Source organism: Thioclava sp., from assembly GCF_048263065.1.
Lineage (GTDB): Bacteria > Pseudomonadota > Alphaproteobacteria > Rhodobacterales > Rhodobacteraceae > Thioclava.
This window is the reverse complement of sequence record NZ_JBLXEM010000004.1, coordinates 57,672-114,596: the sequence shown is the minus strand read 5'-3', so window position 1 is coordinate 114,596 and position 56,925 is coordinate 57,672. Positions and strand designations below refer to the sequence as shown.

The 56,925-nt window shown below is 59.8% G+C and carries 54 protein-coding genes (2 of these 54 running past the window's edge); 20 read left to right on the top strand and 34 right to left on the bottom strand.

What is annotated here, in order from left to right:
- Positions 1–959: the 5' portion of a UDP-3-O-(3-hydroxymyristoyl)glucosamine N-acyltransferase gene (gene lpxD, locus ACN0SD_RS07690; RefSeq protein ID WP_417807643.1), read on the bottom strand. It extends 142 nt beyond the left edge of the window; 959 of the gene's 1,101 nt are visible here — the first part of the coding sequence; it begins with the start codon at positions 957–959; its stop codon lies beyond the left edge, outside the window.
- Positions 960–1,024: 65 nt separating this feature from the next.
- Positions 1,025–2,665 (bottom strand): L,D-transpeptidase family protein, encoded by a 1,641-nt coding sequence (locus ACN0SD_RS07685; RefSeq protein ID WP_417807642.1) that lies wholly within the window; start codon positions 2,663–2,665, stop codon positions 1,025–1,027.
- Between the two features lie 312 nt (positions 2,666–2,977).
- Between ACN0SD_RS07685 and ACN0SD_RS07680 the strand changes: the two genes are divergently transcribed.
- Positions 2,978–3,532, top strand: coding sequence for a YcbK family protein (locus ACN0SD_RS07680; RefSeq protein WP_417807641.1), 555 nt, complete (start codon positions 2,978–2,980; stop codon positions 3,530–3,532).
- A gap of 217 nt (positions 3,533–3,749) precedes the next feature.
- Here the strand turns inward: ACN0SD_RS07680 and ACN0SD_RS07675 are convergent, their stop codons facing one another.
- Complete coding sequence (locus ACN0SD_RS07675; RefSeq protein ID WP_417807640.1) at positions 3,750–4,397, bottom strand: cytochrome b/b6 domain-containing protein; 648 nt, start codon at positions 4,395–4,397, stop codon at positions 3,750–3,752.
- Positions 4,390–6,102 carry a tetrathionate reductase family octaheme c-type cytochrome gene (locus tag ACN0SD_RS07670; RefSeq protein ID WP_417807639.1) on the bottom strand — a complete coding sequence of 571 codons (1,713 nt, stop codon included), beginning with the start codon at positions 6,100–6,102 and terminating at the stop codon, positions 4,390–4,392. The genes ACN0SD_RS07675 and ACN0SD_RS07670 overlap by 8 nt, the downstream gene beginning before the upstream one ends.
- A gap of 242 nt (positions 6,103–6,344) precedes the next feature.
- On the opposite strand from ACN0SD_RS07670, the gene ACN0SD_RS07665 reads away from it, so the two are divergent.
- A complete protein-coding gene (locus tag ACN0SD_RS07665; RefSeq protein WP_417807638.1) occupies positions 6,345–6,917 on the top strand; it encodes a DsrE family protein in 573 nt (190 codons plus the stop codon).
- A gap of 48 nt (positions 6,918–6,965) precedes the next feature.
- Here the strand turns inward: ACN0SD_RS07665 and lpxB are convergent, their stop codons facing one another.
- The 13 genes from lpxB to pyrH all read right to left on the bottom strand — a co-directional run bounded on the left by lpxB (position 6,966) and on the right by pyrH (position 19,326).
- On the bottom strand, positions 6,966–8,117 hold the full coding sequence (lpxB, locus tag ACN0SD_RS07660) for a lipid-A-disaccharide synthase (RefSeq protein ID WP_417807637.1): 1,152 nt from the start codon (positions 8,115–8,117) through the stop codon (positions 6,966–6,968).
- On the bottom strand, positions 8,114–8,932 hold the full coding sequence (locus tag ACN0SD_RS07655; protein WP_417807636.1) for an LpxI family protein: 819 nt from the start codon (positions 8,930–8,932) through the stop codon (positions 8,114–8,116). Before ACN0SD_RS07655 ends, lpxB begins: the two co-directional genes overlap by 4 nt.
- A complete protein-coding gene (lpxA, locus tag ACN0SD_RS07650; protein ID WP_417807635.1) occupies positions 8,929–9,726 on the bottom strand; it encodes an acyl-ACP--UDP-N-acetylglucosamine O-acyltransferase in 798 nt (265 codons plus the stop codon). The genes ACN0SD_RS07655 and lpxA overlap by 4 nt, the downstream gene beginning before the upstream one ends.
- 5 nt (positions 9,727–9,731) lie before the next feature.
- The gene (fabZ, locus tag ACN0SD_RS07645; RefSeq protein ID WP_417807634.1) at positions 9,732–10,193 is read right to left on the bottom strand and encodes a 3-hydroxyacyl-ACP dehydratase FabZ; all 462 of its coding nucleotides are present in this window, start codon (positions 10,191–10,193) and stop codon (positions 9,732–9,734) included.
- 102 nt (positions 10,194–10,295) lie between these two features.
- Positions 10,296–11,069 carry an OmpH family outer membrane protein gene (locus ACN0SD_RS07640; protein WP_417807633.1) on the bottom strand — a complete coding sequence of 258 codons (774 nt, stop codon included), beginning with the start codon at positions 11,067–11,069 and terminating at the stop codon, positions 10,296–10,298.
- 13 nt (positions 11,070–11,082) lie between these two features.
- On the bottom strand, positions 11,083–13,320 hold the full coding sequence (bamA, locus tag ACN0SD_RS07635; protein WP_417807632.1) for an outer membrane protein assembly factor BamA: 2,238 nt from the start codon (positions 13,318–13,320) through the stop codon (positions 11,083–11,085).
- Between the two features lie 231 nt (positions 13,321–13,551).
- Positions 13,552–13,725, bottom strand: a complete 174-nt coding sequence (locus ACN0SD_RS07630; RefSeq protein WP_417807631.1) for a hypothetical protein — start codon at positions 13,723–13,725, stop codon at positions 13,552–13,554.
- A 123-nt stretch (positions 13,726–13,848) separates the two neighbouring features.
- Complete coding sequence (rseP, locus tag ACN0SD_RS07625) at positions 13,849–15,192, bottom strand: RIP metalloprotease RseP (RefSeq protein ID WP_417807630.1); 1,344 nt, start codon at positions 15,190–15,192, stop codon at positions 13,849–13,851.
- A 3-nt stretch (positions 15,193–15,195) separates the two neighbouring features.
- Positions 15,196–16,374 (bottom strand): 1-deoxy-D-xylulose-5-phosphate reductoisomerase, encoded by a 1,179-nt coding sequence (gene dxr, locus ACN0SD_RS07620; RefSeq protein WP_417807629.1) that lies wholly within the window; start codon positions 16,372–16,374, stop codon positions 15,196–15,198.
- A 3-nt stretch (positions 16,375–16,377) separates the two neighbouring features.
- Positions 16,378–17,175, bottom strand: coding sequence for a phosphatidate cytidylyltransferase (locus ACN0SD_RS07615; RefSeq protein ID WP_417807628.1), 798 nt, complete (start codon positions 17,173–17,175; stop codon positions 16,378–16,380).
- Complete coding sequence (uppS, locus tag ACN0SD_RS07610; protein ID WP_417807627.1) at positions 17,172–17,930, bottom strand: polyprenyl diphosphate synthase; 759 nt, start codon at positions 17,928–17,930, stop codon at positions 17,172–17,174. Before uppS ends, ACN0SD_RS07615 begins: the two co-directional genes overlap by 4 nt.
- 18 nt (positions 17,931–17,948) lie before the next feature.
- Positions 17,949–18,512 (bottom strand): ribosome recycling factor, encoded by a 564-nt coding sequence (gene frr / locus ACN0SD_RS07605; protein ID WP_417807626.1) that lies wholly within the window; start codon positions 18,510–18,512, stop codon positions 17,949–17,951.
- Between the two features lie 82 nt (positions 18,513–18,594).
- Positions 18,595–19,326 (bottom strand): UMP kinase, encoded by a 732-nt coding sequence (gene pyrH, locus ACN0SD_RS07600; RefSeq protein ID WP_417807625.1) that lies wholly within the window; start codon positions 19,324–19,326, stop codon positions 18,595–18,597.
- Between the two features lie 112 nt (positions 19,327–19,438).
- Between pyrH and miaA the strand changes: the two genes are divergently transcribed.
- Both miaA and ACN0SD_RS07590 read left to right on the top strand, forming a co-directional pair.
- Complete coding sequence (miaA, locus tag ACN0SD_RS07595) at positions 19,439–20,344, top strand: tRNA (adenosine(37)-N6)-dimethylallyltransferase MiaA (RefSeq protein WP_417807624.1); 906 nt, start codon at positions 19,439–19,441, stop codon at positions 20,342–20,344.
- 102 nt (positions 20,345–20,446) lie between these two features.
- The gene (locus ACN0SD_RS07590) at positions 20,447–21,328 is read left to right on the top strand and encodes an AraC family transcriptional regulator (protein WP_417807623.1); all 882 of its coding nucleotides are present in this window, start codon (positions 20,447–20,449) and stop codon (positions 21,326–21,328) included.
- Positions 21,329–21,430: 102 nt separating this feature from the next.
- Here the strand turns inward: ACN0SD_RS07590 and ACN0SD_RS07585 are convergent, their stop codons facing one another.
- From ACN0SD_RS07585 to ACN0SD_RS07565, 5 genes are all read right to left on the bottom strand, one after another.
- Entirely contained in the window at positions 21,431–23,650 is a 2,220-nt protein-coding gene (locus ACN0SD_RS07585) for a methyl-accepting chemotaxis protein (RefSeq protein WP_417807622.1), read from the bottom strand.
- Positions 23,651–23,799: 149 nt separating this feature from the next.
- Positions 23,800–24,828 carry an alcohol dehydrogenase AdhP gene (adhP, locus tag ACN0SD_RS07580; protein WP_417807621.1) on the bottom strand — a complete coding sequence of 343 codons (1,029 nt, stop codon included), beginning with the start codon at positions 24,826–24,828 and terminating at the stop codon, positions 23,800–23,802.
- A 155-nt stretch (positions 24,829–24,983) separates the two neighbouring features.
- Positions 24,984–26,510 (bottom strand): aldehyde dehydrogenase, encoded by a 1,527-nt coding sequence (adh, locus tag ACN0SD_RS07575; protein ID WP_417807620.1) that lies wholly within the window; start codon positions 26,508–26,510, stop codon positions 24,984–24,986.
- Between the two features lie 264 nt (positions 26,511–26,774).
- Positions 26,775–27,374 (bottom strand): peptidylprolyl isomerase, encoded by a 600-nt coding sequence (locus ACN0SD_RS07570; RefSeq protein ID WP_417807619.1) that lies wholly within the window; start codon positions 27,372–27,374, stop codon positions 26,775–26,777.
- Positions 27,367–27,873, bottom strand: a complete 507-nt coding sequence (locus ACN0SD_RS07565; RefSeq protein WP_417807618.1) for a peptidylprolyl isomerase — start codon at positions 27,871–27,873, stop codon at positions 27,367–27,369. The genes ACN0SD_RS07570 and ACN0SD_RS07565 overlap by 8 nt, the downstream gene beginning before the upstream one ends.
- Before the next feature lie 181 nt (positions 27,874–28,054).
- Here ACN0SD_RS07565 and ACN0SD_RS07560 point away from each other — a divergent pair, with 181 nt between their 5' ends.
- The 3 genes from ACN0SD_RS07560 (at position 28,055) to ACN0SD_RS07550 (ending at position 31,045) form a co-directional block, all read left to right on the top strand.
- On the top strand, positions 28,055–29,248 hold the full coding sequence (locus ACN0SD_RS07560) for a phosphoglycerate kinase (protein ID WP_417807617.1): 1,194 nt from the start codon (positions 28,055–28,057) through the stop codon (positions 29,246–29,248).
- A 1-nt stretch (position 29,249) separates the two neighbouring features.
- The gene (locus ACN0SD_RS07555; protein WP_417807616.1) at positions 29,250–30,050 is read left to right on the top strand and encodes an SDR family NAD(P)-dependent oxidoreductase; all 801 of its coding nucleotides are present in this window, start codon (positions 29,250–29,252) and stop codon (positions 30,048–30,050) included.
- Positions 30,051–30,151: 101 nt separating this feature from the next.
- The gene (locus tag ACN0SD_RS07550) at positions 30,152–31,045 is read left to right on the top strand and encodes a fructose bisphosphate aldolase (protein WP_417807615.1); all 894 of its coding nucleotides are present in this window, start codon (positions 30,152–30,154) and stop codon (positions 31,043–31,045) included.
- Between the two features lie 121 nt (positions 31,046–31,166).
- Here ACN0SD_RS07550 and ACN0SD_RS07545 read toward each other — a convergent pair whose 3' ends face one another.
- The 4 genes from ACN0SD_RS07545 to ACN0SD_RS07530 form a co-directional block, all read right to left on the bottom strand.
- Positions 31,167–32,006, bottom strand: a complete 840-nt coding sequence (locus tag ACN0SD_RS07545; protein ID WP_417807614.1) for a crotonase/enoyl-CoA hydratase family protein — start codon at positions 32,004–32,006, stop codon at positions 31,167–31,169.
- Positions 32,007–32,225: 219 nt separating this feature from the next.
- Positions 32,226–33,614 carry a TRAP transporter large permease gene (locus ACN0SD_RS07540; protein WP_417807613.1) on the bottom strand — a complete coding sequence of 463 codons (1,389 nt, stop codon included), beginning with the start codon at positions 33,612–33,614 and terminating at the stop codon, positions 32,226–32,228.
- Between the two features lie 4 nt (positions 33,615–33,618).
- The gene (locus tag ACN0SD_RS07535) at positions 33,619–34,299 is read right to left on the bottom strand and encodes a TRAP transporter small permease (RefSeq protein WP_417807612.1); all 681 of its coding nucleotides are present in this window, start codon (positions 34,297–34,299) and stop codon (positions 33,619–33,621) included.
- A 111-nt stretch (positions 34,300–34,410) separates the two neighbouring features.
- Entirely contained in the window at positions 34,411–35,421 is a 1,011-nt protein-coding gene (locus ACN0SD_RS07530) for a DctP family TRAP transporter solute-binding subunit (protein WP_417807611.1), read from the bottom strand.
- A gap of 360 nt (positions 35,422–35,781) precedes the next feature.
- Here ACN0SD_RS07530 and ACN0SD_RS07525 point away from each other — a divergent pair, with 360 nt between their 5' ends.
- Positions 35,782–36,450, top strand: coding sequence for a hypothetical protein (locus tag ACN0SD_RS07525; RefSeq protein ID WP_417807610.1), 669 nt, complete (start codon positions 35,782–35,784; stop codon positions 36,448–36,450).
- Between the two features lie 4 nt (positions 36,451–36,454).
- A complete protein-coding gene (locus ACN0SD_RS07520; RefSeq protein ID WP_417807609.1) occupies positions 36,455–36,892 on the top strand; it encodes a hypothetical protein in 438 nt (145 codons plus the stop codon).
- Here ACN0SD_RS07520 and ACN0SD_RS07515 read toward each other — a convergent pair.
- From ACN0SD_RS07515 to ACN0SD_RS07505, 3 genes are read right to left on the bottom strand one after another with little or no spacing between them, the layout of a single operon-like run.
- Complete coding sequence (locus ACN0SD_RS07515; RefSeq protein ID WP_417807608.1) at positions 36,795–38,045, bottom strand: sigma-54-dependent transcriptional regulator; 1,251 nt, start codon at positions 38,043–38,045, stop codon at positions 36,795–36,797. The two genes, ACN0SD_RS07520 and ACN0SD_RS07515, sit on opposite strands and share 98 nt — an antisense overlap.
- Entirely contained in the window at positions 38,046–39,758 is a 1,713-nt protein-coding gene (locus ACN0SD_RS07510; protein ID WP_417807607.1) for an ATP-binding protein, read from the bottom strand. It abuts the gene before it with no gap.
- Positions 39,759–39,779: 21 nt separating this feature from the next.
- A complete protein-coding gene (locus ACN0SD_RS07505) occupies positions 39,780–40,220 on the bottom strand; it encodes a GNAT family N-acetyltransferase (RefSeq protein ID WP_417807606.1) in 441 nt (146 codons plus the stop codon).
- 111 nt (positions 40,221–40,331) lie between these two features.
- Between ACN0SD_RS07505 and ACN0SD_RS07500 the strand changes: the two genes are divergently transcribed.
- Positions 40,332–41,513 carry a cytochrome P450 gene (locus ACN0SD_RS07500; protein ID WP_417807605.1) on the top strand — a complete coding sequence of 394 codons (1,182 nt, stop codon included), beginning with the start codon at positions 40,332–40,334 and terminating at the stop codon, positions 41,511–41,513.
- A 178-nt stretch (positions 41,514–41,691) separates the two neighbouring features.
- Positions 41,692–42,510 carry a ferredoxin--NADP reductase gene (locus tag ACN0SD_RS07495; RefSeq protein WP_417807604.1) on the top strand — a complete coding sequence of 273 codons (819 nt, stop codon included), beginning with the start codon at positions 41,692–41,694 and terminating at the stop codon, positions 42,508–42,510.
- Between the two features lie 26 nt (positions 42,511–42,536).
- Here the strand turns inward: ACN0SD_RS07495 and ACN0SD_RS07490 are convergent, their stop codons facing one another.
- Entirely contained in the window at positions 42,537–43,217 is a 681-nt protein-coding gene (locus tag ACN0SD_RS07490) for an FAD-binding oxidoreductase (RefSeq protein WP_417807603.1), read from the bottom strand.
- A 130-nt stretch (positions 43,218–43,347) separates the two neighbouring features.
- Positions 43,348–44,244, bottom strand: a complete 897-nt coding sequence (locus tag ACN0SD_RS07485; protein ID WP_417807602.1) for a hypothetical protein — start codon at positions 44,242–44,244, stop codon at positions 43,348–43,350.
- 243 nt (positions 44,245–44,487) lie between these two features.
- Between ACN0SD_RS07485 and infC the strand changes: the two genes are divergently transcribed.
- Positions 44,488–45,030 (top strand): translation initiation factor IF-3, encoded by a 543-nt coding sequence (infC, locus tag ACN0SD_RS07480; protein ID WP_417807818.1) that lies wholly within the window; start codon positions 44,488–44,490, stop codon positions 45,028–45,030.
- Positions 45,031–45,131: 101 nt separating this feature from the next.
- Here the strand turns inward: infC and ACN0SD_RS07475 are convergent, their stop codons facing one another.
- Positions 45,132–46,355 (bottom strand): Hint domain-containing protein, encoded by a 1,224-nt coding sequence (locus tag ACN0SD_RS07475; RefSeq protein WP_417807601.1) that lies wholly within the window; start codon positions 46,353–46,355, stop codon positions 45,132–45,134.
- A gap of 646 nt (positions 46,356–47,001) precedes the next feature.
- Between ACN0SD_RS07475 and ACN0SD_RS07470 the strand changes: the two genes are divergently transcribed.
- The 3 genes from ACN0SD_RS07470 (at position 47,002) to ACN0SD_RS07460 (ending at position 51,664) form a co-directional block, all read left to right on the top strand.
- The gene (locus ACN0SD_RS07470) at positions 47,002–49,317 is read left to right on the top strand and encodes a glycosyltransferase family 2 protein (protein WP_417807600.1); all 2,316 of its coding nucleotides are present in this window, start codon (positions 47,002–47,004) and stop codon (positions 49,315–49,317) included.
- Between the two features lie 183 nt (positions 49,318–49,500).
- Complete coding sequence (locus tag ACN0SD_RS07465; RefSeq protein ID WP_417807817.1) at positions 49,501–50,574, top strand: glycosyltransferase family 2 protein; 1,074 nt, start codon at positions 49,501–49,503, stop codon at positions 50,572–50,574.
- 124 nt (positions 50,575–50,698) lie between these two features.
- Positions 50,699–51,664 (top strand): phosphoadenosine phosphosulfate reductase, encoded by a 966-nt coding sequence (locus ACN0SD_RS07460; RefSeq protein WP_417807599.1) that lies wholly within the window; start codon positions 50,699–50,701, stop codon positions 51,662–51,664.
- Positions 51,665–51,673: 9 nt separating this feature from the next.
- On the opposite strand, the gene ACN0SD_RS07455 is transcribed toward ACN0SD_RS07460, so the two are convergent.
- Complete coding sequence (locus ACN0SD_RS07455; protein WP_417807598.1) at positions 51,674–52,015, bottom strand: hypothetical protein; 342 nt, start codon at positions 52,013–52,015, stop codon at positions 51,674–51,676.
- Positions 52,016–52,089: 74 nt separating this feature from the next.
- Positions 52,090–52,305 (bottom strand): hypothetical protein, encoded by a 216-nt coding sequence (locus tag ACN0SD_RS07450; RefSeq protein ID WP_417807597.1) that lies wholly within the window; start codon positions 52,303–52,305, stop codon positions 52,090–52,092.
- Between the two features lie 204 nt (positions 52,306–52,509).
- On the opposite strand from ACN0SD_RS07450, the gene pyrC reads away from it, so the two are divergent.
- From pyrC to pdhA, 5 genes are all read left to right on the top strand, one after another.
- Positions 52,510–53,550, top strand: coding sequence for a dihydroorotase (gene pyrC / locus ACN0SD_RS07445; RefSeq protein ID WP_417807595.1), 1,041 nt, complete (start codon positions 52,510–52,512; stop codon positions 53,548–53,550).
- 108 nt (positions 53,551–53,658) lie between these two features.
- Entirely contained in the window at positions 53,659–54,336 is a 678-nt protein-coding gene (locus ACN0SD_RS07440; RefSeq protein WP_417807594.1) for an orotate phosphoribosyltransferase, read from the top strand.
- Positions 54,337–54,568: 232 nt separating this feature from the next.
- A complete protein-coding gene (locus ACN0SD_RS07435) occupies positions 54,569–56,065 on the top strand; it encodes a replicative DNA helicase (protein ID WP_417807593.1) in 1,497 nt (498 codons plus the stop codon).
- Between the two features lie 159 nt (positions 56,066–56,224).
- Complete coding sequence (locus ACN0SD_RS07430; protein ID WP_038130888.1) at positions 56,225–56,524, top strand: FtsB family cell division protein; 300 nt, start codon at positions 56,225–56,227, stop codon at positions 56,522–56,524.
- 164 nt (positions 56,525–56,688) lie between these two features.
- On the top strand, positions 56,689–56,925 hold the start of the coding sequence (gene pdhA, locus ACN0SD_RS07425) for a pyruvate dehydrogenase (acetyl-transferring) E1 component subunit alpha (RefSeq protein ID WP_417807592.1). It continues 789 nt past the right edge of the window; 237 of the gene's 1,026 nt are visible here — the first part of the coding sequence; the start codon lies at positions 56,689–56,691; its stop codon lies off the right edge, out of view.

Below are 56,925 nucleotides of genomic sequence, written 5' to 3'. Positions count from 1 at the left end.
ACGCGCCCCGAGGGCACATTGGTAAAAACATCCGTGCCCCCGCCGGTGATCACGTCATCACCGATAAATATATTGTCCGACACGCCGACTTGCCCAGCCAGAACCACGCGATCCCCAACCGTGGTAGACCCCGCAATCCCGACCTGCGCGCACAGCAGGCAATCGCGCCCGACCTGCACGTTATGGGCGACATGCACGAGATTATCGAGCTTGGTGCCGGCCCCGATTTTCGTGGCACGCACGGTGCCGCGATCAATGCAGCTATTGGCCCCGACCTCGACATCATCGCCAATTTCTACCGTGCCGAGAGAATGAATCCGCACCCAAGGCTGTTCATGAATTTCGGCATGTTTTCCAAGGCTTGCACGCGCTTCTTCAACCATAGATAGCTCGGGCGTGACAAAGGAAAACCCATCCGCCCCGATTCGCGCACCGGGCTGACAGATGAAGCGCGCGCCAATCAGCACGCGCGCGCCGATATGCACCTGTTCCAAGATCAGCGCGTCGCTGCCGATCTGAACGCCTTGCGCGATGCTGACATGGCTGGCGATACGCGCATTCGCCCCGATCACGACATCGCGCCCGATCACCGTAAACGGCCCAATCGCGGCCCCCGCGCCGATCACCGCGCTTTCATCAATCACCGCACTTGGATGGATACCGGGCGCAATCTCGGGTCCCGGATCAAAGGAGCGCGACAGCCCCGCCATCGCCAAACGCGGGCGAGTCACGAAAATCGCGGCCTCCAGCCCGTAGCTTTGCCAATCCGCGCCTTCCCACAAGATCGCGGCGCGCGCTTGGCCTTGCGCTAACCCCTCGCCATATTTCGCGTTCATCGCCAAGGCAATCTGATCGGCGCGCGCGCTGGCAGGTTCAGATGCGCTGACCACCTCAAGGTCCAGATTGCCCACGGCCTCGGCCTCAAGCGCCTGCGCGATCTGCGCGATTGTCTGCGACATGAGATCTGTCCTTTTGTCGGATAAAACCAGAGCGGCGGGCGCGCGAACGGCCCGTCACATCAGATTTAACCCTTCGATCCGGGCAATTCCACCCCGGCGCGCTGTAAGGCGGTGAAAAGCGCCGCGTCACGTCTGTAAACATCGCGGCGATATTCGACATGGCCCGAGGGCGTAGGCCAAGCGGTGAAATACACCAAATGCACCGGAACCGGTTGCTTCAAAGGCACCGTGGTCTCGCGCCCGGAATTCAGGATGCGCTGGAACTCGGCACGCGGATCATCGCTTTGCGCCCCTAGCAAAATATAAGCCAGATCAAAGGGTTGCCCAACCCGCACACAACCATGACTAAAAGCGCGGCTTTCCTTTTGGAACAACGATTTAGACGGCGTATCGTGCAGGTAGATGTTCCATTTGTTGGGAAACAGAAACTTCACCAGCCCCAGCGCATTGCGGTTCGAGGGCGGCTGTTTCATCGCGAAAGGAAAATTGCGCGCACTATAGGCCGCGAAATTCACCGCCGAGCGCGGCACCACACGCCCACGCGAGTCGATCAAATTCAGTTGCCCCGCCGCGTTGGGATTACGCTGCATCATCGGCAGGTATTCCTTCGTCACGATTGAGCGCGGCACATGCCAAGCGGGGTTAATCACCATCCGCTCCATCTCGTCGGAAAATTCGGGCGTGCGCCGGTCGGAATTATTTTGCCCCACCACTGTCACCGAACGGAACGTAGTCTTGCCATCATCGACCACGCGCACCGAAAAATCGGGGATATTCACCCAGACATAGCGTCCCGACAGGTCCAGCCCGTTCATCCAGCGCAATCGCTCCAGCGCGACAAGGATCGACTGCATCCGATCTTCGGGAGATTGGTTAATCTGCTCAAGCGTGCCCGCGCCCGCCACGCCATCGGGCGTAAGCCCCTGATCTGCCTGATAGGCTTGCACTGCCTTTTGGATATCGGCGTCATAGACAGCCGTGGCCGAGCGCCCAAGATAGCCCATTTCCTGCAAGCGATCGCGCAGCGCGATCACCGCGGGGCCGGTATCACCGGGTTGCAGTTTCTTGGCCAAAACTCGCGCGCCCCAACCGCCCTCGGCAAGTTGGGCTTGAAGGTCCAGCTTGGCTTTTAACAGCTGCGCATATTGGGGCATTTTCGGTGCGAGATTACGCAAGAACAGCGCCGGATTGGAGCTGGCCGCGAAAGCGGTCAAACGCGCCTGCGGGTCAGCGCGCAGCGGTTCGCGTTTGATATCAGGTAACACCTTATGCGGATCAAGCACGCCATGCGACACGTCATGGGCGTAGTCCAAAAACACCTTGCTGAGCGCGACTTCCAGCAAGCCGCGCTGGCGTTCCGACTGCACCGCGCCAAAGCGCGCGCGTAACGCATCAGGGTCGTAATGGGCCTGCGGCAAGCCCTGCATCCCCGACACATCAAGCGCGGAAAATAGCGCTGCGCGGCGCAGCGCGTCATCGGCGGACGTCCAGACGGGGCGGTAATCGCGCGCGGCGTAAAACGCCGCAAGCGCGGGATCAGAGGCGGCCGCTTCGGCAATTGCTTGCGTGAAACCGCTTAGCTCAATGCCGCTGACGGGCGACATTGAGCCTTGAGCGGCAATCTGCGCCGTACCCTGCGCAAACGCCCCCAGCGCCACACCCGAAACTGCTGCCGCAAGCGCAACTGCGCGCAAACCGAACGCCATAAAACCAGCCCCAACACTACAAAACCCCTCTTTGATCTTTCAAATTTAGGGCGGCGAGTCCAGAAAAGCTTTGAAAAAGTAGGATAAAAAAGGCGCACATCAATCGAACGATGCACGCGCGCAACAGCCTAGATTATAGCGCTAACCGGCGGGATTCTGCCGATTTTTGGTCACGCGCGCGTGTGCGGCAATTCGATTCTTTATCACTAGAACGGTCTATGCCATAACGGTGCCACAGTTTGGGATTAAGCTTTCGTTAGTCGCCCGAGCAACAGGGCGAGATGAGAGACAGGCAACGACAGGACAGTGAGCATGACGACGTTTTCCCGGCGCGGAGTATTGGGCGCCTTCGCTGCGACCATGGTAACCGCAGCGCCGACGATGAGCAGCGCATTTGGTCTTCTTAAAGGTGCTGGCGATATCCGACGTATCCGCATGTATAACGGGCGCACAGGCGAAAGCCTTGACACTGTTTACTGGATCGAAGGGGAGTATATCCCCGAGGCACTCAAGGAAGTGACCTATTTCGCGCGCGACTGGCGCACCAATCAGCTCAAGACGCTTGATGCCCGCACGATTGATATCGCTGCCGCCGCCCATAACCTGATGGATATCAACGAGCCCTACCTGCTGTTGTCGGGTTATCGTTCGCCCAAGACCAACGCAATGCTGCGCTCGCGCTCCAAAGGTGTTGCAAAACATTCGCTGCACATGGAAGGCAAGGCCACCGACCTGCGCCTCAAGTCGCGTTCGGTCAGCCAGATGTTCCGTGCGGCGTCCTCCTGTCACGCTGGTGGTGTTGGTAAGTATTCGCGCTCGAATTTTGTGCATATGGACTGCGGCCCCGTGCGCCACTGGGGTGCCTAAGCGCCTCATATCCACAATTTCTCGAAATAGCGTCGCAGTTGCGGCGCTTTTTCTTTTTGCGCCCTCACCCGAATCCTAGCGTTTGATCCAACCCATTCCCCTCAATTCATCTAGCCAGAAATACTCCCGCCGGAAGCTCCGACACAGGTCAAGCCATACACCATGAAAAAGGGCCCCTGTTTCCAGAGGCCCTTTTGCGTTGAATGAGGCCGCCGCGTCAGTCGATAACGCGCCCGGTTTGGCGGAAGTAAGCCTCTGCCTCGGGGGTCAGATCGACTTGCTCGTAGCCTGTCACCATCGGGCGCACATGGTGGCGGAACCCGCCGATGGTCAGCAGATAGACATGGATCACGACAAAGCTGGCAATCGCGAAGGCCGCGAGCACGTGGAAGTTCGCTATGATCTGCAGGAAAAAGCTACCGCCATCCAGATGATCCCAAAATCCGTAGCTAAGATAGGCTAGACCTGAGATCCAGATCGCCGGGAAAAGCGCCGACTTCAGCACAAAATAAGACGCAGCCTGCAACGGGTTATGCCGATGCTCGAAGCTTTTATGATACGGATGCTTCTCGCCCTTGAAGACGCCATAAGCGTAAAAGCGCGAGACTTGCCACATCCCTGACAGCCGCGGCACGAACTGCCGCCAGCCGCCAGTGGTGACGAGCCAGAAGGTGGCAAAGGCCCAAAGCACCAAAAGCGCCAGTGCCACCACCGTATGCACCATCACCGCCAGACCGAACGGACCCAACTGGTGTAGCCCCAGCAGCCGCGCACCGGTGAAAAACAGCAGGAAGATTGAAGCAACCTGCGACCAGTGCCACAGCCGGTTAAACCGCGAATATACTTTGACGCAACGCTCAGCCATGATGGTCCCCTTTTCCTCTAGCGCGAGAGATGACGCGCAGCAACCCGTGGCCGAATGCGCCCAGTATAGCCATCAGGAAGATCGCCAGACCGATTTTGCCGCCCAGATTGATGCCCGCACCGGGCACATAAATCCCTGCGAGATTGGCCATCCGACCATCTTGCGCGTGGCAGCTTTCACAGTTCACAGCGTCTTCCTTTGGCGCAACCATGTGCGTGATCGGCCAATACATGTAGGTATTGACGAACCCGAAATCGCCCGAATATTCCAGCCCGACATAGTCCATCCCGGCCTGAAGCGATTTCTTCCAATCATAATATTGCCATAACGCCGTGCCATCGCCCGGACCATAGACATGATTATAGAGCAAGACATCGCGTTGCTTGTCATAAGCCTGCGAGCCATCAAGCCGCTTGAACGGGAAAATCCGACTATCGGGCGCGCCCGGCGTGCCGCCGATTTTGTTGATCTCGACAACCTTGGAGGGGTCGATTTTCTCCTCGGGCAGCGTGTAGGTCATTTCGCCATTCGACCAAGCGTAGGTCGGCACGACATCCTCACCATATTCGAAATCACCCTTGATCGTCAGATACGTGTGCAGATGCTCTCCATTGCCCTGAACGTAGTTCTCTTCCGAATAGGGTTTGCCATCTTTCAGCTTACCCGCTGTAGACCAGTCCCATTTCATCTTGGTCGCAACACCGCCGCGCGCAAAGCTGGGAATGTGGCAGGTCTGGCAGGCCAACGTATCGGTGTGATCGTTCAGCTTTGCCGCAATCAGCGCGTTCGGACCCTTATGCGGGGTGTCGGTATGACAAGACTGGCACGCCGCCGCATCATGGGCCGAGCCTGCCATCCGGTCGGGATGGGGGTCGATCACGTCGGTCTCATAGCGTGAACCTTCAAACACATGCTTGTCCGAAACGTGACAGGTGGCGCACACGAAATTCCCGCCATCGGGGGACATATGCACATCAACATCGCGCGGCGGGTCAAACATCACCGAGCTAAGATCGCCGTGCTTCACGTTATCGCCGCCACCGCCGTAAAAGTGGCAATTGCCGCAATTGTCGCGCCCCGGAGGCGGGCCGACAGATTGCGCGGCTTCAGCCAGATCCACCGGCCACGCAGGTTCACCCGTGATCGTCTTGGCCCCCGCCGCAACGGGTTCTAGCGGCGGTTCGCCGGCGAGGTTGTCTTGCTTGGTATATTGGCCCGACTTGTCGTGACACACCAGACAATCGACCTTGGTCGGATCATCGGGCATCTCAGCGCGAACATCGGTCCAGCCATAGCCAGTATGACAGGACGTGCAGCGCGTCTCATTCGACGCGACATTGCCGCAAAACGAATTCATCTCATGCGCTTTGCCCAGTAACTGCCCGGTCTTTTCGTTTTGATATTCCCACTTCCAATGCACCGAATGCATGACCTGATTGCCCGCCTCGGTATGGCAGGACAAACACGCCTCGGTCACCTGAGACCCCGAGGCAAACGGCCCCTTAAGCTTCATGAATTTCGAGTGATCGGCCGTGCTCTTGGAAACCGGGTCGCTCATGTGCGCGGGCGTTGGCCCGGTGGGGCGCGATTGCGCTCCGATTGCGGGTGTCTCTTCCGCAGGGGTGGCTTGCTGCGCATGCGCAGGTAGCTGGCCCAAGATTACGGCTGACACGAGTGCCGTAATCCGCAAAGCGGTTTGTCTCATCAGCTCTCCAATTGCAATTGGCTATGGGAACGGATTTGCGAATTGCAAGACCGGAGTCTCACGATTGCGCGAATTTATGTGAATATCAAGTGACCAACTGTCGCAGTAAAAAATCACAAAAGCCTTAACAGGCGTGAAAGCGCGTGTGGGAACGATGATTTCAAGAGCGGGTTAAGAGGTATCAGCGCGTGCATTCTTGGCGATTAGCGCGTTTTCACCCTCAAGAGTTCAGGAGTTTTTCGATGTCTAGAATGTCTCGCTTACTCGTCGCAAGCACATTGGCCCTTGGTCTGGGCGTGTCTGGCGCCTTTGCCGCCACCAGTGATGCCAGTGCCAAAATGACTTGGGTCAACCCCGTCGTTAAGGATTACGGGCGGATGCACCCCGCGCCCTACGGCGCACTACAACCCAATCCCGATAAAACTTGGAAGGTGGTTTTCGACGTGAACAACGGCTCAAACGATAGTGACGGGGTGAATTCTGCGCTTTGGCATGTGGCGCGCGCGGTCAATGTCTATGCCGAAGCGGGCGTTGATCACGAGCACCGCAAATTCGCCGTCGTGTTGCATGGTGGGGCTACGAAAGACGCGCTGTCCGCCGCGGCCTATAAGGCGAAATTCGGCCATGATGACCCAAATACCAAGCTGATCAAAGAACTCGCTGCTGCGGGTGTGCATTTCTACATCTGTGGGCAGGCGCTGGCCGATAATGGCTTTACGCCAGATCAGGTCAGCAGCCATGTCGATGTCGCGCTTTCGGCACTTGCGGCTGTGCCCGTGTTGGAAAGTGAAGGATATCAACTGTTTGAAATGTAGGCGCTAAAGCGACACGCCCGGTGGCACTCCAATCGCTGGTCGCGTCGCTTAACCCTTGTCGAGAAACGCCAAGACCGAGCGCGCCGCGCGCAAGCCCGGTGCCTCGCCCCCCTCACCCAGCCGCACCATCGTCTCTTCCATCGCGGCCATCTGCTCATCGCGCGCGCCATCTTGTTCAAGCACTTCCAGCATCTTGCGCGAAATCATCCGAGGCTTGCAGTCAGGCCCCAAAAATTCCGGAATCGCGCGGGTATCGGACACCAGATTGACCAGCGTCACCGTGTCGATCTTCATCAGATGCCAGATCAGATGCCACGTAAAGAAATTCGCATCATACGCGATCACCATCGGCACCCGGTTCGCCGCCAGCTCCAGACTGACCGTGCCCGAGGCCGCAAGCGCAATGTCGGCGGCGGCAAAGGCGGCGCGCTTATCTGCAGAGTGTTCGACAACGATCGGGGCGATCGGCCAGCGCGCGCTCATCTCACGCACCATCGGCGCCACGCCATGCACCGTCGGCAGCACAACGCGCAGCCCCGGTTCGCGGTCGCGCAATTGCATCAGCGCCTCGTCAAAGCGCTTGCCCAGACGCTTGACCTCGCCTGCGCGCGAGCCGGGCAGACACAGCGCCAAGGGCTGCTCGGGGCCGATCATGTGGGTTTCGCGAAAAGCGGCGGCCTCGGCCTTATTCGCGCGCGGCTCGGCAACCACCGGATGGCCCACGAAATCGCAACTCATGCCAGCGGCCTGCATCAAGGGCGGCTCAAACGGCAGCAGGGCCAGCACGTGGTCGACCACTTGCGCCATCTTGGCCGCACGCCCCGGACGCCACGCCCAAACCGAGGGCGCAACGTAGTGGATCACCTTGAGATCAGGCAGTTTTTCACGCGCAAGCCGCGCGACGCGCAAGCAAAAATCGGGGCTGTCGATAGTAATCAGCGCGTCGGGGCGCATTTCAATCACGGCCTGCGCCGTTTGTGCGATGCGCCGCTTGAGATGGCGGTATTTCGGCAGCACCTCCATCACGCCCATGACCGACAATTCTGCCATCTCAAAGCGGCTTTGCAAGCCCTGCTCGACCATTTCCGGCCCGCCGATGCCCTGCCATTCGATCCCCGGCGCAAGCTGCGCCAAACCTGCCATCAGCGCCCCGCCCAGCTTGTCCCCCGAGGCCTCGCCTGCGATCACGAATAGCTTCATGGCGCACACGCCCAAAGAAACAGATCGGCGGCGCGCGCCGCTGCTATCACGGCCTCACGGTCAAGCAACATCACGCCGCCTGCCTCAAACGCGATGCCCGACAGGCCAGCAGCGGCGGCGTGTTGAACCGTTTGCACACCGATAGCTGGCAGATCGGCGCGGCGATCCTGTCCCGGTTTTGGTGCTTTGAAAAACACCCCCGGAACCGCGTTAAGATCATCACGCAAGCCTTTGTGAAGACGCACGAAATCCAGCATCGCATCGGTGCCCGGCAATGTCTCAACCGCCAAACACAGCCCGCCTGCCACAACTGCGCCCTGACCGATATCGGCGCGTCCCAGATCGGCGACGATTGCCGCCGCACGCTCTGCATCGGTGCGGTCGCGATCGCTGGGCGTGCCGCAGATCACGCCAGGTGCGCAGACTAGATCAGGCGCGATTTCGTGTGCGCCCACGACCTCGAAATCCCAGTCCTCGAAGATCTCGATCACCGCGCGCAGCGTCGCATCATCGCCCGCCTGCATCGCCATCGCCAAACGCGGCACAAGCTGCGCAGAGCGCGGATCGATCATCTCCATATCGACGCAGGGACGCTGCAAAGCGCCAGCAAACACCACCTGTTTGATGCCGCGATCTGCGAGCGTATCGAGAAACGGCACCAACCGCTCAATTCGAAAGCGCAGCGTGTCGGGTGTGCCAATTTCGCTGGGCGTGCCCTCCATTTCGCAGACCAACGCCCTCGGCGCGGCGCGCGCGATCAGACCGGGCAAGGCACCCTGCCCTGCGATCAGCGCGATATCAGCCCCGCCGCTCATTTATGCGGCGTCAGAAAGCTGCGATCGGACGGGCCGAGGATAAAATCCAGCACTTCGCGTGCCAAATCGCCCTTGACCTCCCCCTCGGACAAATCACGCGCCGTTTCGCGGAAATTGCCCTTGGAAAGTTCGCTGAATGTTGCGCGCAGCGCGGATAGCTCCTCGCGCGAGGTGCCCCGGCGCTTTAGCCCGACAAGGTTCAGCCCCTCAAGTCCGGCACGCGGACCCGCGACCAGCGCATGGGGGATGACATCGGCCGTTACCATCGAAAGCGCGCCGATGATCGCGCCGCGCCCGATGCGCACGAATTGATGCACGCCAGACAAACCGCCGACGATCACATCATCTTCAAGCACGCAATGCCCCGCCACCGCGACCGAATTGACCAAGATCACCCGGTCGCCAATCTGGCAGTCATGTGCGACGTGGCAGGACGACATGAACAGGCAGTCATCGCCCACCTGCGTCAGCCCGCCACCACCCTCGGTGCCCGTGTTCATCGTGACGTATTCGCGGACGCGGTTGCGCGCGCCAATTTTCAGACGGGTTTTTTCGCCCTTGAATTTAAGGTCTTGCGGGATCTGACCCAGCGAGGCGAACGGAAACACCTCCGTGCCGTCGCCAATTTCCGTGGCCCCCTGAATGACCACATGGCTGTGCAGCACGACCGCGCGCTCAAGCTTTACCTCGGGACCGATCACGCAGAACGGGCCGATCCGGCAATCGGGGCCAACCACGGCACCGTCCTCGATCACCGCAGAGGCGTGGATTTGCGCGCTGGCGTCAATGCACATGCGGCTCAGCCCTGCAGGTCCATCATCGCGGTAAACTCGGCTTCGCAGGCCAACTCTCCTTCAACCAACGCGCGGCCCTCAAATTTCCAGATCTTGCCACCACCGCGTTTGACCGTGACATGCAGCTCCAGCACGTCGCCCGGCACGACTTTGCGGCGGAATTTGCATTTGTCGATGCCCATGAAATAGGTCAGCAGATCGCGATCGACCACATTAAGCGAAATCCCAACCACAACAGCCGAGGTCTGCGCCATCGCCTCGACGATGGTGACGCCGGGCATGATCGGCATATCAGGGAAGTGGCCTTGGAAATGGGGCTCGTTGCAGGTCACATTTTTAATCCCGACGGCCCCCTTCATCGGCACGATGTCACGCACTTTGTCGATCAGCAGAAACGGGTAGCGATGGGGAATGATGCGCTTGATCAGCGACAGATCGGCTTCGGTGTAGGGGGCGGGTTCGGTCATCGCAAAAGGCTCCTTCAACTCAGACCGCATCCGGTGCGGCCCGCTCGATTGAATTGTTGCTAGCAACGGATCAGGGGCTTGGCAAGGATTGCCGGGACTAGATCAGTTCTTCGGCTTGGGCAGCGGCAGACCCAATGGCGGTGACGGATCGGGCGGATCGCCCCCGTTGAGCGCAGGATCGCCGCCGGTTTTCGCCTGTGTATTCAGGCTGTCATCGACATAAACGCCGCCCTCTTTAGTCACAACCCCATCTGCGCCATCCCCCGGCGTCGCAGTATTGGCGTCTTGGCTTTGCGCCCCGGCAACCGGCACGCTGGCTTGCACCTGCCCTGCCCCATCGCCGACCTCTGCGTCGACGCGTTCGCCAAGCAGCGCGGTCACATCCGCCGAGGAAAGCCCGCGAATAATCACACGCGAATCCAGCACAACCTCGGCATTGCGTGCGTGCAGCACCTCGTCAAGCTTGGGCATCACAGCTTGTAAAAAACCCTGCCGCTCGTTGTTGAGCTGCTGTTGAATCGCGTCGGCCTTGGATTTTTGCGCCGCACGAATGGCAGTCGCGCGTTTGTCAAACGCATCAGCTGCGGCTTGAAATGCGGCCGGGTCCATCTTGGGGCGACGATCGGTCAGATCGCGTTCCTCGGCCTCAAGTTGACTTGCGATACGGTTGTTTTCGGTGCGCAGATCATTTGAGGCGGCCTCAATTTCACGCGCAACCCGCTTGCCCCAAAGCGAACCTGTATAAAGCCGCTCCCAGTCGAGCGTCAAAACCGGGGTTTGCACGCCCGCCGGAGCGGGCGCATCGGTCGCCTGTTGCGCAAGCCCCGGCACGGCGAAACTTGTCATCACCAAAGCCAGAGCAAGCGCAGCTTTCATCCGATCAACCCAATTAGAATTGCGTAGACAAAGTCAGGTCGAAGTTCTGCGTGTTGTCGTAATCTTCTTTCTTGATCGCGCGCGAGAAATTCAGGCGCAGCGGGCCGATGCCCGAGTTCCAGAAGATCGACACGCCAACCGCAGAACGTACATTCATGGAATCGTCCACGGTAGCTGTTCCCGCTGTACTGTCGAGACCCCAGACAGAGCCCACATCCCAGAACACACCACCAGTGATGCCATATTCTTCCGGCAGACCGATCGGGAATTGCGCCTCGACTTTACCGACCCAGTAGTAGTTTCCACCGAGGGCGTCTTGGTTGGGCGCACCGAGGTCACGCGGACCGATGCCGTAGCTTTCAAAGCCGCGGATCTGGCTGCCGCTATAGCGCTGCAGGATCGTGGTGCCGCCAGAGGCATGAACCGCGCCGCCTTCAAGCGAGGCACGCAGCGTGACCTCTTCATTCATGATCTTGCGCTCACCCTGAATCTTGGCCGAGGTGATACCACCGGTAATATCGCCGCCCACGCCCCAGAAATCCTGCGAGACCGAGAACTTCATGTTGTAGCGCGGGTCAATCTGATCAATCGAGGTGTCGAACGTGTAGGTGTACCCTGGACCAGAATAGACCTGCTTGCCTTCCTCATTCTGCAACAGCAGCGAGGAATCGGTCGTGACATTGCTTAGCTCATCTTGACCAAGCTTATAACGCACTTCCAGACGGCCACGCTCGGAGACCGGGAATTCAAACGCCGGCGAAACCGACATGCGTTTCGTGTCGTAATAGGTGTTCGAGGCATCGCTCGAGGTGGCGTAATATGCCCCGAACGAGAATTTTACATTCCGACCCAAAAAGCGCGGCTCAACAAAGCGGAGGCTGGAAGAGTTGTTATCTGTCGTTGTGCCAAGCGACAGCCCCAAGAATTGCCCGCGCCCGAGGAAGTTGTTTTCTTGCAGCGAGGCGTTCAGACCGACCCCGTCGCTTGCACTGTAAGACGCGCCAAACCCAAGCGAGCCGGTGGGCTGCTCTTCGACGTTCACGCCAACCACCACCTGATCGGGAGACGAGCCCTGCTTGGTGTTAACATCGACATTCTTGAAATAGCCCGTGCCGCGAATGCGATCTGCAGCGTTTGCGATTTCACGCGGGTTATAGGCGTCGCCCTCGACGGTGCGGAATTCGCGCCGCACCACCCGGTCAAGCGTTGTGGTATTGCCCTCAATATCGATGCGCTGCACGAAGACACGCGGCCCGCGCACCAGTGCAAATGTCACGTTGACCGCTTGCGTGCGCTGATCTTCAGTGACGCGCGGCTCAACACGCACAAATTGCTGGCCGTCCTTGATCGCTTGCTGCTCCATCCGCGTTACGGCCAGTTCAATCGCTCTGGGCGAATAGGTTTGCCCGGACCCGATCTTTGTCAGCTTGTCGTATTGCGCAGCGTCTAGCCCCGGAATCTCCGAAACCGTATTGATCGCGTTGAAGTGGAATTGCTGCCCTTCAATCACGTTGAACGTCATGAAGAAAGCATCACGTTCGCGCGTCATCTGCGAAGAAACACCTGTAACTTGCACGTCTTTATAGCCACGCGCCTGATAGAAATCGGTCAGTTTTTGCTGATCGACAGGAACGCGATTGGCGCGGAATGTGTCGCTCTTGACGAAAGCACGGAAGATGCCGGCCTGTTTCGTCTCAAGCGCCTGACGCAAACGGCGATCAGAATAGGCGCGGTTGCCGGTGAAGGTAATGCGCTCGACCGAGGTGATCTTGCCTTCCTTGATCTCGAAGGCGACATCGACGCGGTTGTCCGAGCGACGGATCACCTTGGGCGTGACGCGTGCGGCCAAGCGACCATCGTCGGCGTAAGCCTGCACGATACGCTGGGCGTCAGCCTCGACTTCAGAGGGCTTGTAAACGCGGTTCGACTTGCTTTGCACCATGGTGGCCAACTGCTCATCTTTGATGATCTTGTTGCCCTCAAAGTTGATCACGCTGATCGTCGGGAATTCCTGCACCTGGATCACCAAGGTACCGCCCTGCGGCGTCAAAGACACGCTTTCGAACAGGCCCGAGCCGGAAATGCGCTGATAGGCGGCATTCAGATCCGCGGCCGAGACCGGTTGATTGCGCGCGATTCTCGCATAGGTCAGGATTGTTGCGGGCTCGATACGTTCGTTGCCCACCACCTTGACTGAAGAGAAACTATATTGCTGCGCCTGCGCCACCTGCGGCATGGCCAGCCAAGCCATTGCTACCGCTGGGAAAACCGCGCTCGCCCGGAGGGCGTTTCGCGTCGCACAGATTCTGAGCATTGATTGCAAGCCGATCGACATCGTGCCCTCCCGCCTAGTATTCACTTTTCTTTGGTAAAGTGACTACCTAAGCGGACCCGCGTTGTCAAAGTCCTGTGCCCCTCAAAGACGCAACTATTTGCGGTAGGTTACGCCAATGACACAACTGATCGAAATATCTATGGGTATTTAGATGCGGTTCAGCGATGCCGGATCAACGCCAAGCACGTCAATCAGTTGCATGCCAATCAGGCCCGCGCCCAGCAGAGCAATGATGACAGCGACGGGGATCAACAGGCGATCCGAGATGATCTCAAAGATAACGCCCATTCCGCGATAGCTTTCGGCAATCATCATAGACATAGCTCAACCCTCCGTTGGCGCAGATTTGCGCAAGCAAAGGGATACAAGCACAAGATGGCGCAATTCGGGGTCAATTGGGGCAAAATTGCGGCAGTTGCGCAATTTGCCCCCTGCATTTTCCGCCTAGCAGGTGATGTCGTTCCACAACCCGAACAACATTAGCGTCGCCACCAGCGCCAAACCGATCGACATGAACAGGTTCATCAACCGTTCCGAGGGCGGCTTGCCCGCAATCGCCTCATAGGCGTGAAACATCAGATGCCCACCATCCAGTATCGGAATCGGGAACAGGTTGAGAAACCCGACCGCCGTGGACAGCACCGCGATGAACCAGATGAATTCGACGGGGCCAGATTTTGCCGCCGCCGCCGAGGTTTCCGCAATACGCAACGCGCCCGACAGGTTGCACGACGAAATCTGCTGCGCAATCATCGCTTTAATGCCTGAAACCGATTGCGCGACGATACCGTAGGTCGATTTCACCGCGCCCGTAAGCGCATCCACCGGACCCACCGAGACCGTTATCGGGGTGAACATGTAACTGCCCGTGGCGCCGATCAACAACCGCGTTTCAAACCCGCCTTCCCCATTGGGAAGATCGGTGCGACGCGGCACCAGCGTGACGTCGAACTCTTTGGGCGCGCCATCCTTTTCAGGCCGCCAGATCGACAGTGCCATTGGTGCGCCTTCGCCCGCCTTCACTGCGTCTTGCAACTCGGAAAAGCGCCAGATCGGAGTGCCATCAATCGCGGTGATCACATCGCCTCCGCGCAGGCCCGCATCATAGGCCGCAGATCCCGGCGAAACGCCCGTAAAGCGCGCGGGAAACAGCTGTGGGCCGCTCACATCAAGCGTTTTTCCTGCGCGTTCAACGGTGTAGGTCAGCGTTGGCCCGGCAGGCACCTTGTCACTCACGTCACCCAAAGCGGCGTAATCTGTAATTTCCACGCCGTTGACGGCCACGATCTTGTCGCCATGTTGCAACCCGCCCGGCCCTTGCGGCAGCGCTACGATCGTGTCGATATCGGGCGTGTCGGTCGCCTGCCCGCTCCACATTGAAAGCCCGGTGATGATCGCAATCGACAAGAGAAAGTTGAACACCGGCCCCGCCACCACGGTCGCCGCACGCGCCCAAAGGGGGGCGCCGTGCATGGTGTGACGTCGCTCTGCCTCGCTAAGCTGCGCCATCTCTTCTTCATCCGCGCCAGCCGAAGCCGCATTCGCATCGCCCAAAAACTTCACATACCCGCCCAGCGGGATCGCCGCGATTTGCCAGCGCGTGCCATGTTTATCAACGCGGCTCAGCAGCTTGGGGCCAAAACCTAAGGAGAACACCTCGGCTTTGATGCCCGACCAGCGCCCGACGATGTAATGGCCAAACTCATGGACTGCCACGATGATCGACAGCGCGATCACGAAAGCCACGATGGTATAAAGCAGATTGCCGAACTGGGGCAGAAGTTCCAAAACTCAAATCCTTCTTTGATCGCAAAGCGCGAAAGCCAATCGGCGCGCCTCGCCATCGGTGTGCAGCACGTTATCAAGACTAATGGCGGCATTTCCAAGGCCCTGACGCGCGTTCATTTCCGTCAAAACCTGTTCTACGATGCGGCTCATATCGAGAAAACCGATCCGCCCCGCGATGAACAGGTCCAGCGCAGCCTCCTTGGAAGCGTTAAACGCAGCCCCCGCCAACCCGCCAACGTCCATGACCTCGCGCGCAAGGCGCAATGCAGGGTAGCGCACGGGATCGGGGGCGCGAAAGTCTAGCTGGCCAATCTTGGCCAGATCGAGGCGTTCCACCGGCAGCTCACGCCGCGCGGGCCAGTTCAGCGCATAGCCAATCGCGTGGCGCATGTCGGGCACGCCCATATGCGCCATCAACCCGCCATCGTTGAACCCCACTAGGGCATGAATGATGGATTGCGGATGCACGACGACCTCAATTCGATCCGGAGCGATGGCGAAAAATTCTTTCGCCTCAATAACTTCCAAAGCCTTGTTAAACATAGAGGCTGAATCAATCGTGATCCGCTGACCCATGTCCCAATTGGGGTGGCTTGAGGCCTGCGCGACCGTTGCAGATGCCAGCTTCTCCATCGGCCAGTCGCGAAACGCACCACCCGAGGCGGTGATAATGATACGCTCGACCGCCGCCATATCCTCGCCCACGAGGCCCTGAAAAATCGCGGAATGTTCGCTGTCTACGGGCAAGATCGTGGCGCCATGCGCGCGCGCCTCGCCCAGCAGCAACGGGCCAGCCGTGACCAGCGATTCCTTGTTGGCCAGCGCCAGCGTGCGCCCCTGCGAAAGTGCCGCAAACCCCGGAGCCAACCCCGCCGCCCCAACAATCGCCGACATTACCCAATCGGCGGGGCGATGCGCGGCCTCAATCAGCGCCTCGGGGCCTGCGGCCACCGCGATACCGCTGCCCGCAAGTGCGTCGACCAGATCAGCGTAGCACTCGTGATAGGCGGTCACGGCGATCTCGGCACGTAGCGCGCACGCCATCTCGGCCAGCCGTTTGATATTGCGCCCGCCGGTCAGCGCGACCGTGTGAAACGCCTCTGGCCCGCCTTGGCGCATCAGCAAATCAAACGTGCTTTCGCCGATCGAGCCCGTCGCCCCGAAAATCGAAATCCTGCGCATCGTTTAGCCTTCCGTCAGCGGCAGCGGCATCACTTGCGACAGCAAAATCAGGAAAACTACCGCCCCCAGCAGCGCATCAAAGCGATCCAGCACGCCGCCATGTCCGGGGATCAGCGCAGAGCTATCCTTAACCCCGACCGAGCGCTTAAGCGCACTTTCCACGATATCGCCCATCTGCCCGGCAAAGGCGAGCAGAGGCGAGATCCAGATCAGCGAGGTCGCACCGCCAAACTGCACGAAAATCACCCCGACAAGGGCCGCGCCAACCCAGCCCGCAACCGTGCCCGACCATGTTTTTTTCGGCGAAACCTTAGGCCAGAATTTCGGCCCTCCCAGCATCCGCCCCACGAAATACCCAGCAACATCAGAAACAACGACGATCACGACGATCCAAAAGATAACGCTAAGCCCCGCGCCTTCGCGCAACGCCACCAGCCCATAGCCCGTAAGCATAATTGCAAGCCCATAGGCCGCGCCAACCAGACGCCGCCCCCGTGCGATGAACGCTGCAAGGATCGGTACGATCAGTAAATAGATCAGCCCTATCGGGCTATGCAGCCAGAAAACCAGCACCAGCACCGCCGCCGCGACGATCGCCAGCCCGACAGCATTGCCCGCGCGATTGGGCGCAACCATCATCATCAATTCCCAGACCATCAGCGCGCTAACCAGCACCGCAAGACCGGCAAAAACCGGCCCACCAAGCCAGATCGCCAGCACGCCCACGACAATCATCGCCACGCCCGAGGCGGCACGCGGAACGAGATCGCCCCATTTGCCGCCAATCTTTGGCGCGCTCACGATTTAACCCCGCCAAAGCGGCGCTCGCGACCGCTGAACCGCGCGAGAATATCGGTGAGTTCTTCAACCGTAAAATCAGGCCAAAGCGTATCGGTGAACTCATATTCGGCATAGGCCGCCTGCCAAGACAGAAAGTTCGAAATCCGCGTCTCGCCCGAGGTGCGGATCACCAGATCGGGGTCGGGCATGCCCACCGTATCAAGGCGCGCAGCCAGTGCCGCGTCGTCAATATCCTCGACCGAGAGACGTCCCTCTGCACAATCGAGCGCCAGCTGGGCGGCAGCGCGGCGCAACTCATCGCGCCCGCCGTAATTGATCGCGACAGCCAAGGTCAGACGTGTGTTGCCCTTGGTGCGCGCCTCGATCGCGTCCATCGTTTCGCGCAACGCTGGATCAAGACGCGAGCGATCCCCGATGAAGCGCAGATTGACCCCTTCGGTGGCCAGCGCATCCGCCTCACGCCGGATCATGAAGCGAAACATCTTCATCAGACCCAGCACTTCGATCAAGGACCGCTTCCAGTTTTCGGTCGAAAACGCATAGATCGTCATATAGCGAATGCCCAGATCCGGAGCCTCGCGCACGATTTTCTTGATCTGCTCGGCGCCTTTGCGATGGCCCGCAAGACGCGGCCAGCCGCGCTTTTTGGCCCAACGCCCATTGCCATCCATAATGATCGCGACATGGCGCACGCCATAATCGGTCAATTCGGGTTGCGCGGGCGTCTTTGCCGTCTTTTTATCTTGCAGCGCCATGGGTGGGGTTCTTTCGCCTCAGACCTGCATGATTTCGGCTTGCTTGGCCTCAAGCGTTTTATCCACCAGCGCAGTATGAGCATCCGTCAGCTCTTGCACGGCGTTTTCCCAGAACTTGACGTCATCCTCGGACATGCCGTTGCCCTTGGCCTTCTTGATCTGATCCATCCCGTCACGGCGCACATTGCGGATCGCGACGCGCGCGCTTTCGGCGTATTGGGCGGCGACCTTGGTCAGCTCGCGGCGACGTTCCTCGTTCAACTCGGGGATCGGCAGCATGATGATCGTGCCGTTGGTCTGCGGGTTGATGCCCAGCCCGCTTTCGCGGATCGCTTTTTCAACCTTGTTAACCAAGCCCTTGTCCCAGACATTGACGGTGACCATGCGCGGTTCGGGGACGTTCACGGTGCCGACCTGATTGATCGGGGTCATCGTACCATAGGCGTCCACCATCACCGGCTCTACCATCGTGGCCGATGCCCGACCGGTGCGCAGCGATGCAAGTTCATGTTTCAGCGACGTCATGGCACCCTTCATGCGGTGCTCAAGGTCATCGGTGTCGATCTCAATCTCGTCGGACATTGTTCAATTTTTCCGTCTTTGTTGCGGCCTCGGGCTTTGGTTTAGCGCAGTGGCGAGGCGAAAGATAGCATTTGCGTGCCCCTTAGCCCTGCACAAGCGTGTAGGTGCCCTGCCCCGCAAGGATGCCACGAAAGCCGCCCGGCTCATCAAGAGAGAACACGATGATCGGCTTGTTATTGTCGCGCGCCAAAGCAATCGCCGAGGCATCCATGACGCCCAGATTCTTTTGCAGCACGACATCGTAGCTGACCGTGTCATAGCGCGTGGCATCGTCAAATTTCATCGGGTCTTTGTCGTAAACACCGTCAACCTTGGTACCCTTAAAGATTGCTTCGCAATTCATCTCATTGGCGCGCAGGGTCGCGGCGGTGTCGGTGGTGAAATACGGGTTGCCGGTGCCGGCCGCAAAAATACAGATCCGCTGCTTTTCAAGGTGGCGCACGGCACGGCGGCGAATGTAGGGCTCGCAAACCTCATCCATCGGGATCGCGCTGATGACGCGGGTGTGCAGCCCCAACGCCTCTAGCTGGGCTTGCATGCCAAGCGCGTTCATCACCGTCGCCAACATGCCCATGTAATCGGCCGTCGTGCGTTCCATCCCTTGGGCGGAGCCCGCCAGCCCGCGGAAAATGTTACCGCCGCCAATCACCATGCAAATCTCGACGCCCAGATCATGGACCGATTTGACCTCTTGGGCGATGCGCGCGACGGTCGGGGGGTGCAGGCCATACCCCTGATCGCCCATCAGGGCCTCGCCCGAGATTTTTAAAAGGACACGTTTGTATTTCGGTTTTGAATGGGTCTCGTCGTTCATGGTGTGTCCCCTCAGGTCAGACGGTTGTCATCGGCGCGCAAAATGTCGCAAATGGGGGCCGGGTTCAACCTCTCGTACCGAGGGATCGCACCCGTTTTACTCTTGTGCTCTTGTGATCGGCTGTAACAACGTGCCTAACCTGCCTGAAATCGCTTCGAATACCCCTGTTTTGATCGCCGGACCGACTGCCAGCGGCAAATCCGCGCTGGCCTTGGAAATCGCACAATCAGCGGGGGGCGTGGTGGTCAACGCCGATGCGCTGCAGGTCTGGTCGTGCTGGCGGGTGCTGTCGGCGCGCCCCTCTGTGGCGGAAGAGGTAAGCGCGCCCCATCGTCTTTACGGTCACATCGCGCCGGGGGCTGAGTATTCGGTGGGCCATTGGCTCAAAGAGGTGGCCGCGATCTTAGCCGATCACGCCAAGGGTGGCCCACGCCCGATCATCGTGGGCGGCACGGGGCTGTATTTTACCGCGCTGACCCAAGGTTTGGCGCAAATCCCCCCCACGCCACCCGCCATCCGTGCGCAGGCCAACGCGCGGCGCAGCCAAGATGGTCATGGTGCGATGCTGGCAGAGCTGGACGCGGCGACGCGCGCGCAAATTGATGCGCAAAACCCGATGCGTGTGCAGCGCGCTTGGGAGGTGATGCGCGCCACGGGCGAAGGTTTGGCAAGCTGGCAGGCGCGCACCCCCGCTCCACTTTTGGCGTTAGATGATTGTGTGCCCCTTCTGCTCGAGGCCGACCGCGACTGGCTAGCAGATCGCATCGACAGGCGGTTTGATGTGATGCTGGAACAGGGCGCTTTGGATGAGGTCGCCGCAATCGCCCCGATCTGGCAGCCCGAGGCGCTGTGGGCGCGCGCGATCGGGGCCCCGGAATTGATCGCCTATCTGCGCGATGAGATTGATTTGCCCGAAGCGCGCAGCCGCGCACAGGCAGCTTCTCGCCAATATGCCAAGCGCCAACGCACTTGGTTTCGTGCTCGTATGAAAGCATGGCACAAGATCGCGTGTGCGTGACCGCGCCGCCACAGCGCTAAGGGCGTAATGTTGAAAAACGATTGGTTGAACGCGGGTTACGCAGTATTCTGCACGCATTCGGCCATTCGAAAGATCGCAAAAGTGAAACTTTTCTCCACACCGCCGCTGTCGCAGTTTTCGCAATCCAAGCCTCGCCTGCCGGCGGTTTCAACCGGTGATGTCGGTGCCAGCTTGCCAAGCGCGCCCTCGGCCGCGCGCATCAGCCAGATCAGCCGTCTCGCCAAAGCCGGGCGTTGGCGGGTGGAGGCCATGCGCGCGCTCTCCGAGCCGTGCCTTTTGTGGTTCACGCGCGGTCAGGGCCGCATCACTTTGGGCGGCGTGACCCGCGGATATGGCCCCAACAACGTGATTTTTATTCCTGCCGGGGTGATGCATTCCTATGAGTTGGGTTCGCAACCGCAAGGTCAGGTCGTGCATTTTGGGCGCGACAGCGATCTTGTGTTGCCCCATTCCGTGCAGCATTTGCGGGTGCGCGATGCGATTTCACAGGGTGAGGTTAGCTCTGTTCTAGAGGCGGTGCAGCGCGAATTGGACAGCGACCGTCCGGCTGCGGATCGCGCCTTGCATCACCAACTTGGCCTGCTCAGCGTGTGGCTGGAGCGCCAGATTGCCAGCAACCAGACCGCCGCGATCCAAACCTCAGGCGCGCGTCGACTGGTGTCGCGCTACACAACGCTGGTTGAGCGCGATTTTCGCTCGGGTGTTGGCGTGGGCGACATGGCCGATGAGTTGGGCGTGACGGTAACGCATCTGACGCGCGCATGTCGTGAAAGCTGCAACAAAGGCGCATCCGAGATGTTGCAGGAACGCCGGCTGTATGCAGCACGCGAATTGCTGCGCGATACCAAAATTCCGGTGAAAGAGATCGCGGCGAGCCTTGGCTATACCAGCCCGGCCTATTTCACCCGCGCCTTCCACGCCAAGACCGGTAAGACGCCGATTGATTTTCGTCGCACCGGCTAAGGACGCCGCGTCACCGCTTGGACCAAGGCCGCGACTGACAATTGCGCGCCGCTACGCCCTTTTTAGCTTTAGGCCTACGCGCCGACCGATCTGCCGACCGTTCTATTGCGCCGCGAGTACCGGTGCCAAATCCACCGAGATGTCCAGCGTTGCGCGACCTGGCAGGTTGAACGCGGCGACGGAGCCGATCAAGCGCGCGCTTTCTCCTAACATCGAACGGCTGGCGGTCGTGGTGCGATCAAACATCGCCGCGCTGCGTTGGGTAGCCTGATCAAGCTGGTGCACTGCGCAGTTGATCTCTGAAATTCCACTCGCCTGTTCGCCAGAGGACACGGCGATGGCGCTGACCCTATCGTGAATTTCACGCACGGACGTCACGATGCGCCCCAGCGCCTCGCCGGTTTGGTCAACCAAAGCCACACCAGATTTCACCTGTGCATCCGAAGACGCAGTGAGTTGCGAAATTTCCTTGGCCGCATCCGAGGAGCGTAGCGCAAGCGCGCGCACCTCAGAGGCGACAACAGCAAAGCCACGACCGGCCTCACCCGCGCGCGCAGCCTCAACCCCTGCATTCAGAGCCAGCAGATTGGTTTGAAACGCGATGTCGTCGATCACCGAAGTGATGCGCGATATCGACTTGGCCGAGCTTTCGATCCCCGCCATCGCAGAGACCGCATTTTTCACGATCTGCGCGCCGTTTTCGGCATATCCGCGCGCCTCATTGGCCAACGAACGCGCAGATTGTGCCCCCTCTGCCGCCGATTGCACCGACACGGTCAACTCGTTCAGCGCCGCCGCCGTCTGTTCCAGCGCTGCGGCATTGCGTTCGGTCTGCTGGCCTAGCTCGTCAGCCGAAGAGGCAATAGATTGTGCCTCGGTATCAATATGCTGCGCGCCCTGCTTGATTTCGCTGAGCGAGCGGGCAAGCTGGGCGACAGCCGCGTTGAAATCAAGGCGCAGCTGTTCGTATTCGCCCGGCAATACCTCATCTAGGGTGCTGGCCAGATTGCCATGAGCCAACGCATTCAGCCCTGCGGCCAAGACCGACACGATGCGGGCCTGCTCCTCAAGCTGGTGTCGGGCGACGTCTTCACGCTCGCGCAGCGCAGCTTGCTCTTCGGCCTCGACCTTATGGCGCAACGCTTCGGCCTCTTGTTCGACAGCAGCTTGACTCGCCGCAGCCTTTTCTGCTTTAGCTTGGCGCGTTTTTTCGGCCTGACGAGCGTTTTCCTCCTCAAGACGCAGTGCGTCTTGCATCTGTGCGTTCTTTTCCAAATTCTCCGCAAAACCCGTTAAGGCGCGCGCCATTTCACCTAGCTCGTCTTGGCGATGCGTCCCCTCGACCTTGGTGGAAATATCACCTTGCGAGATCGCTTGCGTCGCGGCGGCCAGCCCCGAAATCGGGCGCACGATTGCCTGGCCCAAACGCCATGCAATCAGCGCAGAAATCACAAAAGACACCGCCGCGAGCGCAAGCGATATTTTTGTCATCATGGAATTGAGAGCGGTGACCTGCGTGGCCGGAGCGGCCATCGAGAACACACCGACCACGTCGTTGCTATAGTCGCGAACGACAAAGGCGCGCAAAAAGTTTTGCGCCCCGGCAAACTCGACATTGCCATCTAGCGTGCCGCCATCGTGCAGGCCTGCAAGCTGCGTTGCACTTAGGAACGGCGCGCTGCCCCCCGTCTTCGCCAACACCTTCGCGGGGCCTTGCGCTTGATAGGCATAGTATTCGTATTGCACGCCTGTGGTCTTGGTGAGTTGATCCAGCAAGCTTTGCCCGACATTCAACCCAACCTCGACCGAGCCGACTTGGACGCCATCATGAAACACCGGCGCAACACCGCGCGCGCCAATCCCGGCCTTCCCTGATTCAAGCGCCATGACGGGCGTGCCAGTCGCATTCACATCAACCACGGTTTTGCGAAAGGCAGACAGGTCATCGCCGCGTTTTCCAAGGTTGTGGATGCGGATCAGCGAGGTCGCGGGGGCGGTGTGAAACTGCAATTGCGCCATCCCGGTTTCATCGCGCAGAACCGGCCAGTTTTCCGCCCATATCGCCGCAAGCGCGCTATCATCACGCGCCGCCAATTCCCCCTGAACCAGCGGCAACCCCGCAATCAGTTTGGCACGATCAAGCGCCTCGCGTTCTGCAGATGCGATCTTGTCCTTAAGCTGATCTGCGGCGCTGTTCATCAGGTTGGCGCGCGTCATTTCATCAACCTTGCCACGCATCCAGAATACCCCGACCTCCATCAACCCGCAGGCAAGAAGAGCGACGAATATCGGCAGAATCAGGATCTGGCGGCGAAGGCGCATGACTTGGCTCCGATGAACGCGATATCATCGGGATAGGGGCAATTCGCTAAGATCGGGTTTACGCGATCTTGGTGCCGCAAGCAGCAATCGTCCCTGCCTAGGATGCGACGGGCGAGGCGCAACGCCCCGCCCGAATTGGTTAACCGGACTTAAGCAGACATGTCCAAGACGATCCGCCCGTCAATTTTACCCGCGATCATCTTGTCAAAGATGTCATTGATATCATCGAGTTTGCCGGGTGCCGTATGGGCGTGCACCAGCCCAAGTGCCGCAAATTCAAGGCTTTCCTTCAGATCCAGGCGTGTACCTACAATCGAGCCGCGCACCGTGATCCCTTCAAGCACCATATCAAATATCGGCAGCGGGAAATCACCCGGCGGCAAGCCGTTCATAGCGATCGTGCCGCCACGCCGCGCCATTTTGAGAGCCTGCGCAAACGCAATCGGTGAAACGGCGGTGACGAGAACGCCATGCGCGCCGCCGATCTCTTTGCGCAAATATGTGCCCGGATCGGTTTCCATCGCGTTAACGGTCACTTCGGCACCCAGCTCTCGCGCCAGTTTCAGCTTGGCAGGATCGACATCAACGGCAGCCACATGCAGCCCCATCGCACGCGCATATTGCACCGCCATATGGCCCAAGCCGCCAATCCCCGAGATCGCTACCCAGTCGCCGGGTTTGGCCTCGGTCATTTTGAGACCCTTATAGACCGTCACGCCAGCGCACAGCACTGGGGCGACTTCGATAAAACTTACGTTGTCAGGAAGATGGCCGACGAAGTTCGGATCGGCAATCGCGTAATCGGCAAAGCCGCCATTGACAGAATAACCGGTATTCTGCTGGCTTTCACACAGCGTTTCCCAGCCGCCAAGGCAATGCTCGCAATGTCCGCAAGCTGTGTAAAGCCACGGCACGCCGACGCGGTCGCCCTCTTTGACGTGGGTCACGCCTGCACCTACGCCCGAGACATATCCCACGCCCTCATGGCCGGGAATGAAGGGCGGGTTGGGTTTGACGGGCCAGTCACCATGGGCGGCATGCAGATCGGTGTGGCAGACACCGCAGGCCTCGATCTTGACCTGAATTTCGCCGGGGCCGGGTTCGGGAACGGGGGCGTCCTCAATCACAAGAGGTTTGCCAAACGCGCGCACAACGGCGGCTTTCATCATCTTTGCCATCAGTTTGTCCTTTCATATTTGGGGGAGGTCGAAACTCATACAGACGCGGGCCTGCGACACAGCGCGTCGCAAGGCAGAAAAACCGGGGAAATTTGGGGAAATTTAGCCAAAGTGACAGGCAGCGAGGGTTTCCCCTCACCACCTGCCGGGGAGGATTAGAAGAACCCGAGTTTGTTCGGGTTGTAGCTGACCAGCATGTTTTTCGTCTGCTGGTAGTGATCAAGCATCATCTTGTGGTTTTCGCGACCGATGCCCGATTGCTTGTAGCCCCCAAACGCAGCATGCGCCGGATAGGCGTGGTAGTTGTTGACCCAGACCCGACCGGCCTCAATCGCGCGGCCAAAGCGGTAGCAGGTGTTGGTATCACGCGACCAAACGCCCGCGCCCAAGCCATACATCGTGTCATTGGCGATCTCGAGCGCCTCGGCCTCGTCTTTAAACGTGGTGACCGACACGACGGGGCCAAAGATTTCTTCTTGGAAGACCCGCATCTTGTTGTGGCCTTTCAGGATCGTGGGCTGGATGTAATAGCCGTTGGACAGCTCGCCGTTAAAGCGCGCAGCCGCACCGCCTGTCAGCACCTCGGCCCCCTCTTCGCGACCGATTGTCAGGTAAGAGAGGATCTTGTCTTGCTGCTGCTGGCTGGCTTGGGCCCCGACCATCGTTTCCATCAAACGCGGATCACCCTGTTTGATCGCCTCGACGCGGGCAATGCAGCGCTCCATGAAGGCTTCATAGATGTCTTCCTGGATCAGCGCGCGGCTAGGGCAGGTGCAGACTTCGCCTTGGTTAAAGGCAAACAGAACAAAGCCCTCAATCGCCTTATCTAGGAAGGCGTCATCCTTGGCCATCACATCTGAGAAGAAGATGTTGGGCGATTTGCCACCCAGTTCCAGCGTGACCGGGATCAGGTTTTCGGTCGCCGCCTGCATGATCTTGCGCCCGGTGACGGTAGACCCGGTAAAGGCGATCTTGGCGATGCGCTTTGAGCTGGCAAGAGCGGCCCCGACTTCGGCACCGTAGCCGTTGACAATATTAAGCGTACCGGCGGGCAGAATATCCGCGACCAGCTCGGCCAGAACCAGAATGGCAGCCGGGGTTTGCTCGGCCGGTTTCATCACGATGCAGTTGCCTGCGGCCAGTGCGGGGGCCAGTTTCCACGCCGCCATCAGGATCGAGAAGTTCCACGGGATGATCTGGCCGACAACGCCCAGCGGCTCGTGGAAGTGATAGGCGACGGTGTCTTCGTCGATCTGCGACATCGTGCCTTCCTGGCTGCGCAGCACGCCTGCGAAGTAGCGGAAGTGGTCGATTGCCAGCGGAATATCGGCCAGCGTCGTTTCGCGGATCGGCTTGCCGTTGTCCCAAGTCTCTGCGGCTGCGAGCAGGTCAAGATTTTCCTCAAGACGGTCGGCGACTTTCAAGATGATGTTGGAGCGCTCTGCCGCCGAGGTCTTGCCCCAAGCGTCTTTGGCGGCGTGCGCTGCATCTAACGCCAGTTCGATATCGGCCTCGGTCGAATGGGCGACTTCGCAAACCTTACCGCCAGTGATCGGGGTGATGTTGTCGAAGTATTTGCCCCCCACCGGCTCGACGAACTTGCCGCCGATGAAGTTGCCGTAACGCTCGCGGAATGGCGATGTCATTACGCCTTTGAATTCTGCTGCCATGTCATTGGCCATCTGTCTTCCTCCCGAAAATTCTCCGCTCACTCCTCATGACGAGCGGCATGGGAAAAGGATGGCCATACTACCTCTGCTTGCATAGCCGCCCTGCGCAGGAGGAATGCCTGATATGTCTCAGACGCGAGACAGGTGCAGGTGCAGAAAGCGGGAAATCGGTCACAGACGCGTGATTTCGCCAATGCAGCAAAGGCAAAATGCGAAACGGGCGACCCTAACTGAGTCGCCCGCCTGATAGATTCGCATCACCCAGAGAGGGGGCGATTATTTCTCGACTGTAGCCGAGGCGATGTAGTCGGGATCTTCGACCAGACCGTTTTTCGCCGCATCGCCCTTTTTGATCTTATCGACCACATCCATGCCCGAGATCACATGTCCCACCACGGTATATTGCCCGTCAAGGTTGGGCGCAGGTGCGAACATGATGAAGAACTGCGAGTTGGCGGAATTCGGGTCAGACGAGCGCGCCATGCCGACAATGCCGCGCTGGAACGAGCGGTTCGAAAATTCAGCCGGCAGATCGGGCAGATCGGAACCGCCCATTCCCGCCATCGAGGTATCGCCACCCTTCTTGCCAAACTGCACATCGCCCGTTTGCGCCATGAAGCCGTCGATCACGCGGTGAAACACCACGCCATCATATTTGCCGTCTTTGGCCAGAGTCTCAAGACGCTCGACCGCTTTGGGGGCAACGTCTGGCAGCAGGTCGATCACGACCTTGCCCGTTGTGGAGCCGCCAATTTCCAGCACCAGTTTCGGACCGCCTGTATCGGCCACACCCGAGCTGTCACTATCGGCAAAGGCCGCAGGTGCTGCAAACGCGAGCGCTGCGGCCAGAACGGTGCGGCGGGTGAAATTACGCATCCGCAGCCACCTTGACCGAGATCATGCGATCGGGGCTTTGCGGCGGTTCGCCGCGCGCGATCTTGTCGACATGCTCCAAGCCCGAAATCACCCGGCCATAAACGGTATATTGCCCGTTCAGGAAGTGATTGTCCGAGAAGTTGATGAAGAACTGTGAGTTGGCCGAGTTCGGATTGGCCGAACGTGCAGCGCCCAGCGTGCCGCGATCATGGGGCAACTTGGAGAACTCTGCCGGGACATCGGGATATTGCGACGCGCCAGTGCCCGCACGGCCCGGATTATAGTCTTTTTCCATATTGGCATTGGCGACATCGCCGGTCTGCGCCATAAAACCGTCAATCACGCGGTGGAAGGCCACGTTGTCATAGGCGCCATCGCGCGCGAGTTGCTTCATGCGCTCGGCATGTTTGGGGGCGACATCTGCAAGCAACTCGATCACTACGGGACCGTCTTTCAACTCGATGATGATGGTGTTTTCGGGATCTTTGATCTCGGCCATGAAAAACCTCCTTTGGCAATTGGCGCGACCATAGGGGGGCGAGCGGGTCACTCGCAAGGGCAAAGCGGCGCAATTGAGCGACATAGCGTTGACCTTGGTGCCCCATATCGGCAAGTTTGCGCGAGCGCACAGCCGCGTGATAAACGCATCGCGATCCAGCGACGAATGGGAGAAATTTTTTATGGCTTGGAAAACCCTCGACGAGGTCGATCTTGCGGGCAAGATCGTTATGGTGCGCGTCGATATCAATGTGCCGGTCGAAAATGGTAAAGTGACCGATGCCACGCGCATCGAAAAGATCGTGCCCACGGTGCGCGACATTCTGGAAAAAGGCGGCAAGCCTGTGCTGCTCGCGCATTTCGGTCGCCCCAAAGGGCAGATCGTTCCCGAGCTAAGCTTGAAACAACTCGTGCCCGCGCTGCAAACGGCGCTGGGTGTACCGGTGAAATTCGCCGAGGATTGCATCGGCGGGCCAGCCAAACGCGCAGTCGCTGCGTTGCAGCCCGGCGAAGTGCTGCTGCTGGAAAACACCCGCTTTCACGCGGGCGAGGAAACGAATGACCCGCAACTGGCGGCCTCAATGGGGGCGTTGGGCGAGATTTACGTCAATGACGCGTTCTCGGCAGCCCACCGCGCGCATGCCTCGACTGAGGGCATCACCCATGTGCTACCCTCTGTCGCAGGTCGCTTGATGGAGGCCGAGTTGAAGGCGCTCAATGCCGCCCTTGGCAATCCCGATCGCCCGGTGACAGCCGTGGTCGGCGGGGCGAAGGTGTCGACCAAGCTCGATCTGCTGGGCAATCTGGTGGCCAAGGTCAATCATCTAGTGATCGGCGGCGGCATGGCCAATACGTTCCTTGTGGCGCAGGGCATTGATGTCGGCAAATCGCTGGCCGAACACGACATGGCCGACACCGCGCGCGCGATCTTGGACAAGGCCAGCGCGTCGGGCTGCACGATCCATTTACCCGTGGATGTGGTTGTGGCGCGTGAATTCAAAGCGGGGGCCGAGAATGAAACCGTCGCCAATGACGCCTGTCCTTCGGACGCGATGATTCTGGATGCCGGACCGCAATCGGTGGCCGCGATCATCAAGGTTTTCGAGGGCAGCAAGACGCTGATCTGGAACGGCCCGCTTGGCGCATTCGAGATCGCGCCGTTTGATGCCGCAACGAACGCCGCCGCCGCCAAAGCCGCCGAGTTGACGCGCGAGGGCAAGTTGGTTTCCGTGGCAGGCGGCGGTGATACTGTTGCGGCCCTTAACAAGGCCGATGCCGCCAAGGATTTCACCTATATCTCGACCGCAGGCGGAGCCTTTCTTGAATGGATGGAAGGCAAGGAACTGCCCGGCGTCGCCGCCTTGGAGCGCAGTTAACATGAGCGGCCCGCGCGGTTGGGCGCTGGTGACCGGGGCCTCGTCTGGTATCGGTCGCGAACTGGCGCGCTGCGCGGGGGCCGATGGCTATAACCTGATCCTCTCGGGGCGCAATACCGCCGCGCTTGAGGATCTGGCACGCGAGATCGGCGCGGCTTCGGGGGTAAATGCGCGCCCCTGCCCCGCCGATCTGTCACAGCCCGGCGCTGCGCATGATTTGTGGACGCGTGCACAAGCTTTGGCGGATGGCCCGATTCATGTGCTGGTGAATAACGCAGGTCTTGGAAGTCACGGCCAGTTTGCCAGCACTCCGGCGGGCGATGCGCGCGAAGATGAGGTAATCGCGGTCAATATCACCGCTGCGACGCAGTTGATGCGCCATGCAATTGAAGAAATGCGCCCGCGCGGCGCGGGGAGGATCTTGAACGTGGCCTCGGCTGCCGCGTTCATGCCAGGGCCGAATATGGCGGTCTATCACGCCTCCAAAGCCTACTTCCTGTCGCTCAGTGAGGCGGTCGCAAGCGAGTTGTCAAACACGAACATTACGATCACCGCGCTGTGCCCCGGCGCCACGCGCACCGCCTTTTTTGAGCGCGCCCAAACCGGCACCACATGGCTGATGAAACTCGCCCCGATGCCCACCGCGCAAAGCGTGGCGCGCACGGGCTGGAAGGGTTGCATGAAGGGGCGGCGCATCACCGTGACGGGGCTGGACAACAAGATATTTACCTTTATGCCCCGACTGGCCCCACGCGCCCTTGTGAGTGCGCTAACCGGCTGGTTCTTGCGCCGCGCAGGCTAAAAAGCGCGCCCCTGCCCGACTGTTAGCGTCACCAGCGTTGCATTGCCAAAGCGTCAAGCCTATCCCTTCCTAGACCCATTTCTACGAGGAGGCACTGGCCCATGGCGAACGCTCAACAAACCGCGAAAATGCGCGAAGGCAACGGCTTTATCGCGGCTCTTGATCAGTCGGGCGGCTCCACGCCGAAGGCGCTGGGGCTGTATGGCATCAAAGAAGACGCCTATAGCTCTGAAGCTGAAATGTTTGATTTGATCCACCAGATGCGCACCCGCATCATCAAATCGCCCGCCTTCTCGGGGGGGAAAGTCGTCGGCGCGATCTTGTTTGAACAAACGATGGATCGCGATGTCGATGGCACGCCGACCGCCACCTACCTGTGGGAAAGCTGCAATGTTGTGCCCTTCCTCAAGATCGACAAAGGACTAGAGGCCGAGGCCAATGGCGTGCAATTGATGAAGCCGATCCCGGGCCTTGACGACCTGCTGAGCCGCGCCGTGAAAGCGGGCATTTTCGGCACCAAGGAACGCTCGGTCATTTCGGCGGCCAATGCGCAAGGGATCAAGGCAATCGTCGATCAGCAATTCGAACTTGGCGCGCAGGTGATCAGCCACGGGCTGATGCCGATCCTTGAGCCCGAGGTCACGATCTCGATCAAGGATAAGGCCGAGGCCGAAGACATACTGCTGGCCCAAATCCTGCGCCATCTCGACGCGCTGCCCGAGGGCCAGCAGGTGATGCTCAAGTTGACGCTGCCGAGCAAAGCCAACCTCTATAAGCCGCTGGTCGATCACCCCAAGGTGCTGAAAGTGGTAGCGCTGTCGGGCGGCTATCCGCGTGCCGAGGCAAATGCGAAACTTGCGCAAAACACCGGCATGATCGCGTCCTTCTCGCGCGCGCTGACCGAAGGTCTGAGCGCTCAGCAATCGGATGCCGAATTCGATGCGATGCTGGGGGACGCTATCACCTCGATCCACGCAGCCTCTGTTGCAGGCTAAAGCGGGCTAAGACGTCTGGGCCAAGCCAATTGGCCCGGACGTCGCTTAGCGGCCTTGAGCGATCACTTGGGGCGTGCATGGGCGCATCAACATAAGGTCGCCCGTATAGCGAGGGCGCTTTTTAGCCCGCGTCGTCCAACAAGTCTGCAAACAGCGCGGTTTGCTTGATCATCTTGGCTTGCAGCGCCTTCATCAAATCTTCGGGGCGCAACATCCCGCCATTCCAAGTCGCGATCTGATCCAATCCATCATTCACCCCATGATCGCGCGCATAGGTGAGCGCGTTTTTGGTGCCCGCAATGGCCAGCGGGGATTTCGCCGCAATCTCGCGCGCCATCGCAAGGGCGGCTTCGATTGTGGCCTCGCGGTCTGGATGGATCGCATTCACAAGGCCCCAGCCCTTGGCTTCATCCGCGCTGAATCGCCGCCCCGTATAGGCCAGTTCACGCACGATACCGGGCGCGATCAGCTTGGGCAGGCGTTGCAATGTGCCAACATCTGCAGTCATGCCGATGTGGATTTCTTCGATCCCAAAGGCGGTTTCGGTGCTGGCGATGCGAATGTCGCAGGCAGTGATCAGGTCAATTCCGCCACCCAGACAGACGCCATGCACGGCGGCGATGACAGGCACGCGCATCTCTTCAAGGCTGCTCAGCGAGGCTTGGAATTTGCGCACCAGATCGCGCAATGCATAGGCGCCGCGCCCCGGCTCGGACTGCATCAAACCGGTGATGCCATTAAACACCGCCAGATCCATCCCCGAGGTGAAATGGCGCCCGCGTCCCGACAGCACAACACAGCGCACCGCCGGATCTGCGTCCAAGGCGGCGGCAATGCGCGGCAGATCCGCCCAGAAATCGGGCGTCATGCTGTTGGCCTTGTCGGGATTGTTCATCTCAAGATGGGCGACGCCATCATTGATGGTGAGCGCGAAGTAGGTTGACGAAAAACTGTCGGTCATGGCTGCCTCATGCGGGTTAAGGGCGCGTTGCATCCTTGCTAGCATTGCCTACCGGGTCTCGGAAACGGGTTTGCGCGTCTGGCGTGCAAAACGTCACGGCACTTTTTCGTGGCTCGGCGCGATGATTGGGCGCTGTGTGCGAGGCTCCAACGTGGTGATCTTGCTGCCGGGTTGGTTCCAGCGGCGGCGGGGGGCAGCCGCCCCCCGGCCCATCTAGCGCTATTTCACAATCGTTTCCGGCCCCATCGCCATCGTGGGCAGGAAGGTCGAGATGATCGGCACATAGGTGATCAGGATCAGGAAGACGAACAGCACCGCAAGGAACGGCGCCGAGGCCTTGACCACGCGCATGATCGGCATCCCCGCCACGCCAGAGGTGACGAACAGGTTTAGCCCGACTGGCGGCGTGATCATCCCGATCTCCATGTTGACTACCATGATGATGCCCAGATGAATCGGATCGACGCCGAGTTGGATCGCAATCGGGAAGACCAGTGGGGCGACGATCAGGATCAGCCCCGAAGGCTCCATGAACTGCCCACCGATCAGCAAGATGACGTTCACGATCACGAGGAACATGATCTTGCCCAGACCTGCGGCGAGCAGGGCTTCGGTGATCTTTTGCGGGATTTGCTCATCCGTCAGCACATGTTTCAGGATCAGCGCGTTGGCGATGATGAACATCAAGGTGATGGTCAGCTTACCCGCCTCGAACAGCGTGTCGCGCGTGCTTTTGTGCCAGAGCACCTCTAGGATCGCCTGCGGGCGTTTGAACAAGCTGATCTTGGTATCGCCCTGATCGAGCGGCCCCATGTCGCGATAGATAAAATTCGCCACGATCCAAGCATAGACGGCGGCGACGGCGGCGGCCTCGGTCGGGGTGAAGATACCCCCGGTGATGCCGGGAATGCCATACAACCCGATCATGATAATCGCGATCAGCATCAACCCCCAGAAGGCATCGCGGAAACTGGCCCAGACCTCGCCCCAGCCCTGCCACTCGCCCTTGGGCAGCTTGCGCCGGATGGCGATAAACAAGATCGTCGCCATAAGCATGAAGCCCGCCAGAAGGCCGGGAATGACGCCCGCAAGGAACATCCGACCGACCGACACATCGGTCGCCGAGGCATAGACCACCATCACGATCGAGGGCGGGATCAGGATGCCCAGCGTACCTGCGTTACAGATCACGCCAGCGGCGAAGTCTTTGGAATAGCCGACCTGACGCATCGCCGCGATCACGATAGAGCCGATCGCTACCACGGTCGCTGGGCTGGAGCCCGACAGCGCGGCAAACAACATACAGGCGAACACGCCTGCAATCGCCAGCCCGCCGGGCAGATGCCCGACCACCGCGATGGCAAAGCGAATGATGCGCTGCGCCACGCCGCCCGTAGACATGAACGACGAGGCAAGAATGAAGAATGGGATCGCCAGCAGCGTCGCGTGATTGTCCATCGCGTCATACAGCGACTGTGCAACCGAGGCGAGCGAGGCATCCGAAAAGATCAACAAAAACAGCGTCGAGGCCAGCCCGAGCGACACCGCAATCGGCACGCCCACCAGCATGAAGCCGATCACCATCACGAACAGAAAGAGGATATCCATGTGCTCAGTCTTCCTTGTTCATATGGGCGACATCTGCGATCTGATCCTCGGCCTCGTGGCTGACTATCAGGGCGCTGCGGGTGCCGCGCACAATACCAATACCCGCTTGGATAAAGCGGATCAGCAGCAGTGCTACGCCAAAAGGCAGGATGAAATAGGGCAGGAAACGGGGCAGCTTGTCATAGGTCTCGCCTTGATTGAACCAGTCCTCAAGAAAGGACAGAAACTGCGGGAACGGCACCTGATCGGTCATATAGAACGCACGATCACGGGTCGGAATAAAGCCGGTCGGGAACCAGCGCCCACCGGTTTGCTCCAGCCCGGCAAAGGGCGCCCAATAATCCCATGCCCCCTTGAGCAACAACACCGCGTATAGAATACACAGCACCGCCGCCAAAATCGCCATCGCCTTGCGCGGGCGCAGCGGCAGCATGTTGATCACCGCATCTACGCCCAGATGCGCCGTGACCTTGACCGCATAGGACATCCCCAGCAACACCAACCAGGCAAACAGGATCAGCGTTACCTCTAACCCCCAGATCAGCGAGGAGTTGAACACATAACGCAGCACCACATTGACGAAGGTGATCAGCGTCATCATCCCAAGGATCAACGCGATCGCGCCCTCTTCGATATGGTGGATGACATAAGACAAGCGAGAGCGCGGCTCATAGCGCTGGGTCATGGGGTCGCTCCGGTTCTGGTGGGGCCAAAGGCGTCAGGCGCGCGCACGTGTGGGGTCGCGCGCGCCTGAGTATCCGGGCAAAGCTGTGGGGGTTCACCCGGAATGCTTGGATCAATGCTTGGCGTTGATCGCTTGAGCTGCGTCGATGTTTTCTTGGCCGACATCGTCGGTGAACTGCGCCCAGACGGGTTTCATCACATCAACCCATTGCTGGCGCTGCTCTGGGGTCAATTCGCGGATTACGCCGCCCGCGTCAAGGATCGATTGCTTGGATTGCGCCTCGACATCGTTGATCGCGCCGTTCCGCTCGACGGTGACCTCATGCAAGATCGTGCCGATCTGCTCGCGCATTGCCGGATCAAGGCTGTCCCACCAATCGACCGAGGTCACGACCATATAATCAAGCAAGCCGTGGTTGGTTTCGGTCGTGCCGTCCTGCACCTCGTAGAATTTCTGGCCGTAGATGTTGGACCAAGTGTTTTCCTGACCATCCACAACGCCGGTTTGCAGCGCGCCGTAGACTTCCGAGAACGCCATCGGCTGCGGGCTGGCCCCAAGCGCCTCCATCTGCGCAATCAGCACATCCGAGGGCTGCACGCGGAACTTCAGCCCCTTCGCATCGCCAGGCACCAGAAGCGGCTTGTTGGCCGAGAATTGCTTGAGGCCGGAATGCCAGAATTCCAGCCCCTGAAGGCCGCGCCGCACCATCGCATTCTTCATTTCCTGCCCGGTTTCCGAGTTCTGGAACTCGTCCACGGCGGCCATGTTCTTAAACATGAAGGGCAGATCGAAGATGCGGTATTTCTTGGTGAAGGTTTCAAATTTCGACAGGCTGGGCGCGGCCATTTGCACATCACCCTGCAACATCGCCTCTAGCACCTGATCGTCATTATAGAGCGTCGAGTTCGGATAAACGTCGACACAGGCCTTGCCATCCATTTCCGCATTCACCCGCTTGGCAAACAGCGCCGCCGCGATGCCTTTGGGGTGTTTGTCGGTGTTAGTGACATGGCTGAATTTGATGACCATTTCGCCCGGATCGCATTTCATCGGATCGGCCGAAACGACCGAGGCCGAAGCCAGCAAAGCGAGCGCCGAAACGGCGGCGGTGAGTTTTTTCATGATGTCCTCCCAGACGGTATTTATCGCGCACCGGTCCTCTCCGACGCTTATGCGCAGCAAAGAGCCACAAGCCCGCGCGATCAACAGTTTCGTGAAGGCAATGTGACGCAGAGTGAATTTGATGTAAAATCATATAGTTGAGCGAGAAATGCAAAAGCCCGCCCCCAAAGCCTGTGCGAAATCCCGCACAGCCCCGCGCCTTGATGCGGCGAATCCCCGCCAAGGCCAAGCGCCACCCTGCCCTAAAATCGCCCCGCCCGCGCCGAACCGGTGCCGCTAAGGGCGGTGAGCATGGCTGCATTTGGATAAGGAGATTTGAGAATTGAGTCATTTGAAGTTCAAGTCGCGAAAGAATGTGCCATGAGCACGCCCGCATTCATCCGCATTATCACTGCTCTGGCGCTCGTTTTCGGGCTGTCGGGCTGTCGCGATAAACATGACTGGAACCAGCGGCTCACGGTGCGTGTAGAGACGCCGCAGGGGGAGCGCTCGGGGGCCTCGGTGGTCGAGGTGACGGCGTGGTTCGGGCGGATTCCTCTTAGCGGTAACGAGGTCGAATACCGCGCCCAGGGCGAGGCGACGGTGGTCGAGATCGCGCCCGGAAAGTATCTGTTTGCGCTGTTGCCGGGCTCGGCAGAGCGGTTCTACTGGTCGGCGCGCGACCGGTTCAAGGGGATGAGCCGGGGGGAGTGGCTGGGTCAGATCCCGCGCCAGAGCGCTCCGGTCGAGGTCAGCGACCGCGCGATGCCGCTGCTGGTGACCTTTGGCGACATCAACGACCCGACGAGCGTGCAGCGCGTCGATCCCGCCGATCTTGCGGCGAGTTTCGGCCCCGGTGTCCGCCTCAAATCCATCACGCTGGAAATCACCGATGCGCCGGTGAGCACGGGCAAGGTGGAGGCGGTGTTGGGGTGGTTGAGTTGGTCACGAGAGAAGCTACTCGCTGCTGGTAATGGCCGGAATCCCGTTCAGATTTCGGTGGATGGCGGTGAACTGGCGCTTGGAAGAAATGATTTTCGGAGCAAGTAATTAGATGGCAATTTCCAAAGAACTTTTCCTCGCAATCCTCTCGATGGATTCTTACAACCGCGGCTACGGTGCGGGCATTTCCGATGGCGGCAAGGACGACCCGGATGGGCTGGGCGAAGTAAAAGGGACTTCCGCTGTAGGCAGCGCGACAGTCTCTTACACGATAGCCGACGCCGACCTAACAGACGAAGCCCAAACCGCCAGCTTCTACGCCATCGCCTACACCCTGACCGAAGACGCGGGATCAAGCGTCGAGGGCATCGCCCCCGGCACGACCATCCTCTCCTATCGCGGCACGGACAACCCGACCTTGAACGCCAGCGATGACTCGGGTGGCTCCGATATCACCAACGGCTGGGTGTTGCGCCCAACCCCCGATAATCCTCTGCCCGCAGCCCGTGGCGCGCGAGTTTGTCGTAAAACGTCTTGCGCGGGAGTTTGAGGGCGGTGGCGGCCTCGGTGGCGTTGCCGCCAGCTTGTGCGAGCGCCTCGGCCAGCAGCGATTTTTCGACGCCTGCCATGCGCTCGGCCAGCCCCAGACTTTGCGCCGCCTCGCCCGCGCCAAGGCCCATCGCAAAGCGCATCGCCTCGGACATCAGCGCGCGCGAATTGCCCGGCCAGTCGCGCGCCATCAACGCCGCACTCAGATCGGGCGGGATCTCGGGGATCGCCAGATTGGCCTGCTCGCAGGCGGTCGCGACATAGTGGCGAAACAGATCGGGAATGTCTTCGGGGCGCTCAGACAGCGAGGGCACGCGCAGGCGCAGCGCCTCAAGTCGCCAGTAGAGATCGGGATTGAAGCGGCCCGCGCGCGCCAGTCCGACCAGATCGCGATAGGTGCCCGCGATGAGGCGCGTGGCAGGGCGCGTTTCTAGCAGATCGATCAGGGCAAACTGGGCGGGTTGGGGCAGATCGGCGACCTCATCAAGATAGAGCGTGCCACCCTCGGCCTGCGTAAAACTGGCGGCGAGATCCTCGGGCGACAACCCGGCGGCGGCGCGTTTGACAAAGGGACGGCGGGCATGGCTGGAGAGCAGGTGGATCACTTCAGCGATCTTGGAATTGCCCGCGCCGGGCGCGCCGGTAATCAACACCTCGGCCCCCGAGCGTGCGGCCCGGCGGGCATTCTCGCGCAGAGCCTCCCCCACCGCCGAACGCCCCACCAGAATGCGCGCCGCCGCATCGCCACGCTGGCCTTCGCGCTTGAACAAGCGGATCTGCATTACCCGCGCGCGTTGCTCCAATGCTCTCTCAACTACGGCCAATAACTCTTTGCCTGAACAAGGTTTTTCCAGAAAATCATAGGCACCAAGCGCCATCGCCCTCACCGCCATCGGCACATCGCCCTCGCCCGTAAGCAAGATCACCGGCAGATCCGCATCCGCCTTTTGCACCAGCTCCAGCAGCGCGAAACCATCCTTGCCCTGCATGCGGATATCGCTGACCACAACGCCCTCAAACTCGCGGCCGATATGATCCTTGGCCTCGATATAAGAACTGGCCAGCGTGGGCCGAAGCCCCGCCAGTTCCAGCGTCTGCCCCAGCGCTTCGCGCACCGCGCGATCATCATCGACAAATAACACACGCCGGATCATCTAGCCGCCCTCCCTTTGCGGTGCCTCGCGCAGATCGACGGTGAACACCGCCCCGCCCGTTGCGGCGTTCTCACCGCGCAGGTTGCCGCCGAACCCTTGCACCAGACCGTAGGAAATCGACAGGCCAAGGCCAAGCCCTTCGGCGCTGCCGACCTCTTTGGTGGAATAGAACGGGTCGAAAATGCGGCTTGGGTCGGCGATGCCGGAGCCGGTATCAGCGACCGTGAGGCGAATGCCATCATCCGCGCGGGTGATCGCGATGCTCAACTGACGGGTCGGCGCGCCCTCCATCGCATCAAGCGCATTGGCCAGGAGGTTGAGCACGACCTGACTAAGCCGCACCTCGCCCCCCATCACGATGGCGGGAAAATCGGGGCGCTGCCAGTTGACGCTCACCTCGCCCTGTTTGATGCGCGCATCTAGCATCTCCAGCGCGCTTTCCACCACCGCCGCCAGCCCGACTCGCGTCGCAGGTTCGCTTTCTTGACGCGCAAAGGCGCGCAGGTTGCGGATGATGCGCCCCATGCGATGGGCCATCGCACCGATCCGCCCCAGCGTCGCGCCCGCCTCTTGCACGCGCCCGCGTTCTAGCAACAATTCGGCATTCTCAGCATAGGAACTTATCGCCATCAGCGGTTGGTTCAACTCGTGGCTGATGCCCGCCGACATCTGCCCCAGCGCCGAGAGCTTGCCCGCCTGCACCAGTTCATTTTGCGTGCGCTGCAACTCCTCATTTGCCGCGCTAAGTTCGGCTGTGCGCGCCGCCACGCGCACCTCAAGGGCGGCATTGGCCAGCGCCAAAGCGCGCCGCCGCTCCCATAGCGCCAACAGTACCGCGCCAAGAGCGAGAAACCCCGCCGCGGTGGACAGCGACGCCAAGCGCGCCGCGCGCAGCACCGGATCAGCCGATGCCAGCGCATGACCCGTCATCGCAATCACCGGCAGCGCGCGCGTCACCTCTAGCCCCGGCCCCGCCAGCGAGCCTTGCCCGAACAGCAATTCTCGCCCCGCGAAAGGACGTGCAATCATCGGCGCGCGCACAGAAATTGCGCCTGCAGGATAGATCAGCGGATCGGGGCGCGTTGTCCCTTGCGCGGTCAGCACGAGATCGATGCGGTTGGTGAGAAAGCTGACGCCATCGGCATCGCTAAACCAGACCGGCACCGGATTGCCGCGCCCCTCGGCCTCGACATCGCTGGCGCGCAAACGCACCCGCACAATCGCGATCACCCCGCCTTGGGGGGCAAAGACCGGCGCGGCAAAGGTGAACAGGCGCTGCCCGGTCTCGGGGTCTACGAAATGATCAAATCCGGTCGCGCCTTGCGCCGCGCGGGTGAGAGCGCGCGAAATATCCACGCCCGAAGGGGCCTCATCTGGCCCCGCCAGAACCGACCCATCGGGCGCGATCAACCAGATGTCGCGCGCGCCCGCGTAGTCGGCGAGGCGCTGCAAAGTCAGGCTGACGGGCTCATTGCGCCCCGCCCCGCCCGCGCGCCCTTCTTGGGCAAAATTTTGAGCCAGCGCCACCACATCGGGGTGATCGGCCGCCAGCACTGCAACCTCGCGAAATTGCAACAACGCGGCCACCAGCCGATCCGAGGCGAGACGCAGATCCGATGCGCCTTGGGCCTCTATGCGCGCCAAGCCCTCGCGCGCGGAGACGCGCCAGACGACAAAAGACGCCGCCAAACTCAGCGCCAGCCAAATCAGCAACAGGGTGACCCGCGTGCGCATCTAAAGCGGGAAGATATAGAGGATGAAATCTGACGCCGGTGCGAAACGGTCATAGAGCTTGCGCGCCGTCGCGTTGTCCTGCTGTGTGGCAAGGCGCACCGCTTCGATACCGCCCTTGCGCGCGGCGTCCTGGACATGTTCGATCAAAGCGCGCCCGACGCCGTGCCCGCGCGCCTTGGGGGCGGCGAACAGATCATGGATGTAGCATAGGCGCTGCCCCTTGAGCGGGCGCAAATTGACCTCCCAATGCACCAAGCCAAGTGCCGCGCCATCGGGCGCACGCGCCAGCGCGCCGTGCAGCGCGCTACCCTCGTCGCATAGCCAGTCCCAGACCGTATCCAGCGTGGGCTCGGGGTCGCTTTTGTAAAACGTGCAATAGCCGCGAAACAACGGCTCCCAACCGGCGCGATCTTGGGGCGAGATTTCGGTGATCTGAACCATGATGTCCTCCCGTTACGTCCTTGGTGGCGCTATGGGCGTCAAAGTGCAAGCGCGAGGCTTGAAACATCGTGGCGCTTGGGGCCAATTGGGGGCCACGCAACCGGAGCCGATATGCAAACCCTGACCCAATCGCCGCTGGATGCGGAATTCGTGCAAAACCCCTATCCGTTTTATGATCGCGTGCGCGAGGCTGGGCCGTTTGCGTATTGGTCCGATTACAAAATGGCGGTGAGTGCGCGGGCGTCGGTCGTCGGCGCGGCTTTGCGGGATCGCCGTTTGGGGCGTGAGACACCGGCAGAACTGGCCCAGCCCACACCGCCCCATCTTGAGCCGTTTTACGCGCTTGAACGCCACTCGATGCTGGAACTCGAAGCGCCGCGCCACACGCGGTTGCGCCGTCTGGTGGTGCGCGCGTTTACCTCGGGGCGTATCGCGGCACTGGCACCTGATATTACCGCGCTGTGCCATCGCCTGATTGACACCATGCCCGACGGCGGCGGCGATTTGCTGGAGCATTTAGCCAAGCCACTGCCCGTGATCGTGATCGCACGGCTGCTGGGCGTGCCTGAAACGGACGCGCCGCAATTGCTCGCGTGGTCAAACGCGATGGTGCAGATGTATCAGGCGCGCCGTGACGCGGCGCTTGAAGCCGAGGCCGCGCAAGCCGCACAGGCATTTACCGACTACCTCAGCGCGCTGATCGAGACGCGGCGCAAAGCCCCCGGAAGCGACCTGCTGTCCGATCTGATCGCGGTGCAAGATAACGGCGCCCATCTGAGCCGTGACGAGTTGATCGCGACGGTGGTGTTGCTGCTCAATGCCGGACATGAGGCGACGGTGCATTCCATCGGCAATGGCGTGAAAACGCTGCTGGAACAGGGCGTTACGACAGAATGGCTGGGCACAGAACAGATTGACGGCACGCTCGAAGAAATCCTACGCTTTGATCCACCGCTGCATCTGTTCACCCGCTGGGTCTATGAGGATATTGAGCTTCAGGGCGAGACGATCCGCGCGGGCAGCCAGATCGGGCTGCTGCTGGCCGGGGCCAATCGCGACCCGGACACTTGGGATAGCCCCGACGCGTTCAATCCGCGACGACCTGTGAAAACCAATTATTCCTTTGGCGCGGGCGCGCATTTCTGCATTGGCGCACCGCTTGCACGTCTTGAGATTCGCATCGCGCTGCCGCTGCTGTTCGAACGCCTGCCCGCGATGGCGCTGACCCGCCCGCCCGTTTATGGCGATGTCTATCACTTCCACGGGTTGGAGGCGCTGGATCTGCGCTACTGAACGGATTTCCATCCACAACGCGCGCTTGCGAATACTGTTTCGCGCCAAACGCTTTTCCCTGCGGCAATTCCCCGCTATGACCGGGGTTCTAGTTAGATTTGAGCCAGATCAAAGTAAACCGGGCGGAAAACCCCGTATCCGGACCCGATAAGTTGTGTTGCGACGAAAGACCTGAACCATGAACGAGAGCGCCGTGAACGAGATTCCCAAGGTCAAGACCCTGCCCGACGCCCAGACCGTGACCGAGGTCACCCATTGGACCGACCGGCTGTTTTCCTTTCGCGTGAGCCGTCCGCAAAGCTTGCGCTTCCGCTCGGGTGAGTTCGTGATGATCGGGCTGATGGGCGATAATGGCAAACCGCTGCTGCGCGCCTATTCCATCGCCTCGCCCAACTGGGATGAGGAACTGGAGTTCTATTCGATCAAAGTGCCCGACGGGCCGCTGACCTCGAAGTTGCAACATATCAATGTCGGGGATGAGATCATCCTGCGCCCCAAGCCCGTGGGCACGCTGGTGCATGACGCGCTGTTGCCGGGCAAACGGGTGTGGTTTCTGGCCACCGGCACCGGAATTGCGCCGTTTGCGTCACTGATGCGCGACCCCGAGACTTACGAGAAATTCGATGAGGTCGTGATGATGCACACCTGCCGCACCATCGAAGAACTTGAATACGGTCGCCAACTGGTCGACAACCTCGTCAATGACGAACTGATCGGCGAGATGGTTGAGGGCAAGTTGAAATACTACCCCACCACCACGCGCGAAGAATTCCACCATATGGGACGCATCACTACCAATCTGGAAAACGGCAAGGTGTTCGACGACCTCGGGATCGAGCCGATGGACCCGGCTACTGATCGCGCAATGGTCTGCGGCAGCCTTGCGTTCAACAAGGATGTGATGGCGGTTCTTGAGGGGTTCGGACTGCGCGAAGGTGCCAATTCCGAACCGCGTGAATATGTGGTCGAAAAAGCGTTTGTCGGCGAGGGTATCTAGGCCACCGCCCCCGCCTCTTTGCTCCGTTAGCCAAAATCCTCACGGATGATGTCGGATTTCGAAATTCCGAAAGAGATTAACATTTCCTCGATGTCATTGACCATCGCATCGGGGCCACAGATGTAGAACGGTGCGTTTTCCGCCGTAGCGTGATTGCGCAGGAAATGGCGATCAATTCTCTCCGCTTTCACATTCGGCCCCGGATTGGCCTGATCGGTGACAAGCCAGATCGTTTCCAGCCCTTTCATCGCCTCGAACTCGTCGCGCAAAATGATGTCTGCCTCAGTCTTGTTGGAAAAGACAAGCGTCGATCCGCCCAGTGTTCCCTCTCGCGCCAGCCGTGCGCGCAGGATTGCGATGAAGGGCGTGATGCCCGCACCGCCTGCGATAAATGTGCCAGGGCCGGCATCGTGGATAGCGCCCCACGGGTCCGATATCTGCACATGCTCACCGGGTTGCAGCGTGGCGATCTGCTCGGTCACGCCATTATGCTTGGGGTAGCTTTTGATAATAAAATCAAGCGTGTCGTCTTCGCTGCCATTGACGGGGGTGAACGGGCGGGCCTCATCGCGCCAGCCTTCGCGCATCAGGGTCAGATCAACCGCCTGACCGGGTTTGCACGACAAGTCTTTGGGGCGTTTGAATTGCAGGTGATGAGTGTCATGGGTGACGGATGCGCGCGATTGCAAGGTTAGGTCATGTGTCATGGGGATCTCCTTTGCTGCCAAAAGACAACGCGCGTTGAGCTTATCACGTTCCTGTATGCTCCCCAAAACAACAAACCCCGCGCAAACTGAATTGCGCGGGGTTTGGTTTGGCGTGTAAAGGGGACGGGCGTTACATGCCCAAAGCCGAGCGCACCTGTTCAAGCACCCCCTTGACCAACGCGGGATTGGAGCGCGCGCTTTCAACGGCGGTTTTGAGCGGCATTTTGGTCGCTTCGGGCAGCGCGGAGTCGTCGATCATCTGCTCGACCGTATCGGGGTCAAACCCCTCAACCGTCAGCGCCTTGGCGGCGTCCATCACACCGGGCATCGCTCCCTCGCCTGTCGTCGCGGCATTGCTTTGCGCATTGGCAGCGGTGTCGTCAGCGGTCTGCGTGGCCGTTTCCGCCGCATTGGTCGCCGCCGAGGCCGCATCCGCAGCCGCATCGGCGGCGTTGGTGGCGGCTTTAGCGGCAGACGTGGCGGCACTTGCCGCGCCATCAGTCACCGAATCATCGGCATTCTCTGTAGCCTGCGAGGCCGCATCGGCGGCAGCATTAGCGGCATCGGTCGCGGCTTGCGCGGCCTGCGTTGCAGCATCGGCGGCTTCGCTGGCGGCATCCGTCGCGCTTTGCGTCGCGGAATCAACCGTGGCTTTCGCGGCATCGCTGGCGGCTTGCGAGGCATCGCCCGCAGCCGTTGCCGCCTTTTCAGCCGCTGTTTTGGCGGCATCCACTGCGGCATTCGCCCCATCAGCAGCCGATTGCGCAGCCTCACTGGTTGCGTCGACTGCCGCATTCATGCCGTCCTTGGCGGATTGCGCGGCTTCGGCGGCAGCGTCTTTGGTGGATTGCGCGGCATCGCCGACCGCCTGCTTGGCGCTATCAATCGCTGAGCCGGGCGTTGTTTGCTCGCCACTTTGAGCCTCGGGCGCGGGGGTGGTCATCGGCTCTTCAGAAGTGGCGAAATAAACGGCGCCAGCCGCAACGACCACAACTGCTGCCAATGCATAGCCTACATTCTTATTCATGGTGAAATCCCTCTTACTCAACTGACGTCGATAGTATGCACCTACTTATGTCAGGCGGACCATATTTGCAAAACCCATGCCCATAAACTGGCCGCTTTTGTGCCGCTCTGCGCGCTTAAACCTGCCAATTGTTGAAACGCACATCCCCGCGCCCCGGTTCCCAACGCTTTGCGGTTGAAAGCCCAGGCGCGCGGGACTATGTTTTGCGCCTGAAATCATGTTGGCTACAGAAGGATTCCCACCATAGCCCGTAGACCCCATAACGCCCCGCCGACCCGCGACACCGGACCCCGCGTCAACGGCCGTATTCGTTCCAATGAAATTCGCCTGATCGGGGCGGAGGGCGAGAATGTCGGCGTCGTCACGCCGCGCGAAGCGATGAGCATGGCCGAAGAGGCCGGTCTCGACTTGGTGGAGATCTCTCCCAATGCCGACCCGCCGGTCTGTAAAATCATGGATTTCGGCAAGTTCAAATATGAACAGCAAAAGCGCGAAGCCGAAGCCCGCAAAAAGCAGCACATCATTGAAATCAAAGAGGTCAAGTTCCGGCCCGGCACCGATGTGCATGATTACGAAGTGAAAATGCGCAACGTGATCAAGTTCCTCGAAAATGGCGACAAGGTGAAGGTGACCCTGCGCTTCCGGGGCCGCGAGATGGCGCACCAGAACCTTGGTCTGGAACTGCTCAACCGCGTGCGCGAGGACGTGGGTGATCTAGGAAAAGTTGAATCGATGCCCCGTCTTGAGGGCCGCCAGATGGTGATGATGATCGGCTCGACGCGCTAAATTTTGCGCGTCGATTGGCTGAAATGACAAAGCCCTCCCCTTGTGGGAGGGCTTTTGCATTGCACGGGCGCTTATCGGGCGCAGGTTTGCCGCATGTGCCCCTAGCCGCGCATCTCAGCGCGCTCAACCAAAGCGCGATTGTTTTTGGCGTGACGCTCAACGAGTCGGACCGCGCGTTTCCCCTTGGCAAAAGCGCGCGCGGGCGAAATCGGCCCCTGCGATTTGCCCAAGTTCCTGCGCGAGACATTGAGAAGTTTGCAAATCTCATTCAGCGCGCGCTGGGGGATCGAATGCAGCGCCTGATCGCCCAGAAACAGGCTTTCGCTTGGCACGCCATTGGAAAAGACAACCTCATGGCGCTCTAGCATGATGTGATAATAGGTGACGTTTGTGTCGGGCTGATCCAGCATCACACCGGGCAGCGACAGCAGCGCTTTCGCGGGGATCAACACCTGATCTGTGCCAAACATGCGTTTCGCAACAATCCCTTGCACCAAAACGCGGTGCTGTTGAGACAGTCGCAAATCGCGTGACGGCATCCCGACGCCGAGCGCCCCCTTGCAAATCAAAACCGCTGCCAGATTAGGCGAGGCTGCTATTTCAGCTGGCGTCCACGTCTTGGCAAACAGCCATGCTATTGGCTGCTCACCGTGATCGGATGTCAGGACCAGATCGCCCACGCGAAGCTGCGAAATGGGCCTGTCACCTTGGGGCGTGGCCAACCAAGTGCCGTTGGCAAAACAGATATTCGTCGCCGCTGGCGTAGGCGTATCCGAGGTAAACGTATCAGCCCCGTCGCCATCGCGTTGCAGAGATAACCCATCGGTATCATTGCCAAAATCTTCACCCGAGCCGACGCGCGTAGCCGTTGTCGAAAAACCAGAATACCCCCCCGTGCCTTGCGTTGGGTCATCAAGGCTATCGCCGTTAAAAGTCGCTTGGATGAACTGATCGTTGCTAGGGTCATAGACGGTGTCATTATCGCCCCCGTTATTAATCAACGCAGTCCCCCGCCCCGCATCAAAAGCCAGATCATTCGCGCCGCCAGTGGGCAGACTGCCCCCGGGTTGCACGCCCGTGATCACCAGCGCATGCGCACCCGGCTGCAAGATCGAGCCTGCGGGAAAGGTGAACCAATTGCCAACGCCCTGATCCCATAGCTGCAAACCCGAAATGTCGATCGGATCGCCGGAACTGTTATACAGCTCGACATATTCATCAGTTGCTTCGGCAGTTCCATTGCCATCCGTATCGAAATTCTGAGCACCATTCGGGTCCACGAGAATCTCGTTGATGACGATCCCGTTGAGCAACGAATCTGCCAAATTTCAAAATCCCAAAAGCTGCGCGTCAATCGGCCACTGTTTCCACTTATACGCGAGTAACAGAAAAATAGGGCAAACTTGAGACGATTATTTATTAGTCCGTTAAGACTCCCCTTCGATAGCCGCGCATCACGCAGCACCCGTATCAAAAGTCTTGGGAAAAAATAAAGCGCCGCGGGAGGGAGACCCGCGGCGCATTTAGGGGAAAGACGAGGGAGAACGCCAATCCTCTGATCGGGTCCGCTTGGCCGAAGCCGCGATTGGGAGATCAAAGACCCGATGCACTTGTTGATATGGGAGTATCTTCGTGCTGAGTTTGATTTAGGTCAAAAACTTCGACTTTGAAACTGCGACAAACTGTTCCGAGGGTCACGTTTTTGACAGGCCAAGGTGAGGCACGCGTGAGAATCTCCCAGTTTTCTTGCAAATATATGGAATCTCTGGGCAATTCCCGCCCTCAGCGCGGCGCAATGTCGCAGTTCGCGGCTGCGCCCTGTTCCGAGCACTAATATCCCTTTCTTTCGCCACCGCCCTGCCCGAACACGCGACTGTTTTCCATGCGATCGCGTGCCAAAACACATCTCCACAGGCTTCGCGTTCCCGTGTGCGCATGTTAGGACGGCACAAAGACGAGCAAGAGGGTTTTATGGGCAAGTACCGCGTGATCCGGCGAAAGATGCACTCACAGGGCGCGACTGGGTCGGCCCCCGCGTTGCTGGATGTGGTGGGGTGGACGCAGGATGGCAAACATCACCTGCGCGCCTTTTTCGCCAGCCCCTCAAGCGCCAATCAAATCGCGCAAATACCGCCCGCAGGCGCGGCTCGTCTGATAGAGGCGCGCAGCGTTGCGGGCGCTGTGATGAGCGTACATGAGGTCGCCCCCCCCGGCCCAACGCAGATCGCGCTGCTGGACACGGATGGCGCGCAAACGCTGCTGCCCGTCATCCCCGCCGCCCCTGACTGGGACCTATTTGAGGGGCGCAACTGCCTCTATGGCCAGCGTCTTGAGGAAAGCGTCGAAACCGTTCTGGACTGGCTGAGCTGGCATCACGACCATCACGGCGCAACGGGTGGGGTGATCTTGAATCGCGCGCCACCTAACAGCCCGACAGGCAGCGCGGCGGAGTTTGCGCAGGCCCTAGAACAGGGGCTTGATCTGCGCGAGCTGGATATGCCAGTGGTCGTACTGGAATGCGACTTGCCTTTGGGCAAACCCGATCAAGGCCCGGAATCGCACGTCTTTCTGGCCCCCGACGCACCGGGCAAAGACCGGATGGAGCCCCCCGCCCCCGATATCTGGCGCGCGCCGCTGGGCCAGCCGCTGATTTTTGAAATCGCGAAATGGCGTTTCTTTGCCAAGGCGGCGGCGGTGCTGATTTTGGACGTGACCGATCTGCTCCGCCCGCATGATCACACCATGCCCACCGCGTTTGAGGCCGCGCAGACCGCCGAGAACGGAGTGATCTTGCTGGCGGGCCAACGGATTTATCCGTGGCGCGTGCGCTCGGGCGACCCCGAGCGCTTTCCCGATCACATCTGCCGCCCGTTTGATGCGCGCCGCGGCATTGCGCGCTGGGGCTGCGCGCCTGCCAAAGCGGGGCTTGAAAGCACATGGCGGCTGCTGCGCGTCAGCTACGCCAAGCCCGATCCCGGGCTGACCTATGGGTTCTGGCGCGCGATGGCGATTCGTGTGCCGGGCGTGTCGGCTGCCGAACTTGTGCCCAAAACCTCGCTGGTCGAGGATGACCAATTGTTGGAGCTATCTGAACAGGTCTGGGGGTTCAAACCGATCCGTCCGCCGGTCTCTAAGGTCAAGGCCGCGCCGAAAAAGGCGATCCATGCCGGGCGCACCGCGATCATCACCACGATGAAAAACGAGGGGCCGTTTATTCTGGAATGGCTGGCCTATCATCGCGCGATCGGGGTCGATGATTTCCTTATTTATACAAATGATTGCACCGATGGCACCGACACGATGCTGGATCTGCTGGAACGCAAAGGCATCGTGGCGCACCGCGAAAATCCGTTCCGCACGATGGAGGATATGAAGCCCCAGCACGCGGCGCTGGCGGCGGCGGAAAACGAGCCAGTGATCCAGAATGCCGGCTGGTCGATCTGCATGGACGTGGATGAGTTCATCAACATCAAGATCGGCGATGGCACCCTGCCCGCGCTGTATAAGGCGATGGGCGAGGCGAATATGATCTCGCTGACATGGCGGCTGTTTGGCAATGGTGACGTGCATCATTTTGAGGACCGTTTCATCACCGAACAGTTCACCCGCTGTGCCCCCGAAGTGGTGCGCAAACCCCATCAGGCTTGGGGATTTAAGACGCTATTTCGCAACGTTGCTCTGTATAAGAAACTGGGGGTGCATCGCCCAAAGGGCCTTGTGCCCGATCTCTGGGATCAGGTGAAATGGCTGAACGGATCGGGCAAGCCGATGCCACGCGAGATGTTTCGCAATGGCTGGCGCTCGACGCTGGATACCTATGGCTATGACTGGGTGCAGCTCAATCATTATGCGGTGCGCTCGGCGGAAAGTTTTCTGGTCAAACGCGACCGGGGCCGGGTGAACCACGTCGATCGTGACCAAGGGTTGAATTACTGGTTTCGCATGAACCACAATGCGCAGGTCGAGACCTCGATCCAGCGCATGTTGCCCTCCGCCAAGGCTGAGTTCGACCGGATGATGGCCGATCCCGAAATCGCCGCCGCCCACGCCCATAGCGTTGCCTGCCACCGCGCCAAAATCACCGAGCTGATGGCGCGCCCCGATCAGGCGGAATTTTACGCAACGCTCACCTCACAGCGCTTTGAAAAACTCTCAACGCTGCTGACGCATTTCGGCTCGGCGGTGTTTAATGTTGGTCCGCAAGTGATCCCTGATGATCTCCACGAGCGCGATCTTGCGCCCGATTTTTTCTTCACCGTGGCCCCGCCCGATGAGGCCACGCATTGACACCTGCTCCTTAGACAATCTGAGGGACGCTCCGCGGGGAATATTTATTGCTAGATGAATTCGATGTTTTGGCTTTCATCTAGCGCGAAATACTCCCGCCGGAGGCATCCGACTTTTCTCCGCAACGAACCCGCCCGCCCATTCTCGCTTGCACGGGCGTGAAGCGGCGTGCATCTTGCCGCCATGCGCGCCCTAGCCATCACATCCGTTAAGAACGAAGCGGCTTTCCTATTGGAATGGCTAGCCCATCATCGCGCCGTGGGTTTCACAGATTTTCTTGTCTTCTCAAATGATTGCTCGGATGGCACAGCGCGAATGCTGGACCGGCTGGAACAACTTGGTTGGTTAACCCATCAACCCAATCCCGGCCCGTGGGAGCAAGGGCCGCAATGGAGTGCGCTCAAGCAAGCGGACCGTCATCCGCTTAAGACCGCAGCCGATTGGATTGCGGTGCTCGATGTCGATGAATTTGTCACGATCAAGACGGGGAATGGCACACTGGGCGCGCTCATTTCGGCCTGCACGCCCGCAACGGCGATTGCGTTGACATGGCGGTTATTTGGCAATTGCGGCAAGGTTGCGTTTGAGGACATCCCGGTCACCCGGCAGTTCACCCGTGCAGCGCCGGTTGGCATGCTGTGGCCTTGGCGCGCAGCGATGTTCAAGACGCTATTTGCCAATGATGGAACATACGGCAAGCTGGGAGTGCATCGGCCGCGCGCGCCTGACACTGCGCGGTTGAAATCTGCGCTGTGGGTCGATGGATCGGGGCGCAAGTTGCCCGTGCTTTATCAGCGTCAGAAACTTTTCACGCCGCTTGGCAGCGATCCCTATGAGTTGGTTCAGCTCAACCATTACGCATTGGGCGCAATGGAAAGCTATATCGTGAAATGCGATCGCGGTCGCGCGAATCGCGCCGCCGGTGCCTTTGACATGTCCTATTGGGTTGAGCGCAATTTCTGCACCACGCCCGACAGTTCAATCGCGCGTTATGATGGCGCGGCGGTGGCATTGCGCACACAATTAACGGCAGATCCAGAGTTGGCGGCGCTGCATAGCGCGGCGGTCGCATGGCGCAAAGATCGTTTCGATCAGTTGATGCTTGAAGAAGAGTATCGCGCGTTGTTTGGCCGATTGTTGCTGACCCCGCCGAGTCGCCCCCTATCGCCGATGGCAGCACAGCGCATAGTTAGATTAGGTTTGCGCGCCAATGAGGCCAATCGCGAAACAAAGGTCGCGAAAGATGGTTATTCCTAACTATTCCAGAACAATTCGCGACAATTCCCCCTAACTCCCTTGGTTGCGCCCCAATGCGGTAGTGTTACATTAACCCAAATGCGGCTTTGATCGGAGGACAGATATTCTCCGATTGGATCGATGAATGTTTAAGGACAAGCAGATTACGATGGCTACTCTCAGCGAGAGCGATTGGAAAGCACGCCTGGAAGAAATGGCCGAGGACTCGGGCTATTTCGAACCGCTGGGCGCCGCGCATAGCGTTTTTTTTCACGATGACACGCCGACATTACTGGTGACGTTTGAGACCCGCGCAGGGATTCGTGCCGATGATGACGGCGATCAACTGCCGCGCGGCTATCAGATCGCGCGCGCGGCGGGGTGTTCCTCGCTGACGCTGATCTGCGATCATGACAGTTGGTTTCGCGACCCGGCGGTCTTTGCCTATTTCGACCGTCTCGTAGATGAGGCGTTTTTCGAAGACTTCGATCGCGTCGTGTTTTACGGCGCGGGCCCATGCGGATATGCTGCCGCAGCCTTTTCAGTAACCGCCCCCGGCGCCACGGTGGTAGCGCTGCATCCCCAAGCTACGCTGGATCCTGCCGTTACGGGTTGGGACGACCGGTTTCGTCAAATGCGTCGCATCTCGTTCACCGATCGCTACGGTTTTGCGCCCGAAATGCTGGAAGGAGTCGGGCAGGCCTTTGTCATTTATGATCCGCTTCAGCCTCTTGATGCGATGCATGCGGCGCTATATGCGCGCCCCTGCGTGTCGCTACTGGCTTGTCGCAATATCGGTGAAAACGTCGAATGGATGCTGCGCGGTATGGCAATCCTTGACGACATTCTAATTGCCGCTTGTCAGGGAGAGTTGAGCGAGTTGCGGTTCTGGCAGCTTTATCGTGCCCGGCGCAACCTGCCGCGCTTTTTGCGCCAGATAAACGCTCAGTTGGACGCGCAAAATCGCCCTTATCTTGAGGCAATTGTCTGTCGCAATGTGGCACGCAGGCTGAACGGGCCACGATTTCGCGCGCGATTAGTTGTGCTTGAGACTGAATTGGCTGAACAAGGGATCGCCCTCCCCGACCCCATCCAGATCGGCGCGCTTTAAGCTGCGCGCTTAGGCGTTAGAAGCAGGCACATCCCCGCTATCATCATCCGCTTCATCACCCGCGTCGGGGGACGAAATATGCGTTCTCACCCGGCGGCGCGTGCTTTTTGCTGCCTGCGCCAGAAGAACCTCTTCGGACGCGAAAAACGGCGCAGGTGAGAACGGTTCAACAACCGCTTTCATGCGCACATCCAACGCTGCGAGCGCGTTGAGCAACGCTTCATCCGCGCGCACCAACAACCTGTCGGTCTCGACTTGGCAAGGGGCATGGAACTGACCCACGCAAAGCGCGGCGAGAACGAGATCGCCGCGCAATTCCGTTAGCGTTTCAGGCGCAGGTTTGGCGGGCATGTTAGCCTCCGATCACTGGGCGTTCAAACCCGGAGTATCGCGCACCTCATGCGTTTGACGCAAGCCCGATCCGTTCAGATATGAAAGCGGTCGCGAAAGACGTGCTGCACGATACCGTCACGGGTGATACCCATCGCGGCCAGTTCGGAATCTGATTTTGCCTCAAGACGGGCGATGATGTCCTGGCGTGAATGGTATTCCATATAGTTGGTGATGCCCTCGGCGAGGCCAGAGATCAGTTTGCGCAAGATCGAGTGTTCGCCACGCGCGTTTGTGGTGATAAAAGCCATTGGAAACCTCCTGAAGATTTACGGGTGTCAGGTTGCTTCCTCCCTTGATGATGAAAATAGGTCAGCCTCGCTGCCCGGACCACCGACAATCCTGCATCCCCGTCATGCGTACGCTGCAGTGCGGCATACGCGCGCCTGAAGAATGGCATGGCTTGACGCGGAAACTCTGGATTTGCGCGCTGCCCCGCGCTATTGGCTTGGGGCATGAACATACTCACGATCCCCCGCCCCGACGATTGGCACCTGCATCTGCGCGATGGCGCAATGCTGCAAGGTATCGTTCCCGAGAGCGCCCGCGATTTTGCCCGCGCCATCATCATGCCCAATCTGGTGCCTCCGGTAGTGCGCGGTGCCGATGCCGCCGCCTACCGCGAGCGCATCTTGGCCGCCCTGCCCGAGGGGGCTGCGTTCGAGCCGCTGATGACGCTTTATCTCACGGAAGATACCGATCCCGCAGATGTGGCTGCCGCCGCGGCTTCGGGGCTCATCAAAGCGGTGAAACTCTATCCCGCAGGGGCCACGACGAATTCCGATTCCGGCGTGCGCGATTTCGATAAGGTGCGCCCCGTCCTCGAAAAGATGGCCGAGATCGGCTTGCCGCTCTGCACCCATGGCGAGGTCACGCGTGCGGAAGTCGATATCTTTGACCGCGAGGCCGTGTTTATCGAAACCGTGCTGGACCCGATCCGGCGCGCAACCCCCGGTCTGCGCGTGGTGATGGAACATCTGACCACGAAAGACGGTGTTGATTATGTCGCCGCCCAAGGCTCGGATATGGGGGCTACGATCACCACCCATCACCTGATCATCAACCGCAACCATATCCTCGTGGGCGGAATCAAGCCGCATTACTATTGCCTGCCGGTCGCCAAGCGCGAACATCACCGCCGCGCTTTGGTCGAGGCTGCGACCTCGGGCAACCCGCATTTCTTCCTTGGCACCGATAGCGCGCCCCATGCCGACCCGGCCAAGGAAAACGCCTGCGGCTGCGCGGGGTGTTTCACGGCAACCAACACGATGCCGCTTCTGGCGCATATCTTTGAGTCCGAGGGTCGGCTGGACGCGCTGACCGCCTTTGCCAGTGAAAACGGCCCGCGTTTTTATGGCCTGCCGGTAAACACCACGACGTTGAGCCTGCAAAAGAGCGACCAGCCCACGACATGGCCCGCCAAAATCGAAACCGGTGCTGGCCCTGTGACCCTTTTCGATCCAGGCTTTCCGGTTTATTGGCAAGTAAAAGACTGATTTCATCTAGCCCGAAATACTCCCCGCGGAGCGTCCCACAGAGACCGCAGATGCCTCCGGCGGGAGTATTTAGAGCCAGATGAAAGACACGCGCAAAAGGACTAAGCGATGATCCCCAGCACCTACCCCGCCCGCGAAGAAATTGCGCGCCTCACCGCCCGGATGCTATTGGAAATCGAGGCGGTGCATTTCAACGCCGATGAACCTTTCACGCTCGCTTCCGGCCTGCCCTCGCCGACCTATATCGATTGCCGCAAGTTGATTTCGTTTCCGCGCATTCGTAGCACTCTGATGGATTTTCTGACCGTGACGGTGATGCGCGATGCCGGGTTTGAGGCGTTTGACAATATCGCGGGTGGCGAGACGGCGGGCATCCCGTTCGCGGCGATGGTGGCCGAACGTATGGCGCTGCCGATGACCTATGTGCGCAAGAAACCCAAAGGCTACGGGCGCAACGCGCGCATTGAAGGTGCCATGAGTGAAGGACAGCGTGTGCTATTGGTCGAGGATCTGACCACCGATGGCGGCTCCAAGCTGAGCTTTGTAGATGCAATCCGCGAGACTGGCGCGACCTGCGGGCATACGGCGGTTATATTCTACTACGGCATCTTCCCCGAGACCGTGCCAAGCCTGCGCGAGCATGGCGTCGAGCTGCATCACCTGTGCACCTGGTGGGACGTTCTGGCGGAGGCGCAAGCGCAGGGCAGTTTCAGCAAGGACACGCTAGACGAGGTCGAGGCGTTTCTGACCGCGCCGCGCGCATGGCAGGATGCGCGCAAGGGTTGATCCCCGGCACACCAGTTTCTTGTGGGTAAGCCTGTGGGCGGGCTGTGGATAATCTGCGCGCCGAATCTATTAAACGCGCAATCGCCCACAAGATGTGGTAGGCTCGCGCCAATGCACCACTGGAAATACGGTTAACTGGCGCGCTTAGCCCCGGTTATCCCCAAAGATATCCAGATACCTATTTGTTACGGGCACCGCTAGAAGGGCCCGAGCGCAAACCGGAGGCAGGCAGATGAACGATCAGACCAACCGACCCGAAGAGGGCGCCCCCGGTATCGAAGCCGCCCCCGCACTCCCCCATAATATTGAGGCGGAACAACAGCTTCTGGGCGCGATCCTGACCAATAACGATATTTATGACCGCATTGCCTCGGTGATCAAGCCCGAGCATTTCTACGAACCAGTGCATCAGCGCATCTACGAGGTCGCCACCGCCAAGATCCAGAAGAACGCGCTGGCCTCACCGGTCACGCTCAAGGCCTATCTTGAGGAGGACGAAGGGCTGAAGGAACTCGGCGGCCCGGCCTATTTGGCGCGCATCGCGGGGGCTGCGATCTCGGCGCATGCGGCGCGCGATTACGCGGTGATGATCTATGAAATGGCGGTGCGGCGTGGCTTGATTGAACTGGGCGGCGATATCGCGTCACGCGCCGCGCGCCCCACGATTGACGATGACGACCCGAAAATCCAGATATCCGAGGCCGAGCAGCGCCTATATACCTTGGCCGAAGAAGGTCAGGCGCAAAAGGGTTGGACCTCGTTCCTGTCGGCCGTGACCGAGGCCGTGCAGTCGGCCAATGCCGCCTATCAGCGCGACGGCGGGCTGGCGGGCGTGTCCACCGGATTGATTGATCTGGATAAGAAACTGGGCGGTTTGCACCCGTCGGATTTGCTGATTCTCGCGGGGCGGCCCTCGATGGGCAAGACCTCGCTGGCCACTAACATCGCGTTCAACATCGCCAAAGCCTATAAACGCGGGCGGCGCTATGACGGGCAGGACGGCGCGGTTGAAGGCGGCGTCGTGGGCTTCTTCAGCCTTGAGATGAGCGCCGAGCAACTGGCGGCGCGGATTTTGTCTGAAGCCTCGGAAGTGCCCTCGGAACGCATCCGGCGCGGCGACATGTCCGAGGGCGAATTTCGCCGCTTCGTCGAAGCAGCCAAGTCGCTCGAAACCTGCCCGCTTTACGTCGATGACACGCCCGCGCTGCCGATTGGGCAGGTGGCTGCGCGCTGTCGCCGACTTAAACGCACTTCGGGGCTGGATGTGGTGATCGTGGACTATCTGCAACTGCTGCGTGGCACCGGACGGGGCGACAACCGCGTGCAAGAGATCGGCGAAATTTCGATGGGTCTTAAGGCGATCGCAAAAGAGCTGCATATCCCGGTGATCGCGCTGTCCCAGCTGAGCCGGACGGTCGAAAGCCGCGAAGATAAGCGCCCACAACTCAGTGACCTGCGCGAATCCGGCTCGATTGAGCAAGACGCCGATGTGGTGATGTTCGTTTACCGCGACGAATATTATCACGAACGCCTCAAGCCGCAGGAAGACGACCCGAAATTCGCCGAATGGCTGCAAAAAGCCGAGCGCGTTCATGGCAAAGCCGAGGTCATCTTGGGCAAGCAACGCCACGGGCCGATTGGCACGGTCGATCTGTCGTTTGAAAGCCAGTTCACCCGCTTTGGCAACCTTGCCCGGCAATATCAAGGCGATGGCGAGGACAGCTTTTAATCGAAAGGACGCGCGGCATTTACGCCGCGGAGCATGTTTTCTTGAGATTTACGCGCTTAGGGGATTCCCTTGGCGAATCAGCTGTGTCATGATTCCAGTTAACGACCCACAGAGGTCGCGCGCGCCTTGGGACAGGCGGCACGGTTAAGACGAGGCAGTATGATGGCAATGACACGCCCCACGGTTGGGCCGCTTCTTTTCTTTACCATTGCGGTGGTTTTGGGTGCGTATTTCGCCTTTGCTGCGGTGCAGGGCCGGTATGGCATTTTACAGCGCACCCAGATTGAATCCGAAATTGACGCCAAGCGCGCCGAGCGTGATGCGTTGCGCGCGCGCGTCGATCAGATGGCGAATCTCACCCATCGTTTGTCTGATGATTATCTTGATCTTGATCTGCTGGATCAGCAGGCCCGTGACGTTTTGGGCGAGATGCGCGGCGACGAGATCGTGATCCGCTGATTTTGGATTCTCGCGCCGCAGCCCCTGTGCACGCGCGCTACCTGCCCTAGTTGAAATGTGAATGTCGTTCTACCCTTGCCTTGTCGTGGGGTCATTGCCATCATGTTTGGGCTGATGTATGAATGGTTTAACGTTGAACTATCTCGATCAAGGGAGGTGCCGCCATGGCTGCACGGAAAGGATCGGCGAGTTCCGCCAAAGCTGGCGCGAATGTCTCTGCCGAAGAACTTACCCAATATTACCGCGACATGCTGTTGATCCGGCGCTTTGAAGAAAAGGCCGGACAGCTTTATGGCATGGGGCTGATTGGTGGGTTTTGCCACCTTTATATCGGTCAAGAAGCTGTGGTTGTTGGCCTAGAGGCTGCGGCGAAAGAGGGTGACAAGCGCGTCACCTCATAT

Coding starts and splice junctions, on each gene's coding strand:
- ACN0SD_RS07560 (WP_417807617.1), top strand. CDS start 28,055: ATGGCTTGGAAAACCCTCGACGAGGTCGATCTTGCGGGCAAGATCGTT.
- dxr (WP_417807629.1), bottom strand. CDS start 16,374: ATGCGCAGGATTTCGATTTTCGGGGCGACGGGCTCGATCGGCGAAAGC.
- ACN0SD_RS07540 (WP_417807613.1), bottom strand. CDS start 33,614: ATGGATATCCTCTTTCTGTTCGTGATGGTGATCGGCTTCATGCTGGTG.
- ACN0SD_RS07460 (WP_417807599.1), top strand. CDS start 50,699: ATGTTTAAGGACAAGCAGATTACGATGGCTACTCTCAGCGAGAGCGAT.
- adhP (WP_417807621.1), bottom strand. CDS start 24,828: ATGGCAAAGATGATGAAAGCCGCCGTTGTGCGCGCGTTTGGCAAACCT.
- lpxB (WP_417807637.1), bottom strand. CDS start 8,117: ATGAAGCTATTCGTGATCGCAGGCGAGGCCTCGGGGGACAAGCTGGGC.
- ACN0SD_RS07680 (WP_417807641.1), top strand. CDS start 2,978: ATGACGACGTTTTCCCGGCGCGGAGTATTGGGCGCCTTCGCTGCGACC.
- lpxA (WP_417807635.1), bottom strand. CDS start 9,726: ATGTGCATTGACGCCAGCGCGCAAATCCACGCCTCTGCGGTGATCGAG.
- ACN0SD_RS07685 (WP_417807642.1), bottom strand. CDS start 2,665: ATGGCGTTCGGTTTGCGCGCAGTTGCGCTTGCGGCAGCAGTTTCGGGT.
- pyrH (WP_417807625.1), bottom strand. CDS start 19,326: ATGAACGACGAGACCCATTCAAAACCGAAATACAAACGTGTCCTTTTA.
- ACN0SD_RS07485 (WP_417807602.1), bottom strand. CDS start 44,244: ATGAATAAGAATGTAGGCTATGCATTGGCAGCAGTTGTGGTCGTTGCG.
- ACN0SD_RS07630 (WP_417807631.1), bottom strand. CDS start 13,725: ATGTCTATGATGATTGCCGAAAGCTATCGCGGAATGGGCGTTATCTTT.
- uppS (WP_417807627.1), bottom strand. CDS start 17,930: ATGGCGCTGCAAGATAAAAAGACGGCAAAGACGCCCGCGCAACCCGAA.
- ACN0SD_RS07440 (WP_417807594.1), top strand. CDS start 53,659: ATGATCCCCAGCACCTACCCCGCCCGCGAAGAAATTGCGCGCCTCACC.
- ACN0SD_RS07520 (WP_417807609.1), top strand. CDS start 36,455: ATGGCAATTTCCAAAGAACTTTTCCTCGCAATCCTCTCGATGGATTCT.
- ACN0SD_RS07640 (WP_417807633.1), bottom strand. CDS start 11,069: ATGAAAGCTGCGCTTGCTCTGGCTTTGGTGATGACAAGTTTCGCCGTG.
- ACN0SD_RS07465 (WP_417807817.1), top strand. CDS start 49,501: ATGCGCGCCCTAGCCATCACATCCGTTAAGAACGAAGCGGCTTTCCTA.
- ACN0SD_RS07490 (WP_417807603.1), bottom strand. CDS start 43,217: ATGACACATGACCTAACCTTGCAATCGCGCGCATCCGTCACCCATGAC.
- ACN0SD_RS07565 (WP_417807618.1), bottom strand. CDS start 27,873: ATGGCCGAGATCAAAGATCCCGAAAACACCATCATCATCGAGTTGAAA.
- ACN0SD_RS07515 (WP_417807608.1), bottom strand. CDS start 38,045: ATGATCCGGCGTGTGTTATTTGTCGATGATGATCGCGCGGTGCGCGAA.
- frr (WP_417807626.1), bottom strand. CDS start 18,512: ATGTCCGACGAGATTGAGATCGACACCGATGACCTTGAGCACCGCATG.
- ACN0SD_RS07530 (WP_417807611.1), bottom strand. CDS start 35,421: ATGAAAAAACTCACCGCCGCCGTTTCGGCGCTCGCTTTGCTGGCTTCG.
- fabZ (WP_417807634.1), bottom strand. CDS start 10,193: ATGACCGAACCCGCCCCCTACACCGAAGCCGATCTGTCGCTGATCAAG.
- ACN0SD_RS07505 (WP_417807606.1), bottom strand. CDS start 40,220: ATGGTTCAGATCACCGAAATCTCGCCCCAAGATCGCGCCGGTTGGGAG.
- ACN0SD_RS07550 (WP_417807615.1), top strand. CDS start 30,152: ATGGCGAACGCTCAACAAACCGCGAAAATGCGCGAAGGCAACGGCTTT.
- ACN0SD_RS07455 (WP_417807598.1), bottom strand. CDS start 52,015: ATGCCCGCCAAACCTGCGCCTGAAACGCTAACGGAATTGCGCGGCGAT.
- ACN0SD_RS07500 (WP_417807605.1), top strand. CDS start 40,332: ATGCAAACCCTGACCCAATCGCCGCTGGATGCGGAATTCGTGCAAAAC.
- ACN0SD_RS07570 (WP_417807619.1), bottom strand. CDS start 27,374: ATGCGTAATTTCACCCGCCGCACCGTTCTGGCCGCAGCGCTCGCGTTT.
- pyrC (WP_417807595.1), top strand. CDS start 52,510: ATGAACATACTCACGATCCCCCGCCCCGACGATTGGCACCTGCATCTG.
- ACN0SD_RS07585 (WP_417807622.1), bottom strand. CDS start 23,650: ATGCGCCTTCGCCGCCAGATCCTGATTCTGCCGATATTCGTCGCTCTT.
- ACN0SD_RS07430 (WP_038130888.1), top strand. CDS start 56,225: ATGATGGCAATGACACGCCCCACGGTTGGGCCGCTTCTTTTCTTTACC.
- ACN0SD_RS07535 (WP_417807612.1), bottom strand. CDS start 34,299: ATGACCCAGCGCTATGAGCCGCGCTCTCGCTTGTCTTATGTCATCCAC.
- ACN0SD_RS07665 (WP_417807638.1), top strand. CDS start 6,345: ATGTCTAGAATGTCTCGCTTACTCGTCGCAAGCACATTGGCCCTTGGT.
- ACN0SD_RS07670 (WP_417807639.1), bottom strand. CDS start 6,102: ATGAGACAAACCGCTTTGCGGATTACGGCACTCGTGTCAGCCGTAATC.
- bamA (WP_417807632.1), bottom strand. CDS start 13,320: ATGGCTTGGCTGGCCATGCCGCAGGTGGCGCAGGCGCAGCAATATAGT.
- ACN0SD_RS07470 (WP_417807600.1), top strand. CDS start 47,002: ATGGGCAAGTACCGCGTGATCCGGCGAAAGATGCACTCACAGGGCGCG.
- ACN0SD_RS07525 (WP_417807610.1), top strand. CDS start 35,782: ATGAGCACGCCCGCATTCATCCGCATTATCACTGCTCTGGCGCTCGTT.
- adh (WP_417807620.1), bottom strand. CDS start 26,510: ATGGCCAATGACATGGCAGCAGAATTCAAAGGCGTAATGACATCGCCA.
- ACN0SD_RS07495 (WP_417807604.1), top strand. CDS start 41,692: ATGAACGAGAGCGCCGTGAACGAGATTCCCAAGGTCAAGACCCTGCCC.
- ACN0SD_RS07655 (WP_417807636.1), bottom strand. CDS start 8,932: ATGAGCGGCGGGGCTGATATCGCGCTGATCGCAGGGCAGGGTGCCTTG.
- ACN0SD_RS07435 (WP_417807593.1), top strand. CDS start 54,569: ATGAACGATCAGACCAACCGACCCGAAGAGGGCGCCCCCGGTATCGAA.
- ACN0SD_RS07675 (WP_417807640.1), bottom strand. CDS start 4,397: ATGGCTGAGCGTTGCGTCAAAGTATATTCGCGGTTTAACCGGCTGTGG.
- ACN0SD_RS07555 (WP_417807616.1), top strand. CDS start 29,250: ATGAGCGGCCCGCGCGGTTGGGCGCTGGTGACCGGGGCCTCGTCTGGT.
- ACN0SD_RS07545 (WP_417807614.1), bottom strand. CDS start 32,006: ATGACCGACAGTTTTTCGTCAACCTACTTCGCGCTCACCATCAATGAT.
- ACN0SD_RS07450 (WP_417807597.1), bottom strand. CDS start 52,305: ATGGCTTTTATCACCACAAACGCGCGTGGCGAACACTCGATCTTGCGC.